Here is a 57671-nt window from a genome sequence, read left to right as displayed (position 1 = left end):
CCCCCGGACGGGAAGCGTTTCCAGGAGATATCTTCTATATTCATTCCCGCTTGCTGGAACGTGCAACCCATCTATGCAAGAAACTTGGCGGCGGTTCGCTGACCGCCTTGCCGATCATCGAGACCGAAGCGCAAAATATTGCCGCCTATATACCGACCAACCTGATTTCCATCACTGACGGGCAGATCTATCTCTCGCCTTCGCTGTTTGAATTGGGCGTATTGCCCGCTGTCGATGTGGGAAAATCCGTTTCACGCGTCGGCGGCAAGGCACAACGGGCGGCCTACCGCGCTGTCGCGGGCGACCTTAAGCTAGCTTACGCCCAGTTCGAGGAACTCGAGACCTTTGCACGGTTTGGCGCTCGATTGGATGAAAATACCCGCAAGTCCATTGATCATGGACGTCGAATCCGCGCCTGCCTCAAACAACCGGAATTTGCCCCTGTGTCCGTACCTGCACAAATCGCAATTTTGCTAGCGTTGACTGCGGAGCTTTTCGACACGGTGCCGATTAACCAGATGACAGATGCCGAGCATGCCGTACACGAGGCAGCTGTTAACCTCCCGGCGCAAGTGTGTGCACGATTGGATACGGCCACAAAATTAAGCGAGGCTGATCGTAAAACGATCATCGAAATCGCCAGCCAGGCACTCGAAACGTTTCAACCCATGCCCAATGCAGCAACGAAAGCAAAGTCATGAGCAACACGACAGCGAGCCTGCGCAGAAAAATTGACAGTGCCGGCGATCTGCAATCGGTGGTCCGCACCATGAAAGCGCTGGCCGCTTCCAGTATTGGCCAATACGAGCAATCGGTGCGTGCCCTGTCCGATTACTACCGCACCGTGGAACTTGGCTTACGCGTTTGTTTTCGCGAAATCGAGTCGGGGGCAGTGAGACCTGAGAGATCAGAAAGAACCGCACGAACTGCAGTTGGCGCCATCGTGTTTGGTTCCGATCAGGGTCTGGTCGGTCAGTTTAATGAAGTAGTGGCTGATTTTGCGATAAGGACTCTCGCGGCTAAGCCCGGCAACCTGCAAGTCTGGGCTGTCGGTGAGCGTGTTCATTCGCGTTTGGCGGATGCGGGCCTGCCGTTAAGTGGACTGTTTGCCGTGCCGAATTCCGTCAAGGCAATCACACCGCTGATTGGGCGAATTCTGATTGAAAGCGATGTGATTCACAGTGCATCGTCCCCACTCCAGACTGGCGCTACGGATGAAATTGGAGCAAATCCGACTCAAGTTGCCGAGCTTCATTTGTTTTACAACCGTCCCAAATCCGGCGCGGTTTATGAGCCTGTCAGTCAGCGATTACTGCCACTGGATGAAAACTGGCGACGCAGGCTGGCCGAACTTCCCTGGCCGACAGCAAACTTACCAGAGGTTATCGGCGGCGGTACTACAACTTTACGCGCATTGATTAGTGAATATCTTTTCGTCTCGCTGTTTCGTGCCTGCGCTGAATCCCTGGCGAGCGAAAATGCGAGCCGCTTGGCCGCGATGGAACGTGCGGACAAAAACATCGACGAACTGCTTGAGAATTTCCACGCCGCCTTCAATCGTTTGCGCCAGAGTGGCATAGACGAGGAACTGTTCGATGTAATCTCAGGCTACGAAGCGCTTTCAAAGTCAAAGAAGCCTCGGCGCGCGGAATGATTACAAAGTGGAAAAATCATACAAACTGCATTGGATAAAAATGCGGAATCGAGCCTGTGTAGTGAATACTCTTAATTCTCGGACGAATAATGAAGCGCATCTGTCAACGTATGTTCATTTTAGATATGAAGATTAAAATAAATGTTAGCGACTTCGAGGTTAAGGCGGGAGGACGATCAACCTCGACAACTGGCCGACGCTAATGGAGCCTTTTAATAAACCAATGTGAGGTTGTTACCCTGCTTTTTTTTCAAGATTGGCAGGTGCTGCCTGCGATCGTCTCGAAAAATTGCCGGTTGTGGAATGTCAGGTATACAGTATTTCGACATTCAATAAGGCCAGGATCTAAATTCGCATTTCATTGGCATCAACAAGGGATGAATTTTTTTCATTCTGCCAAACTTTAATTATTCAAGATGCAATTCCGAATACCTTTTTTAAGTTTAATGGTCCGTATCAACAGATAGTTTTTTATGTGTGGGTAAATTTGCGATAATGCCCGGTTTTATCTGGAGAGAACAACGCGTATGTGGTTTAAAAATATTGCACTCTATCGCCTCACGGAAGATTTCGGCTTATCGTCCGATGAATTTGAAGAAAAGTTACAGCAAATGCCGTTTCGGCCTTGCTCCGCTCAGCAAGAGATGAGTTTCGGCTGGACGCCCCCATTAGGACGGCACTCAGAACAACTGGTCCATGCCGCCAATGGCTTTCTGCTGTTTTGTGCAAAAATTGAAGAAAAAGTTCTGCCTGCTGCCGTCATCAATGAGCTGGTTGCCGAAAAAATAATGGAAGCTGAAGACGAACAAGGCCGCAAGTTATCTAAAAAAGAACGCACGGCCATCAAAGATGAAATTTGTTTTGAGTTGTTACCCAAAGCGTTTTCATTTTCTCGCAGAATCTATGCCTACATCGATCCTAAAAATCGCTGGTTGATCGTCGACAGTGCATCCACAAAAAAAGCCGAAGATGTATTAAGTCAACTGCGCAAATGCTTGGGTTCATTACCTGCGGTGCCTCCTCTTACGCAGCAAAAACCGATCGCGGTGATGACCGAATGGTTAACCTCCAATGACTTGCCGGGCGACATTGTGGTTGAAGATGAATGCGAATTACGCTCACCTAAAGAGGAAGGCGGTACTATTCGCTGTAAACGTCATGACTTGACGTTGCCCGAGATTAAAAACCATCTTGAAACAGGCAAACAAGTCATAAAATTAGCGGTGAGCTGGGAAGATCGTTTATCTTTTGTCGTGGATGAAAATCTGTCGATCAAGCGTTTACGGTATCTCGATTTGATCCAGGACCAACTGTCTGAAACCGATGCGCAGACTGATGCCGAGCATTTTGACGCCAGTTTTTCAATCATGTCTTTGGAACTTGCTCGCTTTATCCCCCGTCTCATGGAATTATTCGGCGGAGAACTTAAAAATGACCAGCAAGCGAATTAACAACTTTTTAATCGTTTTATCGTTGATTGTCCCTCAGGCGATTGTCGCGGCAGATTTTCGCTTACCTGAAAATCCGGGCGACAGCTTGATTGGCGACAAGATGAGCAGCGGACAAAGTCACCCGGACGAACATTTTTATACGACCGCTAAAGAAGAGGACACCCTACTGGATATCGCCCGTCAGTTTAATCTGGGTCAAACCGAGATCGTCCTGGCTAATCCGACTGTTGACCGGTGGCTACCCAAGGAGGGCACCCGGGTCAGGATACCTAATTCCAGGCTTTTACCTAACGCACCCCGCAAGGGCGTGGTGATTAACCTGCCGGAATACCGGATGTATTATTATGCCGGTGACGGCAGTCAAACGGTAACGACTCATCCTATCAGTATCGGTCGTCTGGATTGGAAAACACCGTTAGGTAAAACAAGGATTGCAACTAAAACACGCAATCCGACCTGGACGCCCCCCGCATCCATTAAACGGGAACACGCGGAACGCGGTGATAACCTGCCTGATGTCGTCCCGGCAGGCCCCGATAACCCTTTGGGTCTTTACGCCATGCGGCTGGGTGTTCCGGGCTATCTGATACACAGTACCAATAAACCGTTTGGCGTCGGGATGAGCGTGACACATGGCTGTATCCGGATGTATCCGGAAGATATTGAAAAACTGTTTCCCCGGGTTTCAGTCGATACTGATGTATATATCGTCAATCAGCCAATCAAGGTGGGTTGGTATAAAAACACGCTTTATGTTGAAATTCATCAGACGCTGACAGACGAACCTGCGCCTTACAAAACCAAGCTTGAGCAGGCGCTTGATTTGATTATTAAAGCCAATAATCAGGAAATGCCGGTTATTAACGGCGCGGCTTTGAAAGGCGCGTTGGAAAGAAGGGACGGCAGGCCGGTTGCAATCTACACCCGGCTCCAAGATCAAACGGCCTCGCAATAATGGGCAATTGATCACCCCGAAAAATGAAAGTACCCGGCTTAAGCATCGGTTGGTCTATGTTGCAGACCGTTCGCCCTGAGGATCGAAAGATGGAGGACCTAAAGAGCGAACGGTGTTTTGGGTTATACCCATCATAGATCGAAATTCGGCACCGGGGTGCCCGTCAAAGGACGCCGTAAAACCATCCTTATAGGCTCTATGCCGAACAACCCGTTGCCTCCTTAGGCACTGCCGAAATTTGAAGTGCGAAAGGTATAATCAACGGCTCTTTAAAGTTTATAGATAATTGAACAACGATAATCGCTGCACTTGCGAAAACGCTTGTTGGGCTGCTTGCAGCGACATTTGCTGCAAGTTAAAGCGGCTGATGGCCTCTGCGTAATCCAAATCTTGTGTAGCCGATAACGTTGACCGGGTATCGATGATAAATTTATCGTTTTGAGACTCCTGGTCATCCAGCGCACGCAGCCTTGCGCCTACGCTGGTTCTGGCTTGTAACAAACTGTCCAACGCCGAATCAAGATCAGTCAATACACTACCCAGATTGGCGTTATAGACTTCTTCGGTACTGAATCTTCTGATTTCCGGATTATTAAGGCGCAAATCATCTTCATTAAGGAAGACATCATCGGCGGCATTGCTTTGCCCTTGTTCAAAACCGGCATTGTCGAGGAAAAAAGCATTCGCATTTTGGATTTCTATCGTTGAATTGATACCGGTTGTCAACGAAACAAATTCAACTTTGTTCCCGTTGGTCCGAGCCTGGATATGATCTTCCATTCCATCATCTTCGATTTGACTGTTTATTTCAGTAACCAGCGCATCCAAATCAGTAAACTCAGCAGTCAGGCTGATTGAGGCTGTACCGGCATCACTGACCAGATCAAACGACGAACCTGCTGCCAAACCATAACGTAAAAACCGGTCACCGGTAATCGTCGCCTGTTGGGGCTTGAAATCACCTGCCAAGCTATCGGATAAAACCTGTAAAGTATTAAAAATGCTGCGTTTGCCGTCCTCATTTTTATAGCGGCTGACTGATGAAATATTTTCAAAAACATTGGAGCCCAAATCGCCGTCAGCGACTTGCCTTTCCGGGCCAATCGGCAAGGCCCGCTGATGAACGCCACCCTGATAGACGTATTTTCCGGTATCAGGATCCTGCGCATAAGCCGCTTCATTGGATAAATCACCGGAAAAAATAAATTCGCCATTGGCATTTTTGGTATTGGCCACCCCCGCCAGTTCCTGGATTAACTGATCGACTTCCTGCTTGACGGCAAGCCGGTCACTGGCATTCAACGTGCCGTTCAATGCCTGTACAGTAAGTTCCTTGACACGAATAATCACATTTTCGGAAGATTCCAGTGCCGACTCTTCAATATTCAAACGCCCTCGGGTAGCAAAAATATTGGCCTGATATTGACTGGTTTTTTCTATCGATTTTTCAAGATCCAACACCCTGGCCGCCGCCGAAGGATCGTCTGCCGGGGACAACTGTTTAAGCCCGCTGGACAATTGCATCTGGGTTTTTGACATTTTGGTCTGCTGCGCCTGCATCGCGTTAACGCCAAGCTGTTGCGCCCATGCGGTTGATATTCTCATAATCCCCTCCTTATCTTAAAGCGCCGATTAACGTGTCAAACATGTTATTCGCCGTTGAAACCACTTGTGCAGCTGCCTGATAAGACTGCTGAAAAATAACCAAATTAGCCGCTTCTTCGTCCAAATTGACACCCGCCACATTTTCTTTTGCTTCTTGCGCCCGGGTCAGCAGGGTTTTCTGAGCAGTTGCACTTAACTCACCTGACCGTGTCAACGAACCCACACCCGCCACCAACTGGCTGTAAGCGTTATGAAAAGAGGCGTTACCTCCCAAAAGTCCCAGCTTGTTTTCCAATTGCGCCATAAGCAAGGCATTGCGGTTATCGCCCGGCATGGAGCCTTTTATAATGATGGCATTGCCTGAACTATCCAATACAGGCTTGCCGGTAACTGGATCCACCTCAACATTGGTTGCCGCCGCAATTTTGCGTGGATCATCGAAGTTCACACCGATCTTCTTGGCTGCCTGATAAGTAGGCCGCGTCAAAAATTGGTCACCGGCAACAGCCCCCCCTACGCTAGTATCAATACTGATCTCAAAACCGGGCAAGGCGGTAATTTTAGGATCAGTCGCCGATACGAAGGTCAGATTTGAAACATTCGGAGTACCAGAAGCAACTGCTGTTAATGAGATGACCTGATTATCACGAAGCCGCGTCAAGGTATAATCGGAACCGCTGACAAACTCCAACCTAAAATCACTGAAGTCAAGATGCTTAGCCGCATCCGGCGTAACATTGAGATCCTGAAAACGCGCAGTGACCAAAGCATTGCCGGTATTGGCCAGATTGGCCGTCACAGGCACTTCATCACCTTTAAAACTGAATAAGGCTTCACCTTGGCTACCATCAAGATCAAATCCGGTTTCTTGCAGGGCATTCATTTCCATTGTCAATCCGGCAGCAATCTGGCCCAGTTTTTGTTGCGCAGGATCGAGGATTTCATCCCGAAACCGTAAGGTTCCGGCTAGTTTTCCTCCGGTGATTTGATCACTGATATCCGAGGTTCCCGAACCAGATTCGTAACCAATTCTCAAAAAAGTGGGATCGTAATCATCATTGATTGTGGTCAGCTTTGATGAGACGCCATCCAGCACCAACGGCATTCCTTTTCCGATAAAGATGCTGGTCATGCCGTTTTCTTGCGGTACGACTGCCACACTGACCAGTTCGGCGAGCTTGGTCAGTAACCGCTCTCGCTCATCCAATAAATCATTGGGTTGTTGCTTCCCAGAAGCGCGCCCTACATCGGCGGCAATGCGGTTATTCAAATCGGCCAGAGCGGTTCCCAACGTATTAATCTCGTTAAGATGAACGTTGATGTCGGTATTGACTTGTGAGTTCAGCTCTTCGAATCGTGCACTCATGGTATTAAAACGCTGACCCAGTAACTCAGCTTCAGACAGCATGACCTGGCGCGCCGGAATGGAGGACGGATCATCCGCCACTTCATTGACCGTGTTAAAAAAACTCTTGATCGCGGGAGCGATACCAACACTGTTATCGGCTAACAGGCCGTCAACTTGAACGGATAGCCGGTAAAACTGTTCCGCTTCTCCTGAAGCGGTAGAACTCGTTCTAAGCTGACTGCTGATAAACTGGTCATAACTGCGCGTGATATTACTGACCTTGACGCCTTGGCCCAGATAACCACTTCCCTCGAATACTGCCGGCTTTGTCGACAACTCTGTCCGTTGACGGCTGTATCCTTCTGTATTGACATTGGCAATGTTGTGACTAGTGGTTTCCAAAGAGCGCTGGAAAGCCAAGAGACCTGAAGTTGCAATACCTAGAATTCCGCCCGCCATAATTTTGTCCTGTTAAGCTTTCTCTAACGACTAAAGCAAATCAAGTGCCAAAAAATAAAAATAATTTGGGTAACTACTCGCTCGCTTGGAATAGAGGGTCTAGGTGCTTGATTGAAAAGGCTTCTGCAACAGGGATGAGCAGAGAGTCACAAGGATGGTTTTATGCGTCCTTTGATATCAAGCACCTACAACCAATACAATGGTAGGGGTAAGCAGATACTTATTCGGAAATCAATAACGCCAATGGTGACTTGCTATAGGAGACAGAAAGTGAACTCAGCTTTTCTTTGGTACTGCTTTAGTTCATTGCCAGATTTTGTCCGGAGCTGACCCCGGACAGACTGTCTCCATGGTAGATTCTCATGACTTTATCAGCATAATGAGGGTCAGTCGCATATCCGGCCTTTTGCAGCTCCAGCATATAGCGCTGAGGATTTTCCGCATGTTTGAGCGCTTGAGCATAACGCGGATTATTTTTAAGCAGTTGCACATAATCATCGAAACTATCCTGATAGGACTCATACGCTCGAAATCCGGACATTTTCTTTTGAGGTATGCCTTTTTCAAACTCCAAAGAGGAAACAGTTGTCCGTTTACCTTGCCACTGGCTGCCTGCCTTGATATTGAATAAGTTATGACTGCTGGAACCGTCCTTGCTTTTAATCACTGATCTCCCCCAACCGGTCTCCAGAGCGGCTTGCGCCAGCAGTACCTTTGGTTCTATACCCAGTTCCTCGGCCGCTTTTTGAGCATAAGCATGCAACTGACTGACAAATTGTTTTGACGAAGTTATCGGCTTATTTTTGCCGGAGTTAAGCGAGGAGTTTTCCCACATTTTTTCCACTTCCTTACCGGAAAAAAGATCACTATCTGTTAGCGGTTCGCTTTTTGTGGCACTTAACGCGTGTTTGACTCTATTAACAGGAATACTGCGAACCGGATTATTCAGATAATCTTCCAATGCTGATTTTTCATTTTCATTACTCTCCGTCCCTTGTCCTTGCTGTTTACTCAGTTGCCGGGTGATGACATCCGCTAATCCGACGCCGTTTTCCCCTGATAAATGAACGGCCAGTTGTTGGTCATACATATCCTGGAAAAACTTGCTTTGATCACTGTCAAAAATGCCATCGGCCAGTTTCGCCTCTCGCATACTCTTGATCACCATATTGACGAACAGCGATTCAAACTGTTTGGCGGTTTCCTTTATTGCTTCGGGCGTTTCTTTCCGAGCTTCGTTTTTTAATTGGGCCAGACCGTTAAAATCGGTATAGTCCGGACTTTGGGCTGCATTTAACACGATAACCTCCGATTAAATGACGATTAACTCCGCACGAAGAGCGCCTGCCGACTTGAGTGCTTCAAGAATGGCGACCAAATCGCTGGGTGCCGCTCCGACATCGTTAACGGCCTTGACGATTTCATCCAATGACACACCGGGATTAAATACAAACATCCGGTTATTTTCCTGTTCGATACTAATATCCGATTGAGGCGTAACAACCGTTTGACCATCAGAAAAGGGTTCCGGCTGACTGACTTGCGGATTCTCGCTGATGGTAACCGTCAGGCTGCCGTGAGAAACTGCCGCAGGTTGAACCGTGACTTTGCTATTGATTACTACCGTTCCACTACGGGAGTTAATAATAACCCGCGCGGGCGCATCATCAGGTGAAACCATCATATTCTCAATCATTGAAGCGAAGGTAACACGCTGTGAGGTATCCGATGGTGCGCTGACTTGCACTGAAGATCCATCCAACGCCTTGGCTGCGTTCGGTCCCAAGGTACGATTAATAGCCTCTGCCATACGATTGGCCGTCGTAAAATCAGCATTATGCAGATTAAAGACCAGATCATTTCCTTCAGCAAAAGGAGAGGCGACTTCACGCTCTACTGTGGCACCATTTGGAATACGGCCGACACTGGGATTATTAACGGTAATTTTTGAGCCATCCAGTCCGGAGGCACTTAAACCGCCAACTACCAGATTACCTTGGGCAACCGCATACACTTGTCCATCGGCCCCTTTTAACGGACTCATTAACAGCGAGCCACCTCGAAGGCTTTTGGCATCGCCAATTGATGAAACGGTCACATCTATTGTTTGACCGGATTTGGAAAAGGCCGGCAATTCGGCATGGATTGCCACTGCGGCAACATTCTTTGCCCTGGGATCGACGCCAGGCGGCAAGGTCATGCCTAATCGGGCCAGCATGCTGCGAAGCCCTTGCCCGGTGAACAAGGTTTTATCACCTGATTTATCCAATCCAACCACCAGACCATAACCTACCAACTGGTTAGTGCGAACCCCGGCTATCGAGGCTATATCCTTGATGCGTTCTGCTCTTGCCGGCGCCAAAACGCTCATTGCCAGCAAAACAGCGATAAATGGCTTTATTATTTTCACGCCCTACTCCTTAAAACGGGAACCATGGACTTAGAAAGATTCGCGCCAGCCAGCCCATTTTACCGGCATCGGCAACCGCACCATCGCCTGTATACATTAAAGTGGCATCAGCGACTTTGGTGGATGGAATCATATTAGCCGCGTCAATATCCACCGGCCTGACGATACCGGAAAGACGCACATATTCACTGCCCTGATTGAGCGCCACGCGTTTTTCACCCCGTACACGTAAATTACCGTTCGGCAAAACTTCCACTACGGTGACAGAAATATTACCGGTTAAACTGTTGCTCTGATTGGCCTCACCTTCTCCGGAAAATGCGTGTTCCGAAAGCAGCTCGGTTTGCACGTCTTGTCCCAAAATGGTTGCCGGAGAAACGCCCATCAACATAGGGGCTGATACTTTAACCGAAGTCGATTTATTGGCATCCATATCTGCTTGCTTTTTAGCCTGCATCCTTTCCGCAAGTGTGATCGTCAACACATCACCGACACGTTTGGCGGTATGATCTTCAAACAACCGCATATCGTAATTAGCCACATAGATAGAGCCGCTGGTTTGAGCAGGGGGTCTTAAATCAGCCGGTTGAACCGGAGCAAAAGCAGGATCTCTGTTCGGCAGAGGCGTGCAGCCAATCAACAAGACGGGCAAAATTGCAATCAAACGAAATGTTTGGGTTTTCATAATAAATCACTAAAGTTGCTGGGTGACAAACGAGAGCATCTGGTCAGTCGTTGAGATGGCCTTTGAGTTCATCTCATAGGCTCTCTGGGTTTCAATCATATTAACCAGTTCTTCAACCACATTGACATTGGATGTCTCCAATGAACCTTGATAAAGGGCGCCCAATTCGTTTTCGCCGGGTATGCCCAGAACCGGTGGCCCACTGGCTGTGGATTCACGAAACAAGTTTTCGCCAATAGGTTCCAAGCCTGCCGTATTAATAAAGTCAGCCGTTTGTATTTGACCGATTTGCACAGCCGCAGGATTTCCCGGCTGAACCACAGTGACGGTGCCGTCCCGGCCAATCGTTAAACTCATCGAATCATTAGGTACGGTAATAGCGGGTTCCAGCAGCATACCTTCGGATGTCACAACCTGTCCTGTGTCGTCCAGTTTAAAAGAGCCGTCACGGGTATAATTAATATCGCCGTTGGGGCTAAGGATTTGAAAAAAGCCTTTACCGCTTATAGCAACATCCAGAGAATTTTCTGTTTGCTGAATATTCCCTTGCGTATGAAGTTTCTCAGTTGCAACCGTTCTAACTCCGGTACCTAACTGTAAACCTGTCGGCAACCGGGTACCCTGGGTACTCTGCGCTCCGACTTGACGGATATTCTGATAAATCAAATCCTCGAACAATGGGCGTGATTTTTTGAACCCGGTAGTATTAACGTTAGCCAGATTGTTGGCGATGATTGCCATCCGTGTTTGCTGCGCATCCAGTCCGGACTTGGCCACCCATAATGCTCGTTCTGTCATGATGATCTCCTAAAGTGACATTAATTTGTCATTTACATAGCTATGAGCAGGGTTTATGCCATTTGCATCAACTTAGCGCTAATACCGGAATTTTCATCCGCTTGTTTCATGACTTTGGTCTGTAATTCGAAATTTTTTGCCAACTCGATCATTTCCACCATGGCGCCTACCGTGCTGACATTGCTGCCTTCCAATGCGCCCTGAATCAACCGGACCGAAGCATCTTCAGGACTAACCCCGCCGTCTTTCAGATACAGAAGGCCGTCATTCTGTTTTTCCAACTGATCAAGATCGGGCTTTACTAATTTGATCCGGTCCAATACCGCCAATGCCGTGGCATTGGCGCCTTGAGGAATAATGCTGATAGTACCGTCAGAGCCAATGGTCAGTTTTTCGGCCGGAGGAATAGCAACCGGCCCATTGTTTCCCATCACCGCTAGACCGGTCCCTGTTTGCAGCAGCCCTTCGGTTGTGAGTCTCAAATCGCCGGCACGGGTATAAGCTTCCTTGCCGTCTGCTCCTTCAATGGCTAACCAGCCTTCTCCGTTAATAGCGACATCCAGATCCCGACCCGTCATTGCCAGAGGGCCTGACGTTAAATCAGTCCCGGGACTCTCGGTCATCGCATAAACACGGGTAGGGTAACCAGGTCCGAATACCGGCATACTGCGGGACTGTTCGAGATCGGCTTTAAAACCGGTAGTTTGACTATTGGCCAGATTATTTGCATTGGTAGTTTGCGCCAGCAGCGTCTGCTTGGCACCGTTCATCGCGATATAGAGGCTGCGATCCATGACATTACTCCCGAAGCGTGATTACCTGATATTTAAAATAGTCTGCATGATCGAATTTTCCGTCGTAATCGTTTGCGCATTGGCTTGATAAGCCTGTTGGGCCACGATCAGATTGACTAACTGCGAGGATAAATCGACATTCGAATTTTCCAGAGCACCGGCCTGAATCAAACCAAAGTTGTTGGTGCCAGGCGCTCCGGATATCGATTCACCTGAGCTGGCGCTTTGTCCCCAAGTGGTATCGCCCAGCTTAGACAAACCTTGCGGATTGGCAAAACGCACCAAGGCCACCTGTCCAATCGGCTCTGAACCGCCATTACTGAAGCGAGCGAAAATAACGCCCTCATCATCGGTATCGATACCGGTTAACTGTCCGGCCGGTAATCCGTTTTGCTTTAACTCGTTAACACTGAATTTCTGATTGAATTGTGTTGAACCCGCATAAGTCAACTTATCAAGCACAATATCATTGGCCCCTGTCGCGGGCACTATTGAATAAGGGGCTAGCGGAAACAATCCATCCACAACACCATTAACATCAACCGGCGACTTTAAATTGCCCCCAGCGTTAAATTTTAATTCTCCATATGCATCGCCGGATGCCAGAGAAACAGAATTTCCGTCTATGTAATGATAGACCTGCCAAGTAGGATCACCCGCAACAACCCCTTTGTTAACGAAATAGCTGGTCATGATATGAGAGCTTCCAAACGAATCATAGACAGTCGCTGAGGTCTGACTGGTGTAGGTACTGGAGAGACCCTTATCGAATGCCGCTGCAATAACCGGTGCACTCGCATCCAGATTGACCCCGTATTCAACTTGATTGGTCTCTTGAGGTTTACCGGCAATGGTATTGATTTGGATCGGCTGCATAACCCCGGTACTGAAACCGTCCGCAACCGTTGTGCCATTCGGTTTGAATGCCAACATCGCCTGACCTTGATTGTTGACGACGTAACCGTCCTCATTCAATTTAAACTCGCCCGAACGGGTATAAGCTCTGTCGTTGATCTCAGTGGGTGACTTGGCTACTACAAAAAAGCCTTCGCCACTGATGCCCATATCCAAATTATTATCCGTAAACTGCAAATTGCCTTGTAAAAACTGCTGCGCAACATTAGCCACCCTGACGCCGGCGCCGGGAGTTGTTTTACTGACACCCGCCAAACTTGAGGCATAAACATCAACAAATTCGGATCGGGATTTTTTGAATCCAACCGTATTGGCATTAGCAATGTTATTGCCTGTCACTGATAAATTGTTTTGTGCGGCATTTAAGCCGCTGAGTGCTGCTGAAAAAGCCATGAGACCTCCTCTTGACTGTTAAATAATTTTGGTTAGTTTATTGAAGGCAACTGATCCGATACCCGCCAGATTGACTTGAAGCCCATTCTGACCGTTAGCCATCACGACACTCTCAACACGCGAATTTATATACGGTTGTAATGAAACATTTTCACCTGCCATGGTTGCTTCCACATCTATCTTGTAAACGCCCGGATTAGAGTATGCACCGTCGCTGGCTATGCCGTTCCAGTTGAAAGGCAGAGTCCCTGAAGCCTGAGGACCTAAATCCACTGTTTGCACGGCGGCTCCGGTCGCCGCATCAGTCACTCTGACCACAACATTGCTTGCTGAATTAGGCAGTACGGCTTCTCCACGGATTTCACCGCCTACCGGTAACACACCTAAATTCACTGGCGCCACAACATTCCGGCCGACGAGACCCGCTGCTTGCAATGCCTGATCAGACGATAATGAACCGGCAAATTCACTAAATGACTTCTGCAAATCCTGAATTCCTGACACGGTCGAAAACTGCGCCATCTGTCCCATAAAGTCGGCGTTTTCCATTGGCTTCAATGGATTTTGGCTTTGTAACTGTGTGGTCATGATCTTTAAGAAAGCCTCCTGGCCTAATTCCTGTTTTTTAGCCGTGGCTTTCTCGACGGTTGCCAGTCCCAATTCTTTGAATGTATCCAAACCTATTGCCATGATCTTGCTCCTGTTATTGTCCGATTCTTAGGGTTTGCAATGCCAGTTCCTTGGCCGTGTTTAAAACCTCAACATTGTTCTGATAGGAGCGGGATGCAGACATCATGTTGGCCATCTCCTCAATCGTGTTGACATTAGGTTTATAGATGTAACCTTCTTCATCCGCCAAAGGATGGTTGGGTGAATATTCTTTCAATGGCGGCACTTGGCTTTCCACCACACCCAAGACATTGACTTTGCTTGAAGCATTTTGCTTATCCAGGATATTTTTCAATTCCGCAGCAAAAACCGGCTGTCTGGACTTATAGGTTTGATCGATACTGCTACTTACCGTATTGGCATTGGAAATATTACTGGCCACCAAATTAAGCCTGAGTGATTGGGCATTCATACCGCTGCCGGAAATATCGAATACTTTGAAAGAACTCATGCGGACTCTCCTTTTATTGCAGTCATCAAACCAGAAAACTTGCCGTTGATAAATCGCAAGCTGGCCTGATATTGCACCGCGTTTTCTGAAAATTTGGCTTGCTCTATATGGGACTCAACCGTGTTGCCGTCTAATGACGCCTGATGCGGATTGCGGTACATAAGATTGGCGCCTAACAACAGATCTGACGGAGCCACATGCCCGCTACGAGTTCGCTCAATTGACAACTCATCCGGCATTGCACCTTTCAAAACCGATTGAAAATTGAGATCTCTGGCCTTGAAGCCGGGGGTATCTGCATTGGCAAGATTAGATGCCAGCACTTCGCCGCGTTTTTCACGCAAGGTCAAAGCCTGCGGATGAACGCCTAACGCCTTTTCAAAATTAATAGCCATGATTATCGCCTCATAGGTTCGCTTTTAGAAAAAATTAAGCAAATGATATGCCGCAATAAAATAACAATGTTAATTCATTAGGTTAACAAGCGTTACAGCGGGAGATGAAAGTAATTGACTCGATCAGAAAAAGGTCGGATGAGACTATTGAGTCCGGCAACATCGGCTTTGAGGCGGCAATTGATGGCCGTTTGTACTGAAATAAAGCGGCAAGTGGCAATTTTTGGAATTAACCCGCCGGTTTGATTCCAGGTGTCAATTTATTGCCGCAGCTAGGACGTGGATTTTTTGTAATACCGGCTACGCTGGTCCCTCACCGCAATAAATCCGTTTACACCTACCGGCATTTGTTCGGTACTGCTCAAATACAACACTCCATCAGGCTCTAGGAGCGCTGACATGCGGGTCAAAATATCGCGCTTAACTTCATCGGAAAAGTAAATCAGCACGTTCCTGCAAAAAATAATGTCAAAACGGCCCATTGAATTGAAAGGCTTCAGCAAATTCAAACACTGAAAATCAACCCTGGAGACTGTCTGGGACTTAAGCTTGTATCCATCCTCAACCGCATTGAAGTAACGTTGTTTTTTCTCTGAATCGATACCGCGCAACAGTGCCGATTCATTGTAAACCGCATTTTTTGCCTGGGTAAGCACCGTATCGGAAATATCAGTACCGATGATTCTCGCATTCAGACTTTTACCTGTTCTATTCACATAGTCATCAATGCACATGCTGATAGAGTAAGGCTCCTGACCTGTCGAACAAGCTGCCGACCAGATTCGGAGCGGCGTACGTTTTTGAGCCAGCAAAGGCAATAAGGTATCGGATAAATCTTTAAACTGATTTTCATCTCTAAACCAGTAGGTTTCATTGGTCGTCATGGCATCAATCACCGCAACCGCTACTTTCGAGCCTGGATTTTGCTTGAGTAATAAAATGAGATCTTGATACCCACTGAGGTTAAACGAGGCCAGAAGACTCGATAATCTGTTTTTAACCAGATAATGCTTAGTATCGCTGAGAATGATGCCGCAGTTTTGCGAGAGGAAGTGCTGGAAGAATTTAAATTCCTGGCTATTCATTTCCATTATATTTTTCTCAAAGAACTCTCAGCCATTGCTGAATAGTCGAGACCGGAAATGCCCGTTTTATTGATGAGCATGATAAATCTTCAGCCTGTTTTGGATGGTCTTTATCAACTCATCGGGTTCAAACTTGGCTAAAAACTCATTAGCACCGACTTTTTGAACCATTGAAGTATTGAAAACCCCGCTTAATGAGGTATGTAAAACAATGTAAACCCCTTTCATTCTGGTGTCTTTTTTGATTTGGGATGCCAGCGTATAGCCGTCCATTCTGGGCATCTCCACGTCAGAAATGATCAAGGCATAGTGCTTTTCCAGCTCAACATTATCATCAACCAACTGATTAAGATGTTCCCAGGCTTCCAAACCATCTTTAAGCACATGACATTCCAAACCCAATTGATCGCAGACTCTTTTCACCTGGTTTCTTGCCACGGTCGAGTCATCAACAATCAACACGCGATCACCCGCTCCGGAAACCGTGCTGTCTATTGCTTCTTCAGAAGCTTGATCGCGTAAGCCAATGACTTCTTTCATGACTTTTTCAACGTCAATCACTTCCACCAGTTCATTGTCGACTTCAGTCACAGCCGTCAGATACCCTTCCCTGCCCAGACCTGTAGGGGGTGCTTTAACAGAACTCCAGCCGATATTGATGATTCTGTCAACCGACCCCACTAAAAACCCTTGAACCGTTCTGTTATATTCCGTCACGATGACATAACAGCCGTTGTCCCTGGAAAGCGGCCGTAAACCGATAGCCATTGATAGATCTAAAACCGGTATTGTCTTGCCCCGCAAATGAGCAACACCACAAATGACTGAATTGGAATTGGGAATTTGGGTTAAAGACGGACATTGAATCACTTCCTGCACTTTGAATACATTAATTCCAAAACGCTGCCGGCCGCCCAATCTGAAAAGCAATAACTCGAAACGGTTATGACCTGCTAACTGCGTTCTTTGATCTACGCCTTCCAAAATTCCGGCCATGACACCACCTTATTGATTTATGATTCTGCTGTGACTTTGCTAAAAATGTTGTGTTATCGGCGTTTACGGAGCCACTCATAAACAACATTTACCGACACTCGCTCTGTACTTCCCACCCAAACCTGGTAAAAACTGGGTTCATCAATCAGGTCTTTTGTTGTTATTTCATAGCCGGATACGGCTCAAAATTAAGTGAGCAAAGCAATTATAGTTTGTTTCTAACGAATTGCTGTGATGGCGCTTGGCACCAAAAATGCTGTGGGACAAATAACGTCATTTAACCGGCACATTCTTATGTTCCTTAAAACCTTTCGCTTACTTCCATTTTTACTGGCCTTCGCATCAGCAAGCTATGCAGAGCCAAGCTATCAAGCGCATAGCAGTCTTTATCAAGTTGTCAGTGATTTTGTTCAAAACAACATAGATCCGACGTCAAATTACGAACTTACAATAGCACCTTTAGATACGCGCCTCCGGCTAGCCGAATGCAGCCAACCCATTGAAGCGTTTACCTCCCAACCTCAAGGATTGGGTCCCGATAGAAATACTGTTGGAGTGCGTTGCAGCGGAATTCAATCCTGGTCTGTTTATACATCGGTCACCGTTCGTATATTTGATCAGGTCATGGTACTAAGCCAACCCGTTCAACGAGGAGAATTATTGACGCCAAACCACGTAAGATTAGAGAAAAAGGATATTTCAAAAGTGAAACAGGGTTACTTTATCAGTCCGGAACAAGTGTTTAACAAGCAAGCCAACCGCTATTTAGCGGCAGGAACCGTCTTGCATAACGGACTGATCATGGAACCGGTACTGATCAAGCGAGGCGAAAAAATTGTCATTCGTTCAGGAAATCCCGCTTTTGATATACGCATGCAAGGCGTCGCCATGATGGACGGCGTAAAAGGGCAATCAATCAGTGTCAAAAATGCATCCTCAGGACGCATCATTGCGGCTGAAGTTGAGCAGACCGGCTTTGTCAGCATTCATCAACGCTGAGCTAATGAATAATAAATGACACAATTCCATAACTTAAAATCAATAGTTCAATAAGTACTCCTGACAAAAAGTTATTACGCTATAATTTTTTCTAAATCTTTTTTGAATGCTGCCGATACAGGTTATAGCAAAACATTATTGGAGGACTCTACCATGGCTATTGACCCACTCACAGGCAGACAACTTGTCACCGTTCAGACCAAAGCATCATCCAAGGGATCGGTCGAAAACAAATCAGACAAACCAAAAGTTGAGACAGGTAGCAGTGACAGCGTAAGCATCAGAGCGAATTCGGCTAGCCTTGCTGCCAGTGAAGCGCTCAACAACAAAACCCCACCGGTCGATGAAAATAAAGTAAACATGATCAAACAGTCGATAGCCGATGGCAGTTACCGTGTTGATGCCGAGAAACTGGCTCAAAAAATCATTCAATTTGAGGCTGCATTTGGCCAGGACAGCACATAAACATGATTAATAAAACATTTCCTATCGCTGAAAAATTGATCAGTAATGGCTTGTCCTTAAGTCGCACTCTTTTTCAAGCCCTTCAGGACGAGTCTCAGTTATTGATCAATCAGGATAAAGATAAAAAACTGGATGCGATCACACAGCACAAGCAGCATTTAATCGGTGAAATTTCGCAATTTACTCAACAAATAGGTCAGGTTCTTCAAACCGAACAGTTGAATGCGGATAAAAACGGCCTGGCGACTTATTTTGAAAGAGCCAAAGCAGCCAGCCTAGATACCCAAAAAGCCGAACAGAACTGGCAAGAACTCATCATACTCTCAGAAAAAGCGCGCGATTTAAATAACCAGAATGGTGCCGGCATCGAACTTTTGCTGCGTCACACCCGCCTTTCACTCAATATACTGAAAGGCAAACCACAATCAGTCCATACTTATGGCCGCGACGGCTCCACCCAAGCCGATGCAGGTACTAACACGCTCTATACAGCTTAAGCCCCTCAAACCCGAAACGGACAAAGGCAAAATCAACTGTAAAGTAAAATGCTGTGTCAAATTTCAATGAAAATCCAAAGTTCGTAACTCAACCGGATAAAATAGCCAGCATCCTATGCGCCATCCAAATTCAGAATTGCCTATGCACTTTATCTGTGCAGGGTCAAAAGAAAGGACTCTTAACCTCAATCATTGAAGTCAATAAAGAACAACACCTTCTCGTTCTGGATGAAATCAATTCTGCAGAACTCAGCACATTTCTTCAATCCGCGCATAAAATAAAGCTTTCAACTTATTTAAACGGCGTTCATTTAGCCTTTCTCCTGACGTTGACCGCAGTCAAAAAGCCCGGCAGTGATATGCTTCATTATTCCACGCCCTTTCCTGAACGGATCTATTACCCGCAACGCAGAACTTCACCCAGAGTCGTCACTGATACATTAACCATCACATGGCCCGCGGCGAAAAACAAATTTTTAGTTCATGGCGAGGTAATCGATATTTCCAGAGGCGGCATGTCATTCCGCCTGGCCGCAGAAGAGAATAGCGTTCAAGCAGGCGACACCTTAAGAAACTGCCACTTAAACTTGCCGATTGGCTATGAGATGGTCTTTACTTTAGTTATTCGTTCAGTCAAAACCGAGCGAAACACTGTTTATATAGGTGGCTATTTTGTAAACCTCTCGCCTCAAGGCAAAAACAAGCTGGACTTTTTCATCGCTGCTCTGGAGCGCGAAATCATAAGAAAACGAAAGAATCCCGATTTAAACCTGTGATACAATCGCCGCACATTGCCCCGGTAGCTCAGCTGGATAGAGCATCCCCCTCCTAAGGGGAAGGTCGGACGTTCAAATCGTCTCCGGGGCACCATATAAATCAATTACTTACCTAATTTATTCACATCCCTTTTGAGGGGAAACGTGACTAAAACGTGACTTTGAATCCAAAACCCTCACTGCATCCTTAAGATTCTGAGGATTAAGATGCGCATACTTCTCAGTCATTTTTACAGTGCTATGTCTGAGCACTTTACTAACCGTGTAAAGAGGTACATCCTCCATGACCAACCAACTCGCAAAAGTATGTCGTTGATCATGAATTCTGAAATTCTCTATCCCAGCCAGTTTACATGCAGTTGCCCAAGATTTTTTTAGACTCTGTAATGGATTTCCATCTTTTCGGCAAAATACCCATGGACTACTGGGACAATGAGTTTTTATAAATTCAGCTCTAGATAACAAAGCGGCTGATGCCTCAGCATTTATCGGAACGCTGCTACGTCTCCGATTTTTCTGATGCTCAGCTTCAAGAATAAAAAAACCATTTGCCAAATCAATTCGGGACCATTCAAGTCCAAGCAATTCTCCTGCCCTACATCCTGTATTCAAAGCTAAACGTATAAAATCTACTAACCAAGGTGCTTTAGTAATGGTCCTGGCCGCATCAATTAACCGTCCCGCCTCTTCTGTTGTAATCCAACGAACGACACCTTCAGGTTCTTGCAGCTTTTTACCCGTAACTGGATTTTTTAGCTCCGATCCATACTCAGAATTAGAAAAATTAATTGCAGCTGAAAACAAACCAATTTCTTTATTGACTGTCCCGGCTGCAACGCCTTCTTTAAGCCTAGCCCGAATATACGATTTTACTTCAAGGTCATCAATTTCAGACATTGCTTTACCAGAAAAAAAACGGTAAAGATTTTTAGCGGTCGACTTAACTCTTGCATCAACGGCCTTAGCTTTGATATACAACAGCAAGATTTCATCGAAACTAAATTCTTTCTGGTCATCTTGACTTGGTCTCCCCCAAACTCGCTCTTGATGAGCCTCAAGTTTGAATTTGGCTAAGAGTGCTTCCGCTTCTTTTCTGTCTTTAGTTTGAGCACTTCTGCGAGTTCGCTTGCCGCTTCCATCGACGAAGCTGATCCACCAAAATTGCGAGTCTCCCCGCTTGAACAAACCATCTTTGCTACGCTTTGGCATGTGCGATTACCTCCATTGCTTTTTGGCACACACCGCCTTGCGTGATTTGTATTATCTACATTTAGCAGTTTTTGTGCTACCCATAGTATTGTTTCATCGACAGGTATTCTGACTAACCGGCCGATTCTTATAAACGGAATTTGCTTGTTAGAAATCATTCGTTCTAAAGTTCGAGACGATAGAGAAAGTTGTTCTGAAGCTTCTTTAATTGACCAAAGGAGTTTTTTGTTCTCTGGCGAAGTCATGACATCACTCTCCTACATACCGTGCATTTTTCTGGGTAACTTTCTCTTGCTCCAATCAAAACAACAGCACCGCAATTCGGGCAGTTAGTCAGTTGGATTTTTTGATCTTTCAAATCTTTACTCACCATTACAGCATCTGCAAAATCTAGCCGACTTGACGGACATAGCATCTTATATACATCAAAGGCTTGAATAATATTTTGGATGTGGCCGTCGTGATTAATCATTTCACTGGCCTGATAGCAAACAGCAAAAAGGGTGACTTCTTTGTACTGTCTGTTAGTCCGCGTCAAGGCTTCGATGGATTGCTTGTCATTACCTGAACGGGCTGAATAGCCATGGTATTCACGAAATGCTTGCCGAAGCCACTTGACCGATAACCCCGTTGCTTTCTGAATCGTGGTAATGCGGGCTTTTCGCTTAATGAGTTCGATTGCCAGGCTTTGTTGCTTGTAATTATCTAACATCACGCCCCCTTTATCCGGCAGTGAGAGCCAGCAACAAATCCACCCGGTCATAGCGCCGCCGCCCGAACCCCTGAATAAATTGGGGTGTAAAGCGTGGCGCAAAACATAAACAGCCTGATCGGGCCAGGATCTGCATCTCGTCCATGGACAAATTTGCCACTGCCAATCGCAACTCTTCATCGGCAATCCCCATGATCAACGAGGCTTGTAGGGCATTTTCTCGGGCGGTGGCGCGCACCTTTACTAGCCAAGCCAGATTGAGGTCATAGAGTTCTTGATCAACCACTTCCTGTTGCCGGGTCATCAATCGATCAACATACTCATCCACATGGGTTAAGGCCTCCTGCATGATCGCCTCAAGAGCAGGACTCATATTGACCACCTGCAATTTGCTTTTCAGGACGTCAGCCCCGAATTCGGTGAGCAGCGTGAAAATAGCTTCCTGAAAAAAACCTGCGGCGATGGATTCGACCGCTTCAAAATCCAGCGTCAGGCATTCGTTTTGCAGAAAACATTCTCGCGCCCGCTGTGCCAATTGCTTGCCATGGCAGGCTTGGGGTGTTTTCAGTTTCGTGAGGTGCTTAATAACGACATACATAAGAAGCTCCTAGTCGGTGGCTAAGTTGTCGATATCCGTGCATTCATGGCTTGAGCGGGTGGCCAGCCCAGATAGGCCGCCTTGTGGCGGCGACTGTTTTTTTCAGCCCAAACCTCACAAATTGGGCAGCGTTGGTAAAATTTAGGCAGTGTATTCAGCACTAAATGGCGGGATTGACAGCGTCCGCATTGCAATAGCCGACTTTCACGGCTATTAAATTGCTGAATCAGATGCCAGGCACGGTTTATATCCAGCAGCCTACCGTGATCATGGCTAACGTCTAATCTAGTGTGATTTATAACCCGCCCAACTACCTCGCTATACAACGCATACGCAGTCATTAACCGGGTGGCCTGGACAGGGTTCTGACATTCGAGCGGAGTGATGTCAGCAAAAATACCCATGAAAATGGAGGCATGCAGTGCGTTCAAGGAGGATCGCGAAATCCAATAAGAATCGTACGGCAACAGGCCCGATTTAGATGAGCCGTGATGGGCTTCCTTGTAAAGGCGGATCGCCACTTTGCGGCCTATGCCACACAGATGCTGAATAATTGGCGGCCTTACGCCTAATAAAACGAGTTGGTTAGCCATAGACAGGGTGTGTAAATAATCAGGCAACTTTGTTTCTGTGGGTAACCGATACATTTAGACCTCCTCCGAAGTAGCATGGGTGGGCAGCAACAATGCGCTATGCACAGCCGGTGACATATGCTGAGGGGTCTGTAGCGGCAATAACCGAATGATGGCCCGACTGTTACCTGCCAATTCCCGAATCTTTTCCACAGTCAGAGTCTCCATCACAGCCAGCTGTTTCTGATTCAGGCCAAAACGCCAGGCGGCTTCCAAGGCATTACTGCGAACTGCTTCGCGGGCCAGCATCAGATATTCAAAATTCAGTTGGGCGAGATCCTGCTCCAAAGTCGACATGAGGCTAACTCCGCTGCAAATGCTAAGGTTGGCCATTATGCTAGGAAGACAAGCTGGAAAAGTCTCACACGGAAAGTGACCGCTTCAGGTCACTTAACTCGAGAGCGTTTGTCGGGTGTTGGCTAGCGGTTGGTAAAAAATCCGCACAAAATGGCATCTCGGAGCAATATTTGTGACAAGGATCACAAAAAAAGCGCCGCACCCTTGAGGATGTCGACGCTTTTTGTCCTGCCACTCGCATTAAAGAAGGCGATCAGCGTTTAGGCAATGCAAAACGATAACCCAGGATAAAATCCCTATACCGGCAAGCTTCATTCTTTGACTGAAAGCGCGCCTGTACCACCTGATTGATAAACACCTCCCAAGGCAAGCCCTTCAGATCGCCGGCAGACAAACTAACCTCACCCACACGAAACGCCGCATGCTGATATAGCACTTTACGCGGCGTATCGATCCGAATGAGGCAGTGATCCAAGACTGCAGGGCCACCTATTTCTCCTGGTTCGATCATTAATGGCACTTTAATCGGTCCCATCGAACGGCCAATGCGACCGATGACATCGTGTTCTTCATGCCAGGCTTGACCGGTTATCGTGTCGCCGTAAAACAACCGTACCCTGCGCTGGTTTTGCCGGAATTGTTCCAAAATTTCGATCACCCGTTCCGGTGTGTTGGCGTGGTAACAAGTGCCGGATGGCAAGCGTCGATAGCGAAAGCAATGGCCATTAGCAAAATTCTGTGTAAAGATTTCTGAATTCATGATGATTTCCTCGATGAAAAACGGAAATATCACGAATCCCCGCCGGGAAACTGACATTCCCGTTGGGTTCGATAAAAAATGAGTACTACATCAATGGCGATTTAACACCCCCATTGATTGTATTTACAGGCCATCGCCATTTTCTAATGTCGATGACAGGGTCATGTCCTCCAAAAAACGCAGGAACGACCCTCCGGCAGGATGAGGTTCCTGCGCGTTAAAAACGCTGTTCAAAGCCATAAATAGGCCTATGCAGCGGGGTTGAATTTACGCAAAAATCGGTATAATGTAGCTAAAACTCACTAAAAAGTAGAGAAATAGCCATGTTTGACGATATTTTGCGCATTTTTGATTTCCTCAGTCCTAAGCAGACCCAGGAGCCGAGTCCAACGAAAAAACCGATCGCGATCCTGCGGGATTGCAACGATCAAGCTATCCTCATATGCAAAAAATTATTGGCTGATTTGGATGCCGCCGAAGCAGAAGTCCTGAAGGATATTGACGATCCAGAAATGGCTTGGTCACTATTAAGCCGTATTCGCCAACTCAGGCGCGAAAGCCAACACGATCTTGCGGCTTTGTTACCCTCAGACCTGTTGCCAACTCAATTTGAAGAACCGACCAATAGAAGCCCCGTCCGTCTCGTCAAAACCCAAACGGGTGCTCAGTGGTCGGTTTTCAATGGCGGGCGAGCTCATTATCCTGAATCACCTGGCCATTGCCAGACTTGAGAGCAGTCCTCAATTGACGCACCGGATGGGATGATTTGGATAAATCACCCTCCATCTCCAAGGCGGTTTTTTTCGAGCGTTTTGTCCGTTTACCGGCTTTCGACGCATCTAAAACCACCGTCGGTCTGACTTTTTCCAATTCCAGTTGCAGCTTGGCCATTTGAATATCGGCCTTGATGAGTTCCATGGTTTTGGTTTTTACCTGCAACTCCAGGTCCAATCGATCAACTTGCCGATTGGAACCTGCGTTGCGGGTCTGGATTCCCTGGCGGACCGACTCGGACAGCGCCAACCAATCCACCTCATGACGGATTTGGGGCATGACGACCGGTAACCGGTTTCGCGCCGATCGCTGGGCACGAGAGTGGTAAAACGCTCGATACGCTTGTTTCAATGCACTCAGCAGTTGCCACGCCGTTGCCCAAAGGACTCGCAGGGCAAGTATAAACACCGCCAAAAGTATGATGCCAAAGATAAAGTTCATGGACGTTCTCCTTAGATAAAGACACAGAAACCACTTCGAATAAACAACAGCACCCAGCCGGGTGATGGTCGCCCGAAGCGGGATGAATTGCAGACACTTTGCTAATGGCAAACTGCATTTTTCATCAGGCTTAACGCACCCGACACGATCACGATTAACATGCTCGCCGCCTAAAGACGGAACGCCGACCGAAGTCGGATTCAGCATTCTTAAAAAGAACGCATGAAATGTCTGTTTGTCGAATGGGCTCTAGGAAGTGAGTGCATTCGACAAACTGCGGTTGCAATCAGTTACCCCTAGCCACAAGCCAAGGCATTGAGCCAAGGATTGGGCTACGGATAACCGACTGAAGATTACGCTGCCAACAACACCGCTTTCGACAGATTGAACAATTGTGCTCTCAGCTCTGATAGATCGTTAATGGTGATGGCAATCGGGAACAGATGGCTGACATCCAAGCCCAAACCTATACCTATCGTTTCAATACCACTATCCCGGCAGCGTTGTAAAAGTTCCAGCGTGCTCAAAGTGTCGTTGGGCTGACCATCGGTCATCACCATCAACACTTTGCGCGGTTCCCGGCAACGCAACAGCGATGCGGCGCCAAACCAAAGCGCCTCAGTCATCGGCGTGCTACCAGAAGCGGCCAGCGAAAAGGCACCGGTTCGGGCATTGACGCGTTGGCCATGCGCTAGCAAGCGGAACACCGAATCATCCTGATGCCCCGGAAACGCAGTGACGCCAGGATTTACCCCCGGAATCCCTTCAAAAGCCAAAGCCAGCGCCAAGGTGGCTTCCAACGCAATCGGCATCCGCAATCCTATGGGTTGACCTTGGCTATCGGTCACTTGATAACCCATGCTTTCGGATTTATCGAGTAACAGATGGATGGCCGTATTGGGTGCTGATTTAGCTTGTTTGCGCTGGAACAACTTGGTTTCGCCGAGTGGCAAACGGTGTAAACGCTTGCCATCCATACGCCGTCCACGACAGGCGTGTTGCCAGCGGTTCAGAGCTTGCGATTGCACCAAGCCTTGCAAAGCGGCGCGGATTTTCCCCGATTCGCTTTGCACCTTGCGCAGCAAAAAAGTCCCGGCTCGCTCATCCATCGGCGGCTCGTGGTCACTGGGCATCAGCAATTCCGATACATTTTCCGCCGCCAACGACAACGCCGATTTCAGCGATTCGAATAAATCCTGTTCGATGTCACTGTCTCCGGCGGACAACAGGGTTTCCAAGACGCCCATCGGGTCGAGAATCTCCGTAACATCTTCATCATCCATTTGCAGGTTGGATGAAGTACTATTGGAAACTGATTTCGTTTCATCGTCAGGATTTTCAGGATTCGCATCATCATTACCCGACGATTCTGAAGACAGATCGTCGACACTGTCGTTGGGTAACCGTTCATCGCGTTCCATTTCTTCCTGGGCATCCGAGCCATTCGAGTCTTCTGATTCTTCGTCCTGATCGGTCTCATCCGATTCAGGTGACGTGTCCTCATCTGCCGATGGCTGGGCCTTATTACGCTGCCGCTCTTGCTCGAATTCCTGTTCAATCATGGTCAGAATACGATCGGTCAACTGCAAACAATCGGACTCGGATTGCAATTCTTCCGGCACTTCCGACAACAATCCTTTCAACCGCGTTACGGCACCTTTCGGATACTTCGCCTTCAATGCCACTTCGGTTTGCTCGACCAACGGCACTAAGGCTGTTTGACCCAGTACCCGGGCACGCAAGCTTTTCAAGACAAAGCTGTACAAAATGTTGGCCGGATGATCATCAATGCTGTTGGCCACAAAGTCGCCTTTAACAATCATCTTTTCAATCACCGTGCGTATTGTCAGCCGCGTACCCGGAAAGTCTTTGGCCAGTTCGTGCTCGATGCGCACATCTTCAATCGCATTACATAACCGTCTCCGTAAGACTGAATTGCCATAGTGAAGCGTAAAATCCGAATAGCGAATATGCGCCGCTTCATGGGCTAAAAGTCCCCAGGCAACCTCCTGATAATCCGGATCGTCACCCTCATAGGCCGGTAGTTGAATCGACCGGCCATCGGTAAAAGCTTGATCGCCCCCAACGCTGACTTTGATGCCAAAGCGATTGCCAATGGCGGCCGCGACAATGGGAAATGCGTTGTGTAAAGTTCTATTTTTCATGGTGTGCTCCAAACACTGGGGCAAACCATGACCCCGAAGGGACATGAATTTGCCCCAGTGGGTTATTAGTTAAAGGGTGTCCGATTAGAACCAGTAATCGGGGTCGGAATCGTCAGTCTCCTCATCGTCTCCCGCAGTCACCGTTGCCGGTTCTGCTGAATGCTGAGAAAGGTTGGATTCATCTGAAAAGGTATCGGTTACCTAATCGGTCTGACTTTTATCCAGCAAGACCTCAAGCGCCCAGTCATCCGCTGTCGACTCCGCTTCAAATTCATCATCAAAGATACCTTCAAACAGATCGGTAAAATCGGGAGTGTTTGAAGCGGTTTCAGTGATGACCGGCGTTGGTGCTGTTGGTATGACGAGTACTGCTGATGGCTCGGGCTCCGCGTATTCGATGACTTCTTCATCATCAACAGGCGGTTGAGCCACCAACAAGCCTTCACCGTGCCGCCGAGTTTTATCCGGATCGGACAACAGCATGGCCGTAGCCAGGATCTCCTGCAAAATACTGCCTTCAATGGCGCCTTTGTTAGGGATTCTCGCCAGCAAATCGTCGATGGTGCTGACGATCGGTGCCACCCGATGATCCAGAAAGCCCAGGCCATCCAACTTGTCGCGGATACGCTTGATCGGACGTAACGCACTGCGCGTCACTTGCTCCTTGCCTAAGAGTGATTGCTCAACCAACAAATTGGCGTCCACCGCGATTTCATGGAACAGCTGTCCACTCAGTGAGCCAATCTTGCTTTCCAGTCGCTCGATCTCTTTCTCGGGCAGACTCTCCGGCAAAGCGATCGACACCACCAGGTAATCGAACGACAACCGCGTTAAGACAAACTCCACCGAATCCACCGCTTTTTCGATGATGCCGGCAAACTCCGGATGGCGAACCACCCAGTCTGTTACCGCCGCATCGTAACCGGCAATAAACTCGGTTTTAGCCGCGGCAAAATCCAGCGCAATACGCTCGAGTTCCGCGGTAATACTGGCGGCCGATTCGACCGGTACGGCAAAACCGCCCAAAAAGCGAGTACCAACCCGCAAACAAATGCGTTCGGCTTCCTTCTTCAGGCGGTTAAATACTGTCAGCTTATCGGGATCGAGCAAACGTTTAGACCCTAAGCTGGCTAAGTCCTCCGGTGGTAGTTTGCTACCGTCGGCCAGCACCAGGTCTTCTTTTTTCAGTTTCTTACGGGCGCCGTAGATAGTGGCGTCCACTTTTACCAAGACCACATGGTCCAGAATGATATTAGCTTGTGTCACGTGAACCTCCTTGGAAAGAGGCACACAGAACCCCGTAAGGGCTGGTATGCCCCTTTCGGGTTAAATGAAAATAACAAACCGGTTAAAACCAGCAGTCGTCCGTGTCGGACATGGCCGCTGCCAGATTTAAGCGGGGTTTGAGCAAACCTAAGGCTTCTGCGGTGTCACGAATGCTGTCCAGATCGGTGCCGAAAAATGCCAGCACGTCCTGTTCAACTTTCAGATCGACCGAGAGGTCTCGGGCGGTTTCGGTGACTATATCAATCTCCACGCCGTTAAAACCTTTTGCTTTCAGCGCCAGTAAAAACAACCAAGGCAAAACGCCGTGGGCTGATTTGATCTGACCACTGAGTTCAAAGACTTCAGCATTGAAGGTGGCATCAATCCACTGTTGCCAGCCATCCCAATCTTGTTCAGGCTTAGCTTCCTGATCTGAGACGGATTGAATAACCCCGATCAGTCGCCTGACCTCGATACTCAAGTCCACTCGGACCGCGCGCTTTGCTCGACAATCAACGGTCCAATACAATGCTTCGACTGGCGGTGCTGGCACAAACACGGGATTTGCATCAGGTTCAGGCAATTGTGATGGCGTTGCCGCAGTCTTACCCGGAAACACCACATTGCCGTCACCATCAATTTCCACCTCGGCAATAAACACATAGCCTTTGGCCAGTTTTTGCTTTTCGATGACGAATTGCCTAATCCCGCGTCGGTTACTGACACCCGGTAATTTGGATGCCGTTTTGCCCCAACGGGTGGTGATCGAACCATCCGAATTACTCTTGACCGCCCAGTCTTTGGAACTGCCGTCAGGTTTACGATGACGATAGAGATTCCAGGTAGCCATGACTAGACCTGCCAGTCATCGCCAAACACATCTTTGGCGATGCGATGAATCGCTTCACGTTCGGCGGGTTCAGCGCGAAAGGTCAAGGCCCGGTCCAGCGAGTAAGCCAAGGCATTCGGCGCACTTTTGAAGGTGGCGACCAACGATGCCCAGCGCACTAAACCGCGCGTGGACAAGGTCACCGACAACATGCCGCCGCCATCCGCGCCGCCGATAAAGACTTTCCGAATCTGATTGGCGACCTTGATCATGCTTTCGCGCACCGTTTCCGGCATACTCGGCACTGCATCGGCCAACAATTTCATTTCATCTTCGGGTTCGGGGTAACCGACTTCCATCAGTCTAAACCTGTCTAAAAACGCCAAGTTTTGCCGCAACACCCCTTGATACAATCCCGATTGATCGCCGCTGCCAGCACTATTGCCGGTGGCAACCAAACGAAACTTGGGATGCGGGGTAATCACAGCGCCAGTCTGCGGAATCGTCAGAGGTTTTCCTTCGACGATTTCATTCAAACCAATCAGCTCTGCCGGATCGATGGCATCGATCTCGTTGATCAACAACACATGCCCCAGGCGTACTGCCAAGGTCAACGGGCCATCGATCCACTTCATCGCGCCGCCGTCGACCAGCATGTACTGGCCGAGCAGATCATTGAGTTCCAGTCGACCGTGGCCGGTGACCGAATGCACGCCCCAATGCAAACGCGCCGCGACTTGCTCCAATAACGACGTTTTGCCGGAGCCGGTGGGACCGGTCAGGTATAAGCCGTCGCCATTGTGAGCGCCTAAAAACGCCAACACATCGCGCAAGTGGTCCTTACGAAACACATAGGGTTTTTGCGCAGGCACATAGGCATTTTGTTCTGGGCTAAAGCCTTCCACTTTCATGGAGGCCGGTGCAGGTATGCCGAAGGTATCGGCAATTGAATAAAATTGAACCATGGTGAACTCCTCGAGGCTAAGCCTCAGATAACAAGGGGCGCACCGCCCCGGTGGGGGAAATGAGCCCCAACGGGTGATTAAAACCCTGGCAAACCAGGGTAGATAAAGAAATTAACGCAACTGCATCACGCAGTACATCGCCCATTCGGCGCGGGCCAATAGCTCCCGATCCATCAAACGCACGATGCGCTGAATATCGCTTCTCAAACCGGGGTCTGAAAGTTGACGGTGCAGATCCAGCAGCAAACGCTTTTTGGCCTGAATGTCGTCGCTAGGGGCAACGTTCAACCAGCCGTGCAAGGTTTTCCAAAAGTCGTGATTCATAATGACCTCCTTCAATGGTTAAAAGGGGTCACCGAGTCCCGTGAGGGTGATGAACCCCAACGGGACAAACAAAAACACCAGGCTTGACGCACCTGGCACACGAGACAAACGCTCATGCCGCTTAACAACGGAACGCCGGTCGAAACCGGATTCGGGATTCCACGAAGGGAATGCCTGAACGATGCGGGTTTTGGGTTGGACTTTTTTTAAAAGCTCAGCCTAAAACCGACATACCTAAACTGAATGATTCCATCAGGTGTCCGGCGTCAACTAGCTTGGCCGGCCATCAATCAATGAACATCCCGTAACCACCAGGGTTACAGGATGTCTTGAAACGAACTATCAAAACCAAAAGTCCACACCCGCCAGGTCTTGCAAGGCTTGGGCATCGAACGGCACTTCGGCATGTTTGCCGTCGTCGTCCCGGCAAGTCACGCGGACCCGTGTGGCCGACGGTTTTCGGTAAACTTCCAGCGCCGCAGCCTGAACAGCCGGTTGCAAGGCGTGAAGTGCCACCTTGTAATCGATGGCGCCCTGGCTTTGAAAGCGGCTGATCCGCAACCCGGAATGCTCTGCGGCCACGTAATCGCCCATCAGCAACACCAACGTGTTTTCAATGGCCGCCTGACTCGCCTCCAAGGTGGCTAGCTCCGCTTTCAAATCCGCGATTTTCACGGCACGGTTGCGATAACTCGCCGCCAGCTGTTGCCATTGCTGCTCCGCATCACCTTTGGGCAAGTACAAATCACGTTCGGGATCCTTGTTCGGCTCCTTTTTGGATTGGACCGCCGACCAGAAGTCCATCGCGGACTCGACCAGCTTGGTGAGAAAAGTCTCATCGCGCTGAATTTCGAACTCGATGTCCTGACCTTGGTGGTAGAAGAATAGAAAACCGCGTTGCGCTTCGGACACCAACAGCTGCTGTTGCACCTGGCACCAATACAGTTGATAGGCCTCGGACGCTTCCCGATTCAACAGCACATCCAGAAACGTGGTCTCATGCGGACATTTGATTTCCACGGGTTCATTCGCGTCGGACAAGCCATCGAACGAAGCCCGCATCAACGGATACTGTTCCGACTCGCCGCACAGCGGCAACAACATTTGATCGTGTTTGTCCTCGAAGCGTTGCAAAGCCGCGGGCTCTTGCTGGATGCCGGCGCGGATCAACGGGTTGTTATCCAGGCTGGCTTCCAGCACCAGGCCGATTTTCTCGGCCCAGAGCCGCCACGGGGTTTTGTAGGGCGAGCGGTTCATGACGATGGCGGCTTCACTGGCACTGACGCCTTGTGAACGCCAGTGCCGCCAGGCAGCAGACCGTTGCGAAACATCAATGACCTTCATCGCGAAAATCCGGTCAACTGCACCTGACAACCGAAGCGCACCGTTTCGATACCGAGCTTCTGCAAATGGGTCTGGCAACGCCGGGCCCAATGGCCATCGCCGAATAGCAACAGCAGTTCGTCTTGCATCGGCAGACAGATTCCGCCAAAACTCTCGGCCAGTGACGTCAGTTCCGGTTGGCTCAAGGGTTGTGGATTGGATTCGTTGCTCTGGGGTCGCCACAGGCGTTCTAAAAAACCGCGCCCATGCCGGCGAAGCACCGTGGGTGAGTCGTAACGCTGCCAATCGGTATGACAGGGCAGCCGGTTCAATGATTGATCGATTGCATTCATGATCTCTCCTTACAAAAAACTCAGAGCATCATGAATCCCCACACGGGCGAGTCATGACGCCCTGAAGGGGTGGTAGTTGAATGTGACGGAAGCTGGAATCCAGCACACATCAGTATGAAAATGGCTTAGCCGATGGCGTGATTAAGCAACGGGACAGCCCTATACAGTGAAATGACTAACGGTTGGCACCCAAAGCCTGACGCGCCTGTGTCATGGCCATATCTTTCGGTGTCAATGGCGGCATGGCGGTCGCTTCCGTTTGGCCCAATGCAGGTGTCGTTCTGGGTTCAACTTCCGATACCTTGTCCAACTCGGCCAGGGCAAAGGTCAGATCGATACCGCTGAACTTTTGATGGGCATAGTCGTAGGCGGCTTTCCAGGCGCCAGCCGCTCTGGTACGTCTAACCAGTTCAGCGACCGCTTTTTGCACCTTGGGATGGATTTGCGACAGATCGATGACACGATTTGCATCAACGCCAGCATCGCCACCCAAAACGTAATCGTCACTGCCAACCTCGGCTGCATTCACAAGCGTGGCACTGCCATCGATTACGCTACCGTCGGCAATATCGTCAAGGGTTTTGCCAGCCATTTCCTCGGCGGCATAACCGCATTCCTCCGGAAAGGCGGCTCTGAGCGACGCGGCTTTACCGCATTTGGATAATTGCCCCTTGGGGCGTTTGATCCACATGGCGGTCGGCACGTGCGAGTGTTTACCGCCAGCGGTGCTGTAGGCTTCTAGCCAATAGACTTCCTCGGTAAAGGCGCAACGTTTGCCACCGACGATCCGATACACAGTAACCGCCACCCATTCGGGAAAGGTCACGGTGACACTGGATTCCTGCCATTGCTCGTTATCGTCCTTGTAGCGCCCGGTAAAGGTTTTGGTGATATCCGGACCCCAAACGGGTCTGTCCATGCCGGCCCAAACACCGGTTCGGGACGCAGTCGTCTGGATTTCCATGATGGACGGCCAGACGGTTTCGACATTGCGGCCTAAAGCGGCACTCCACATCGGCACGATATGCACCGGCTTTTTGAAGATGTCGAGCTTGCGGGCCTTGCAATAATCCAGCGCCATTAGAATGGCTTCCGGGGTTTTAGCCGTCGGAAAGGTGACTTCCGTCAATACCTTCCAGGACTGCTCCGAAATGCCATAGCCTTGCTGGGCTGCCATAGGCATGGGTAAGTCGCGCGACTTAGGGGGATAGTTTCGGTTTTGATTGCTCATGGTGGGTCTCCTTATCAAAATGGGAACGCCATGACCCCAACGGGGATGGTCGTCCCCTTTGGGTTGAAAAGCCGAAACAGTTCAGACTGTTCGGCAGTAAGTTAAAATTTACCCGTGCTTGTGGCAGCGCATGTAACGCATGGATTTAGTTGAGCGGCATGTCGGCATACTCGTCATCCCAATCGGCGTCTTCTGACCCCGAGTTCAATGAGGAACCGTTTGCAGATGCAGACGGACTTGGGCGATCGAGCAGTTGCAACTCATGCACAACCACTTCTGTGCGGTAACGCTTTTCGCCGTTCTTATCCCATTGCTGGGTGCGAAGAGTGCCTTCCACATAGATTTTGCTGCCTTTCTTCAAAAGATCGCCGGCGGTATCGGCCAGTTTTTTAAAAAACACGACCCGATGCCATTCAGTACGTTCCTGTTTGGCGTTTTTTGCATCTTTCCAAACTTCACTGGTTGCCAAGCGAATTGCTACAACTTTACCGCCGTTATTCGGCATGTAGCGAATATCCGGATCGGCGCCGAGACGGCCCAGCAAGATGACTTTATTTACACCACGATTGGCCATGATGATGTCCTCCTAATCGGCCGCGCCCGACAAATGAAAATAAAACCCACCTGCGCGGCGATGGGTCACCTCCGGCAGGCGCACTCCCGGCTAGGAATACGCACTCCCAGACAGGATGAAAATTTAAAACACCAACATCACATCAGGCTTGACGCACCTGACACGCCGATGGACAACCACCGTCGCCGCTTAAAAACGGAACGCCGACCGAAGTCGGATCAAGGTGATCGTGAAAGATCAGCCGAGAAATTTAGACAAGCAGGCAAGCCGGAGGCTAACCGATTCAGTTGGCAGGTATTGAAGCAGAAAATTTTGGGGCTGATTTTGCAATAAAGGTCGAATTCGTCCTTTATTGCAGAAAGGTCGAAAAAAATTTGGCTTACGATCAGGGCTCATTTATCCAACGTGGGAAACAGTCATGTCCGAAACAGCTCCACAGCCAAAATCAGCCCCGCGTCGCGCCATCAGTCGGCCGATTTTTCAACGCACATTTGCTGTGAATAGCGAACAAGCCATTCGCGTCATTCGCAACAGCTATCATCGGCTGATGGTGTCCTTGTATGCGATCGACGTGATCCTGCGGATTATTGGCCGTGAGGAAACCGTCGATGAAATCGAAAGCCTCGTCAGTCAGATGATTGTCGAATGCGCGGAGCAGCTGCAGCAGGAAAAGAGCCGGCTGGAAAAACTCAAGGCCGACAACGGCATCACCGAAACGCCTACCTATACCCACCCTCGGGAATTTGTCGCAAAAATTGCCTCGCCGCAGATTGCGCAATTCGTCGAGTTGATTCGTTTGCTGGACCAATTAATGATCGTCATGGACACCTTGTGGTTGTGCCAGGTTATCTCCAACAAACATTGCATTGAAGCACGCCTTCAGTGGCAGCAGCGCTTGCAGCGACTGGCCAATAAAATTGTGACGATGGAAAAACATGCGCATCAGGCAGCGTATGAACAAGGGCATGGGGAGGCGGTAAGGTTGGCCAGGCAAGAGTCGGGACTGTTGGCTGAGCCAGAGCGGCTTTCCGAAGAGGAGGATTCAGTAATTGATCAGACCGACTCGGATAAGGCGGGTGCGCAATGACCGTTAATCCGGGTGAAATATGCTTGAGTGTTTCGTTATCCGAACAGGAGGCTTGGGATTTGGCGCAATTTCTAAAGCGAACTGGATTTGCTGATTTTCGCAGTCAGGCTGTCGATGATGAAGAGGCTTATCGCATGCAGGCCGTGGGGGAAATGATCAGAGCGAACCTGGAAGTACATGGGATAAAACCGAGGTAACGCTGATTAACATGCACACTTTTTACAAACTCCGCTCAAACAACTGAATTCATATTTATTGACACCTATACATGACAATAATTTAAGTCAAATGCTAAATTTGGCGGATCCAAGTCTCCTAAGAAGCGCTTATTACCGTATTAGCGGACATGAGTTGAGTCGCTAGATGAACACATCATCCGTTGGTTCATCCTGCTTCATTCACCAATCAGTTTCTTAATACTGTCTTTACTGATCGTTGACAGCAAAAGTTTCTTGATTTCCTTGGCTTTCAAATCCAAGGCCTGGGTTTTGCCAAGTTCCAGTAGCTTGGCGATGACCAACTTGTCAGATTTCAATAAAAAATCCTTCAATACCATTTTTTTCACACGAACGGCATCGACGCCACCTTTAGCCTTTTCAGTATGTACCAATCCCATGACCATAAAATAGGAAAACGCTTTGTTAACGGTCGTTTTGCTAATGTTCGGGTCAGCCTTATGGCACAGTATGAATAATGCCGTTCTAAATTGTGCCGGATCAGTACAGATGTCCTTCAAGGTAACGGCGTGTTTAAAAATTATCTTCAGCGTGTCGGCATTGTCTGGAAGCGCATTGTATTTTTTTAGCAGGGCTTTATAGCCCTCCGCGCTGGCAACGACTTCAGTTTTTTCGGTCGGTTGAACTGACTTTGCCAGATTGGCGAAATTAACCGTACCGCTTTTGCTGACTTCAATAGCGTCGTTGGCTTTTAGATAATCGGTAAACGTTTTAAAGCCGTAATGCTTTTCGTCGAAGTCGGCCGCATGTTGCTTGAGCAACGTCTTGATTTGCGATGCATTGACTGGTGTGGGTGATGCCTTCAAGTGGGCAATGACCCATTCATCAGCCTTTGCTAGCGTAAGCGTTGGTTGGGAATTCGTTAATGGCTGCAGTGCCAGGGGCGCTTGTGGCAGAACTACATTAATGACCAATGTGTTTATGACCTCGTCCGTGTAAATAAACCGAGTGCACGAGGTCTTCACGCATTCGCTCAATGTCGAATGCTGACCAACGCCAATGACATCTTTGTCCATCTCTCTGAGTCGGCGAAAGACTGGCGTAAAGTCTGAGTCGCCGGTGACCAGCACAAAGCAGGAAATGTTCGGTAATTGCCAGGCGCATTCAATGACATCCACCGTCATCTGAATATCCGCCGTATTCTTTCCTGACACGGGATGGTAGCAGTGGATGAGCTCAAACCCGGACTGATTGATAGCGGCTTGGTGCATCGCCAAATTGGGCTTGCTCCAAACACCGTAAGCGCGACGGATAATGATCTGACCAATCTGATTTAGCTCTTCCATCAGTAATCTGACGCCGTCGCGCTTGATCCAGTTTGTGACATTTTCGGCGTCAACGAATACTGCAATTCGATTGGCTTTTGGCTGAGTCATGGGGTATGAGCAAAGTACAAATAAAATAAATTAATTTTCGGGCTGAGCCATTTTTTTTATTAATCCAACCCAAAGTCGACGAGATATGATCTAACGATAAAATTTCTATGGCGACAGAATTAACCCAAGGCAATTTCTGCTAAAAGGTTCCGTATGGGAGAAGATGAATTGTGTAAGCCAATTGTTAGCCATATTGAATTCCTTGTGTAAGGCTTTTTTTGATTCCTATCGTTGCTTCAAATCATCAATAAACTCAGAGGGCACATCCCCACTGGTCACTAACAAATGATCTCTGGCACGTGTACAGGCGACATAAAGTAAATGACGTTCAGTTTCGTAAACTTCTTCCAAATCAGCGTTATCAGCAACCGATTCAATTCGAGATTGGGAGGGAATGATTTCGTCATCGCAAGCCATGACCACAACGGCTCTAAATTCCAATCCCTTAGCCATATGCATGGTGCAAAGCGAAACAAAGCCTGTTGTCGTTTCGACCTGCTCGTCCAAAACGAAATAGGCCAAAGATGCCACGGTTACGGCGGAAATCGCTCTCTCCAATTCCGCTTCCGATCGCACAAAAACCCCCATTTCATGAGGCTTGATGCCATCAGTCGACAATTGAGATAACCAGTCGGCGACGGCGCGTATTTCCTGGTTGGGAGAATCCAACATTAAAATGGACGGCGCTGGCCCATTAAATACCGAGATCGTGCCGTTTCTGTCCTCGACATTACCATCCACATCAGAAATATCCGGCCCAAGCAGCTGATCGGCTTGCGCGCGAATTTGATGGGAGGTGCGATAGTTGATGTGCAAACACCGCGAGCGACCACGAATATCCACGCCTAATGATTTCCATGAAAACGCCGTTTGAAAAATTCGTTGCCCAAGATCGCCGGCAAAAAACAAAGCATTGGGACGATCAGCCCCGATCGCAGCCAGGAAGCGCAATTGCGCTATACCAATATCTTGTGCTTCATCTACCACAGCAAAGTCAAAAGGATAGCGAGACTGCTGCGCAAAATGTTCGGCTAAGCGCGTAAAAATGGCGGCATAAGTTAATACGCTACGCTCAACCAAATCCGATTTAACCTGTGCAAATATCGACCACAGCAGCTGCCGCTGAGCCTCGGGCAAACGGGTTTTTCGACCCAGCCGTTTCACATCCCGATAAGCTTCCCAAGACGCTAATTGCCAGGCATCAACCACTTGCTCCCACTCGGAAACCAAAAACTGCTGGCTAAATTTATGTCCTTGAACCTGCTTAGACGCGGTGTTCAACAACTCACGAATCAGCTCTGAAGTCGCCATTTGGCATTTACCAAAATTGGATTCATACAAACGTTGGCCAATGGCATCCAAAGCATGCACCTCCAAACGTTCGGCTAAGCGAGGCTCATGACAAATCAGACGCTTCAATTTATTGCGTAAGGCGTTGGCCAATGTTGGCGAAAACGTAGTGAGTAAAACGCGCGATTCAGGATGATTCCGTGCTAAAAAAACAGCGCGGTGCAGCGCGACAATGGTTTTACCCGTGCCAGCTGAACCGGAAATGCGGGCCGGACCGTTATAACTGCGTTCAACCCACTGGCGTTGTGCAGGATGCAGAAACACCGTCCATTTGTCCCAGGGATAATCCAGCGCCTGAGCTAATTCATCGACATTAGCCATGATCCGGAATCGTCGTAAAGCATCCGGATGCTGAAATGGATCGGTAACGACTTCGGTTGGCTCAACAATCGATGGTATTTTTCCGACCGCAAGATCCTAAACCGCTTCAGCGGCTTCGGCAGGTAGGTGGTCCGCCAATTCCAAAATCGAATCTTCATCAGCAGCACGGACATCGGCCAGCCATTCTTCCGGAACGCCATAACTCAACAGTTGCTCATCCGTGTATTTGGCGAACGGTGGCGGCTTGACTGGTTTGACTATCGTGGACTCAATGTATTTCGATACGATGATCTCTTCGACACGTTCCCGAATTTCCACGATTTGCGCAGCACCCGTTCGCGGGTGTGTTTCCAGCTTGCGGCGTTCTGCCCAGTGATAGGTATTATCGTGATGGTCGACGTAACACAGCAACAAACTGCTTTGCGTTTTGTGGACGATGATACGAATGTCAGTACTAACGCGTACTGACCAGAAGTTCTTATCCTTGGCCCTATCCAATTTGTGAAAACTCAATCCGGGATTTTCCGAATTCAGTTGCAGATCGAACGCGGTGGTTTTAATGGCTTTTTGTTCTTCACCGGTGAGTTTGGCGAGGCTGTCGGTGAAAGTGTCTGCAATACGGAAATTCACAAAATTTCGCCTGTTTTCACCGATAAAATTGTCTTTAGATAATCTTCAGTTGCTTTGAAAGTGGGTTCAACGTGGTTATATTTTTTCATCAATGGAATGATCTTGGTGCGTACTCCCATGCCTCGCGAATCGACATAAGCATAATCACGAAGAATTTCCATAATCAGAGGGTTTCGTGGTGAACGCTGACCGGCGATCATTTTGTAGATAGTCATTGAGTTTTGCATCTTTCCTGGGCTAATGACTTCAAGTCGGTCAGCATAATTCGTTACTTCAATATCGACCGTTCTTGTCCAGTCCCTGTGGACGACTGCGTTTATAACCGCTTCGCGAACTGCCTCCCAAGGATAAAACCAGACTTTTTCCCGTCGCATGTTCTCGTCAATAACCGAAGACTCTTGGGTAATGAAAGGCTCAATAGCTGCTGCAAATTTTTCAATTAATCCTTCATCGACCAATTGTTTTCTCCCTGCACTGTCATTCTTCCATCGACCAACGAGCGGAGCATCCAGCACGACATCAAGTTGCGCCTGATATTCCTTATCAACGCCTGAAAATGCCATGATGCGAAGACCAGCTTGCCGTAGATACCGTCGAGGATTAATGCCGAAGCAGAGCAAGCCGGCTATAGAACACACAGTATTTCCCAAACCGTCAGAAGCCATAAGACCGAGACCTTGCAAGCGTTCTTCCCATTCCGCATTTGTTACTGGAATTTCGGGGTCTCTAATGATGGTCGATAGATAGTAGTTAAGCCTGTCTAAGTCCAACACGCCTAAGGACGTTCCTGCAACAGGCAGAACCTCAACATGAAGAAGTCCGCCGCTTTCAAAAAGCCGTAATTGTTGTTCACGCGATGCCAATTCCGAACGATCACCCATGCGGATATAAACTTCCTCTCGGTTGTTGTGCTTTAACATGTAAGGTTTGGAAATGCCGGGTGCAATCGTGATAACAGCGACGCGGTTTTGACCGTCAATTTTTATCTCCTCATAAAAAGGAATTATTTGCGGATAAACCTTGTCACGAAACACATTTAAAACCCATTCTTGTGTATTTTGTTGTCTGAGTCCGGATAGGCTGCCGTCATCCTCGACACCGAGAATGACCCGACCACCTTGAAAATTTGCCAGGGCAACTATTTCTTTCGCCAATTGTTCAGGGCGGATATCGTCCCGTTTGAACTCCACGCCGGAGTTTTCTCCGTTAGCGATAATCTCAAGCAATTCAGCTTTCAGCATAACTTACCTCAATAACCGTATTTGGCTTTACGTTGGTTAAAAGCTATTTTTCCGCCTTCAAGAATCTCTGCAGCTTTATCTCGAACTTGCGTTACGTCTATGGCACCTTGCGAATCCAAAGGCATTTGCGCTTGATTATCTTGAACCTCGAAAACGCCGATCCATTCGGCATCGCCAAATACGGGAATATTCGCATTATGGGTAGCGAAAATAAATTGTCGGGCTATTTTTGCCGACCTTAGTTCAGTGACGATGCGGTCGGCTATAAAAGCATTATCCAGATTGTCTTCCGGTTGATCCATCAATAGCGGATCAAGATTCTGGAGCAGCAACAAATGCAAAATCGCCGTGCATTGTTGTCCTGTTGACAGTTTATCCAGCGGCCTGAAGTTTTCTTGGCCTTCATGGGCGGTGTTCAATTCGATGCTGATTAAATCGGGTAACTCCAGCTCTTCCAATTGCAGGATTTGCTCAGGGCTAAGACGGGCTAACGCATGGGCAATAGTGGGTGTCACATTCCAGCCGTCAGTTATAGAGGCCGTATGTATGGCATCCGAGCCAAGTCGAATATATTCAGCCAATTTAACGGGCGAAAAACTTTCCGCTTCACGAATCCAGGCTAAACGCCCTTCCGCTACGTTTTCCAATCGGCAATTCACCAGGAATTGAACCACTGGCTGCCGCTCGGCTTCGGGTTTAACCGTTAATTTCAGCTTTCCTGCAAGCCGTTTATTCAAGCTTTTCAGTGTCCTTGCAAATTGCGCGGAACGCTCAGCCCGAAGCGATGATAGATCATCAAGAATGGCTCGCCGTTGCCGAATAAGTTCGGTAACAAGGTTTTGTCGATTCTGGATAAGCGTTTGCTTGGGTCTAATTCGCTCAATTTCCCGCAACAAATTCTGAAAACCAATGCCAATTTCTGTGCCGGTTTTGCCTTCAAACGCAGGCAGCTCCTTAAAGGTAAGTTGCAAAGCCGATTCTTCCTGTTGCAGCAAACCATTCAATTCCTCCGCAATCAAGCCAATCGTGGTTTGGGCGGCGGCATATTTCACTTGCCATTGCTCTAGCAGAGTTTCAGCATCGGTACGCAGAGTATCTAACACCGCCCGCAGCTTGCGGAAACTTTCCGCATGGGGCAAATAGCCGATAGCGGTATCGCTCAAAAAAACGGTATCTGGCAGGCTATCACGCACACCTTGAAAGGCTTTATCGAGCAATTGGCTTTCTTCTCCAACGGCTCTTTTCTGTAACCGTTTTTCCGTCTCCAGCAAGGGTACGACCTTTAATTTTTCTTCCAGTCCCAGCGTTTTGAACTGTCCTAATTGTTCTTCCAATTTTGGCAAACGTGCGACTTCGTCTTCAATTTCTGCCACTTGTTCTTGCGCTGCCAGCAGTTTTTTCCGGTTTTCCGCCAGCTTAGTGATAATTTCCTGAATACGGATTTCGCCGTCCTGTTGTTCGCTTGCCAAAAAACGTGTAAGTAATCGACGTTGACTGGCTTTGTCTTGGGCAATTTCGTAAATCTCATTCTGTCCGTAGATTTCAATCTCCGGCAGCAAATCGGCGGGCGTAAAAGCAGACATAGTGCCGTGTTCATCCTTCACGCTAGCGCTCTCGCCATAACGCCTAGCAATGGTAAAGCGTTTGCCGTTCATGCTTGATGAGCGGATTACCAGTTCTACCCGTGCCTTGGCTTTGCCCAGATTCTCTTTGATGATGTCATCATGTTGCTTTTGTGCCTGTTTGCCGATGGGTCTTAATTGCAGACAAAAACGAATGCACTCCAATAACGTGGATTTTCCTGTGCCTCGTCCTCCGATCACGGCATTCAAATGCTCGGAGAATTCGATTTGTACACCGTCCAGATAGCCGCCCGTCACTTTCAGGCTTTCGATACGGGAATAATAGTTTTCGGAAACGTCGCTGTTTAGCCGTACCCGTGATTCCGGGTCTTGAAATGCCAGCTTGAAGGACTCAAAGCAGGGGCGGGTCATTTTTATCAAACAGGAGGCTTTCGGATTTGCAAGGGTTTCCGGCTTTTCCACATCCTTGGCGTTAATGATAGCGATCGGATTTTCTCTCTTGTATTCAGGTGTTTTATTTAACAAAATTTGCCGATATGTCTCGCCTTCATTGTTTTTTAGCTCAGCCAATTCCCCTGGGATTTGAGCGGCTTTAAGCAAGGGATTTTTCCAGACATGGTTAAGTTTTCGATTAAGAACGCCATTATCATCCGAGCAATGTGCGGCATATATAAATCCATTTAACTCCTCTGTTTTTGAAATGATTTGTTCCGCACTAAGTCTTGACGGATGAGTAGGGTTATTGGCATCGATTTCAAGTTTCGCCATATATCCAATCAGCATATCCCGAGTGATATTTTCTGCAAAAAGACAAACGAAATGTGACTTTTCACTAGATGCAATCTCAAACCCAGGAAACACCAAAATACCGCGTTCATTCATGATGGTGCGGACCGCATCCACACCATCGACATTGCCATGATCTGCCAGCCCGATCACATTAATGTCATTTTCCACTGCAAGCCGCGCCAATTCTTGATTGTATTGTGTCTCCGTCATGCCGTGACTATCACCACGATACGCGATGTAACCAGCGGGATTAACTTGCAAGGCACATTTCCAGAATCTGGCCTTGTTAAAGTGTTCATACATCATGTTTTCTCCGCGACCCATTCATTTTCCTCAGCATACCCTAAACACTTTCATAACCTCATCCCCAAGATGATTAATCACTTTCACCGCAATCCGCCTGGATCTTGGTTTGTCGAATGGTCTTGACGTGTCACTGTTCAGCGTAGCCCAGGCTTCTTCGTTGATTTCGGCTTTGAGGGTAGTTTTCAGGGCTTTGTAAGGATCGTTGGCGCCGAGGAAATAGGCGTGGCGGACGAAGAAGCTTTCTTCGTTGTAGTCGGTGTCGATGAACCAGCAGGCGATGCCTTCGGCGCCGTCGCTGCGGACTTCGCCGGTGTTGGGGTGGAACACATCTACACCGTTGACTTTGACTTGAATCTTGTCGTCTTTGGCGTCCAGGATGTCGATGTCCGGTTCGCCGAAGATCACGAACAAATTGCCTTTGCCGGTGTTTTTCAGGTCGTCGGCCATGTGCAGGTCGGCGTTCATCCGGGCTTTTAACACCGGGATGCGCCCGAGTTTGTCGAATTCCGAAGAATGGGCATCGTAATTAAAGGCGCAAGCGATCAGTACGTCGAAACCGGCATCACCGGCTTCGCGAGCGGCGGCGACTAAATCGGGGCGTGATACCGTGCCGAATTCAGGGCCGATGAAAATGGCGGCGCGTTTTTCTATTTCCCCCTCACCCCAGCCCTCTCCCTCCAGGGGAGAGGGAGTCATGTAGCGGCCGTCGGCGCAGATCAGTTCGCCGGGCCAAGGCGAAAGCGACGTGAAGTCGATTTTGTCGGTTTTATGCGCTTGCTGAACCCCGGCGGTTTTCAGATTTTCCAGAATCATTTGCACGAAGTCGCGTTCTTCGCGGTATTCGGCATTGGATTGGGCCACGCCATCGATCAAATCGTCGTTTTCATCGACCGTCAGAACCCGATGCGGTGACAAGCTTTCGACGGTGAACGGACCGGCGACGCGGACTTTTTTCTTGTCTTCGTAGGGTTTGTCGTACAAGTATTCGGAATCGGCTTTGGCGGCGATCGAGGCGTCGATTTCCTGCTGGCGGGCGATGCGGTATTTCCACCACTCTGCATGTATTTGTTTTGCGGTGTCCGGCCAATTAGCATCGGCTTCGCGAGGAATTTCCCATTCCTCAAAAGGTTTGAATGACGCAGGTTGGGCTGAGCGGGAGCGAAGCCCAACATTCGACGCATCGATCGCGATTGATGGGCTTCGTGCCTCAGCCCATCCTACAAGAATTGTGTTGAGCTGTTCGCGTAGCGGTTCCAGTTTTTCCTGAAACTTATCCCAAATGACATCGATTTCGGCGTTGTTGGCGATGGCTTTCAGCGTGATATGCGGCACACGCTCGTAGACAAAACCGTGGCGGATATTGCCGCTGGTGCGCTGACTGGATGGCATGCTGCGGGTGATTTCGGCTTCCTTCCGTTGACCTTCCGGACTGTCGGCTAGTAGATAATACGGATAGCGTGCACCCATGATGCGGGCGCGGGCAAGGGCTAATGCGACGCGGGACGTGTCAATGGTGATCCAGCGGCGGCCCCATTGTTCAGCGACATAGGCAGTGGTGCCGGAGCCGCAAGTCGGATCAAGGACTAGGTCGCCGGGATCAGAAGCCATACCGATACATCGCGACAATATCTTTGTATTAGTCTCGACTACATATCTCTTGTCCTGCGCATCAAATCCCCAGCGGGTATCAAGCCAGAGATTGTTGATTGGCATGACAGGAAAATCATTTAACATTCTCATATAAGAGATCGAAGCCTTTCTAGGAATCAGCCGCCCCGCAAGGCCAAGTCTTGTTAAACCGGAAATACTTGTCTTCCAAAATTGAGCCGGACCAGGTTTAAAAACAACGCCCCGGTATACAAAGGGGGCACTTCCAGGGGGGCGCTGCGATGTAGTTGCGCTTGGTCGGTAAAGGTGAGCGTTCGCCGGTAATGGTTTGCCACCTTTCTCATCGCGAGTCAGAGGCCTCATTGTGCCATCGAACTCCAACACGTACTTATACTCTCCTGCTCCGCTCTCGGGACCAGTCTTGTCTTGAAATGCTTGTCGGTACTTAACTAATTCCAAGTTCTTTGCGAACCAGATGATGTAATCGGAGATTCCAGGCAGCAGTTCTGACGTTGCTCCCGCCGTCTTAGCAATGGTGATTTGACTGATAAAATTCGACTTACCAAATATCTCTTCCAACAATGAACGTGCTAAATGGACGTTTTCATCGCCAATCTGCACAAAAATCGACCCGGAATCGGTCAACAAATCCCGCGCCACGGTCAGGCGGTCGCGCAAATAAGTCAGATAGGAATGAATGCCGTCGCGCCAGGTATCGCGAAAGGCTTTGACTTGTTCCGGCTCGCGGGTGATGTGGTCGGTGTTGCCGTCTTTGACATCACGGCTGGTGGTGGACCACTGGAAGTTGGAATTAAATTTGATGCCGTACGGTGGATCGAAATAAATACACTGCACCTTGCCGCGCAAGCCTTCGCGCTCGGCCAAGCTGGCCATGACTTGCAGGCTGTCGCCCAGAATCATGCGATTGGTCCAGTGGGCGTCGTGGCGGTAAAACTCGGTTTTGGCGTTGGTGTCCGGCAGGCCATTGAAGTCGTTGAACAGATCGATTTGTTCGCCCTCTCCCCCGGCCCCTCTCCCGGAGGGCGAGGGGTGTTTAAGCAAATCGTCAATCAACACCTTGGGATGGACTTTTTCCTGGATATACAGCGGCGGTGCATGCACAATCAAATCCGACCAGTCCTGTTCGTCTTTACCGCGCCAAACCAGTTGTGGATCGAGGTCGCGGTTCCGGCGCTCATAGGCCAAACGAATCGGGTTTTGCTCGTCCTTGGCCATCACCGATTGGTATTCGGCGGTGGGAATGTTTTTGCGGGTGGCGTCGTCGTGGGTCAGGGTTTCGACGCTAAGTTTGCTGGTATCTTTGGCCATGTCCTAACTAATCCGCTTCGCTATCTCTATATCTTTCCGCAACCAGTCATTGATCAAGTTCCGAATACGCTCGGCGTCAAAATCGCATTTCTGATTGACGTACTGCAATACATCTTGATCCAAGTAAATCGGCATCTGAATTTCTTCGATTGGCACGTAAAATTTACCTTGTTCGGCATTGGTAAAGTCGTATTCATCTTTCATCGTTTTGCCCTCTGTAAGTAGGTCGATTTTTCTCTCTGTGTGGCTTTTCTGGCAGAAATAATTCGGGTCACATCCTCGCCACGAAAAGTGTGTACAACCAATAGCACTTGTTCTTTTAGGTTCATGCCTAGCAAAAGCCAACGCTCTTCGTCTTCGGCATAATCATCGGGTATGCTCAAAGCCCAGTGATCAGCGAACACATAAACGGCATCCCGAAAATCGACACCGTGCTTTTGGATGTTAGCTCTGTTTTTGTTTTCATCCCATTCGAATTTCATTGATAGTTACCCACTTCAGTTTCTGCAAAAATTGGGCAAGCAAAATTGATTTCCCGTTGGCTGCCTGAGCCGAGGTCGACCATTTTCCCGACGTCGGCAAAATGGTCGCAGACGTTGTGCTCTGATACCTCACAGGCTATTTTGGCTTTGGAAATAACGTTCAAGAAATTATCCCAGTTGCTATAACCTAGAAGAAATTGCAAATCTCGGGCTAGCCAAAATTCAATACCTTTGTCGGCTTGTTGCGCGTGGGCTTCAAAATTCTCGGTGAGGTTGTGAATTAAATCGGTTTTCATGATCTTTGCTTGAAATTTAAGTTGAGAGCTAATCCTGAACACTTAAAAAAGCGTTGTTTTTTATGCATATCTACCGGGACATGTATAGCAAAGTGGCAAAATCTATACATATCAATTTTGGCCCTGACTAACTACGTCCAATAGCTTGGCAAATTCGGCTTCGACTTTGGCTTCGAAGTCGGTTTCGATTTGATAGACCTCGGTAAACTCGGCGAAAGCCCAGCGACCATAGGTTTTTAAGTTGTTCACACCGGGTACCCAGTAGGTTTCCATGGTGGCTTTTTTGTCTTTGGCATCCTCGCGGCGATAGCCTTTGATTTCGACGATCAGATTCAACAGGTCGTCTTCACCCTGGCCATCATCAATGCGAACGATGAAATCCGGCAGATATTTGCGGGTTTCCGAACCATAGCGATACGGCACTTCCAAGCCCAGGCTGTGGTTTTTGACATAGGCTTTGACCTTGGGATGTTTTTCGGCAACGCGGCAAAATTCCGCTTCCCAATCGCTGTCGAGTACCACCCAATTGATGTGACAACGGTTTGCAGCAGTTTCCCAGCGATCGGTTTTGGACGTGTTAAAACTGACCTGATTCGTTGAACCAGTGGGGTTGTAAGGATCAAGCACAGCTTTGATAGGACGATTACCGACCAATGATCGGGTGATGGCGGCGGTAATGCGTTCGCAGGCCATGTCCGCCAATTCTTGATACATCAACTGGGCAGGATAAGTGCCGCCTTTGCATTCCAGGCAGGTATCCAGCCACTGTTTGGTGATGCGTTTGAGTTGGCCAAACAGATGTAGTTTGGCTTCGTCGCCGGGGTCGCGCCACTTGGTGTACAGCAGGCGTTGAGTCAAATGGAACAACAATGTGGACATGCGCATGTCGCCAGTATGCACCAAATTCAAGTCCACCGATTCGCCGATGATGCCGGCGTTTTGGGTGACAGACGGGCCAACCAAATCAGGTGTCAATTCCAGGACGGAGTCGGTATTGAATTCTGCGGTGAGACGTTCTTCCGGGAGTTCGACCCGATAGCCTTGTACTCTGGGGAATTGAATTTCCAAGGTATCACGTTCTGGACGAACCGCTTTGACATGCACTGTTTGTCTGGGTGGCTGAGGCGGAGCGACGACCGGTTTGGCAGTGAAGTCGAACGGTATGCCCAGCACATCGGCATATTCGACGTTGAACAGGTTGTCTTCATTGAGTTCGTAAGATTGGCGGCGAAGGGCGCGGCCAATCACTTGCTCACAGAGTAATTGAGTGCCGAAGGCACGTACGCCAAGCACGTGGGTAACGGTGTTGGTATCCCAGCCTTCGGTCAACATAGAAACCGATACGACGCAGCGAATCGATTCGCCGAGGCGGCCTTCTTTGCCGACGGTGTTCATGACTTCGCGAAGCAGTTCTTGGTCAGTCAAATTATCAGCTTGTTTAAGGTCGCCGGTGCGCTCAATGATTTCGCGGCGGAAACGTTCGATTTCGTCGCCTGCCATTTTTCGGAAGTTATCGTCCAGGGCTTCGCCGGATTCTAACTGCTCGCTATCGATTAACAGGGTGTTGGGACGGGCGAGTTGGGAACCATGATCATCAAAATTCCGAAAAAGAGGTAATCGACCATTTACAAAACCGGATGAACCATCCTGGTTTTCCGGGCGGAAACCGGAAATATAGTCGTAGATCAGTTTCGAGGTACTGGTGTTGTTACACACCACAATAAAACAAGGTGGCACTTTGATGCCGTTTTCTTGCCAAAGAGCGTAGGTTTTTTCGTAATGGCCATAGAGCGCTTCCAGTGCGGTTTGCAATTCGACCGGAATACTTAACGGGTCTAAAGCTTTGCCTTGTCCGCGGCCTTTTTTGGGCATTTTCTTGCCGATGTGCTCCCACAAATTGCGGAATTTGGGCATCGCTTCGCCAGGAATATTATCGGCAACGGGCACTCGTGGTAGCTTGACGATGCCGCATTCAATTGCGTCCATCAATGAAAAGTCGCTCATTGCCCAGGGGAACAGCGTGCCTTCAACATAACCCGAGCCACTGAGAAAGAATGGGGTTGCGGACAGATCCATCACTCGCTGTATACCCAATTTGCGATGGGCCGTTTCCAGGCCGGTAATCCAAAGCCTGGCAGCTTCTCGGTTTTTTTCAGCTTCCTTTTTTTCGTCGCCTTTGAGGGATTCTTCGTCTTGAGAGGGTTTTTCACGATAGCAGTGATGGGCCTCGTCATTGAGCACCATGATATTTTTCATGCCCATCAATTCCGGCATGACCCGCTGCAACATTTGGCCTTCAGTTTCCAGCGTGCTGAGCGTTTCGCCGCCGCGACCTTGTAATAACAAACGGCCACCTTTTGACAACACTAACCGTTCACGTAATTTAAAAGCGTGGTAATTGGTGATGACGATTTTTGCGCGTTCGATATCGGCCAGCATGTCGCTGGGCACAATTTCTCGGCTTTGATAGTAGCTGTCTGGATCGTTGGGTTGCAGTACTCGTAACCGGTCACGAATGGTTAAGCCCGGAGTGACGATGAGAAAACCTCGCGAGAAGTTTTTACTAGCGGGGCGACGGACCGCATTAACGGTTTGCCAGGCAATGATCATAGCCATAACGGTCGTCTTGCCAGCACCGGTGGCTAATTTCAGCGCCAAACGCATGAGTCCGGGATTGGCGTTTTGGTTGGCTGTTTCTAAATGCTGTAGGAACTTGCTACCTTTTTTTCCTAGCTTGGGGGCGACTTCGGTCAACCAGATAGCCGTTTCTACGGCCTCTATCTGACAGAAAAACGGCTTCACACCATTAAAAGAATGATGGCGCCAGTGCTGAAGCAAACGTGCAGTTTCAGGGGTAACTAACCAACTCGTCGCGTCTGGCAGTTTCCTCCAGTCATCTACCTTTTTGCGCAATTCGTTGATGATTGGGGTTGGGTCATAACGCTGATCGCTTGAAGAAATGGCATCAAATTCCTCAAAATCGAATAGTTGAGCCTGTTCACCGGCGCCTTTCCGTTTCTTGGGTTTTGGGATGGGGGTAATAAATTCAGCCCGTCGGCGTTGTTCTACAATCAGCTGCGTGGGTTGGCCTTTATCATCGAGTTCCCAATGCCTTGCCGGATATTCGTAAGGCGAATTGAGGATGGGCTTGCTGAAAAATTCGTTTTCCATGTTGTTATTTTCCAATCACTGGTTTGGAAGACTCGTATTTGGCCTTGAAATGATTCGATTATCAATTTTCAGTCGAAGCTTCATTGTAGGCGCTAAAAGTTTAACGCGCAGACTAATGACAAAACTATAAAGTGTGCGCTATGGTATGTCAAAAAAAATGACATACACTCGATAGCATGATTTCATTCAAGCAACCGGACATTCAATTAAAGTGGGATACCCGACAACGCTTAGCTTTGTTGGAGGCTACTGTCATGTGGGAAGGGCGGGTGACAACAGGCAGTCTGATTCAATTGTTTGGCATTTCTCGTGGCCAGGCCTCTAAGGACTTTTCGCTTTATCACCAGCTAGCGGAAGGCAATTTGCTCTACGACCGGAATCAAAAGGCTTATTTCCCAAGTGAACATTTTATACCGTTCTTTATGCGCGGTACTGCCGAGGAATATTTGCGTTTGATTGAAGCTGGCAGTTGCTTAGGGCAGTCCGTGGTATTACCGATCATTCCAACCGGAGTTGGTGTCGAATTGCTCTGTGCACCGGCACGCAAACTGGATTTCCAAGTTCTACGCATGATTCATCAAGCAATAAGGGAAAAACGCCAAATCAAAGTTCACTATCAATCGTTATCAAATGTACCAATAGGGTTAATTCTTGAACCGCATACTTTGGTGTTCAACGGCTTTCGCTGGCATATCAGAGCCTTTAGCCACGAACACAATGATTATCGGGATTTTGTTTTGGCCCGATTCATATCCCTGCCGGAGTTTGCCGATAGTGCGATACATTTTGTCGAAAACGATGCGGATTGGAATCGTGTTGAAACAATTGTCATCGCGCCACATCCTGAGCTAAGTCCGGAACAACAAGCAGTGATCGCGGATGATTTTGGCATGACGTCCGGTAAGCTGCAGATTATTGTGCGCCGCGCGTTGCGACTTTATATGCTGCGTATGCTCCATCTCGATCAACCATCTTTAGTGCCTAAGATTCAGCAAATCGTTTGGCTGAATCGTGAACAGGCTGAAATCGAATCACCGGATATTGCCCAATGATTAATCCGCGTAGCCTGGTTCGGGCGCTTGATAAGCATTGGGAAATGATCGAATACCTCGTTACTTTAGGACGAGAGCACATTGCTTTTGCTCGAGACGACTTGCTAGCTGTGCTAAACAAGGTGTATCCGCAAGATACCGATGAACAGCGACTGGAACGTTTGCAGCAATTGGTTAATAACGAATAGTTGATTGCAATGTCCCATAGCGATAGTTTGCAACTTATCGAAACTGTCAGTCAGTTTGTGAATAGTTTATTGCATGAACATGAACTGGGCTTGTCCGACATTTTGAAGGCACGAATAGTCGACATTCAAACGGGATTGGAGCAACTACAGCAAGCCATGGAAAGTCGGGATATGGCTGCATTGCAAAACGGCGCCATTCGTATCGATAAGCAGCTGCGGCAAATTCTGCAGCAGCTTGAGCAGGACAGCCATGCGATTCAAGCCGTTGCAGAACGTGCTAAATCCAGTGACGAGCGCATGCCTTTAGCCTATCGATACCGGGAAGTGTTGGAGGCTTACGACCAATATGTTCAACCCATGGAAGAGTTAATGGATACCGGAGCGGGTGGCAATTTCTATCCGCTTTTGGAACGCGCAGATACCGTCTTGGAATCCCTTGTTCGAGGGTTAACCATTCAAGGGGGATTGTATAGCCATCAACAAATGTTACGTCAGGTCAGATTTCGAGTTAACGATCTGCGCAACCAGGGATTAAAGTCATTAAAGCAATGCACCAATACTTTAATGTTTAGTTCAAACCCATCAGGAATAACATGAACAAATCCGACCCATCGACGCCATCGCCAGCCACGCCAACCTGACCAAAGCCGATGCCGGCCGAGCATTGGATGGCATAACCCAATCGATTCAATCCGCTCTTAAAAGTGGCGATACCGTAGCGATGATTGGCTTCGGTACTTTTGAAGTGAAAGAACGTGCCGAACGTGCTGGCCGTAACCCACAAACCGGCGAAGCGATTACCATTGCCGCCGCCAAATTAGAATCATTCAAAGCCGGTAAAGGCTTGAAAGACGCGGTTCAGTAAGTCTCAGGCCGCATCATTACGGACCCATGCCCCAGCCTTCCAGTTCCGACTGCCGTTTGACCGTGGGTACATCCAAATCGGTCATGCGGCCTTGGGTGCGCGTCAAGGTATCTTGGCGAGTCGTTGCCGCTGTCCCGTATTTTTGCGGATTGAGTCGGCTACCGCTTCCGGTTAGCTGATCCAGGTTGAGCATGGCGGCGGCATTGTCGGCGGTCGGTAAATGCCCGGTCTGCGCCAATATGGCCAACCATTCGTCCAGATTGACCTGCGTCCAGTCTATTCGGTCCAGATCGGCGACTTTGACCCCGCTACAAATGGGTTTTTCCGGCGTACCGAAATCCATCCCCAATTGCGGCTTGATTTGTTCGTTGAGGATACGGGCCAGCGGCGAGTTATAACAGCAGTAACTTTCCTTACGGACCATACAGACGCCTAATACTTTACTCTCGCAAAAGGTACCCAGATCCTTGCAAACTTTCAGTTGTTTCTTGGCGGCCAGTTCGTATTCCGGTTCCTCGCAGGAATAGATCATTTGGATAATCATGATGATGATCATCACTGCCGTATAAGCGGCCATCAAGGTACTCAGTAATTGCCCGGCCATTGCTGCACCACCCCCTAATTGCACACCACCCGATTGTGCAGCGGGTGTCAGATTGCCCGCGGCATCGAATGCCGCTTGGCCACCGGCACTGAACAGCGCATTACCTGCAGTCTGGCCAAAGGTCTGACCTATCCATTCCGCTACCGACTTCATCAATTCGCCTTTGAGTGAATCGAGTAGCCCTTTTGAGGCAATGTCGCTGGTACTCAGCATGTCGGTGCCGACCAAGTCATTCACTATCGAGGCAAAATCCGCCTGAAAACTGTTCCAGGCATCGCCGGCCAAGGTGAACGGTGTCCGCATGGTTTCCCAGGCTCCTCTGACCACGGAGGTGCTGTCCATGGCCATCACCGCATTGTCCATCTGACTGGTGGCCAGCAGCAAATCAATATAGCGGCCTAGCCCCATCGCACCTGACGGCGTTTCGCAGCAATCGACCAGACTGAGCGCACCGCCGACCATCTTGCAACTGGCGGGTTTACCCTTAAATACCTGGCAAGTGCTGGGGTCCTTTTGTCGTAAATCGGCATTGGCATAGTCACACTGCAAATCCATCGCCATTTGCTGGGCGCTATTCAATAACGCCACTGCCTTACTAAAATCCTGACTTTGGGTGCGATTGACGGCAATGCAGTCTTCCCCCATGCAACGAATCGGCCCAACGCATTGCTGCTGGGTATTGCTTTGTATGCCGGGAATGCCCACCGTTTGTCCGCAGTCGTAAGTATCGACGCTGTCCCAGCAGGTACCGGAGTCGAGTACACTGGTACATTGGCTTTTGATGAACGAACAGCCTTGGGTTTCCAATGACTCACACGTTTTACTGGGCATCCCATTCGCCGGCGGCTGCAAACAATGCGTACCCGCAGTATCCGTCCAGCACTGGCCGTAGTGGTTCAATTCACAGTGGCCCGTGGCCTGGAGACGCATACAGGTATTGCGAATTCCCGACGAACCGACCACGGGCGCTGGGGTTAAATTCGACCCGCAGACCATCACCTGCGAAGTCGGATCGACGTAACAACCTGACGCATTGGCGGGATCGTTGCTACACGTCAATTGACTACCGGCTTGGCAAATGCCGTCGCTAATCGCGTTGGCCAGATTCTGACAATTCGGACCGTCCCAGCGCCATTGGTCCTGGGTGATCAGTTTCGACACGTCATAGCGCAGCCGAATCCGCGCATAACCTTCGCCCATGCCACCGACGATAGTATTTTGTTGGAAAACTTTGTGTCCGCTGCTGTTAAAGGCATAGGTAACATCCCGATTCGGATACTCCACCCAACTTTTCGACAACTCGCAAGCACCCCAGCCGCTGGCACCCGTGTATATTAGATTACCGTCGAAAAACAAGCGGGTTTGATCGTCGTAAACGACATGCTCCAGACGCGCACTGGTAATCGCTTCCGGATGAAGCACATTGTACGTCACCTGCCAGATGAATAACCCGCAACCAGCCGACCAATAGTTATTGCCAACTCGGCCGATGTACACATCCAGACAACCGGGGCCGCAACTCGACAAGCCGCCGGTACCCGACACAAAGGTTAACAACGGCTCGACCCTGACCTCATGCGTCGCCGTACAGCTTTGCGGTACCGTCGGTTGCCGCAGACACAGCTGATAATCCGGTACCCGCACCGATTGCTGAGTTTCGATTTGGGTCGTCGTGGTCGTGCAATCCGAAAACGACTGCGCCCAGGGCGTGAAATTGCTGAATACCTGGTCGCCGTTTTGCCAGATCGGATCGACGTGTAAGTCCGGGTGCGACTGGTGGGCATTGTCGATCAGGGTCCGATAGGCTTCGCCAGTGAAGCTGGTTTCGCTGTTCAAGGCGGTCTGTGCATTTAACCCGGCTGCGATCGTTCCGGGGTTGTTGCCATAAAGATCGGCAAAGTCTTGGGCCGTGGTCGTGGCGCTATGGGTATCCGGAAACAGCGTGCCTATGGAGATGGCACTTTCCTGAGCGGTTCCTGGATTCAAGCTCAATGTGCCGTTGCCGGTATCGAGTGGAAACGCAAAACCGCCCAGCACTTGCTGGCCTAGTTGTTGGCCATCGCGCCCCGCCGCCTGAATGGCATCCGCCCAGGAAACGCCATACGGTGTCCAGGCCATCGTGATGCACAACACGGCAGACAGGCTTTTACTTATTGGTGGCTGATGGTTAAGTGATTGTTTCATAAAGACTAAAACCCGGAGCAACAGTCGACCCACCGCCACAGCAGATAGAGATGATCTTCACCCGGCCCCGGATAGGTGCGGCCCGCACCCCATTTAAACGTGGTCTCGCCAATGGCGTGATTGGACTCGGTTTCGGCAACCGGGTAAAACATCGATAGCCGGTATTGTGACTTGGGGATGAAGGGATAGATAAAGCCGCCGCATAAAGCCTCGTTACCGGCCGTTTTCCAGGCCAGTCCGCGCCGATGCAAGGAGGCCGTCGCTCGCGTGGCCAACAAACTGGTGATGCGCGGATCGGTCCCGTAACTGGTGGGCGAAATGCCGGATAGCGGATACATATGTCCCCATGCGCCGGCACACCAGAACAAGGCATCGAGTGGATTGCCGGTGGCTGCCGCTACGGCATCGGCGACACAGGCCGATATCGCCACCGGATTGGCAAACAACGCCGTTTCAGGACTGGTAAAAAACGCCAACAAATCGTTGTTCCAGGTCGGATCGAGTTCCGAGACATACAGCAAATCAAAATCCCGGTAGCCATCGCTGTTACAACGCCCATCCCAAAACAGATCCAGCAGGATAGTCAACGGAAAGGCGAAGTAGTGATAATTGAAAAATGACATCTCGCTGGCATCGAAGTCGGCCTTGCCGGTAGTGGCAATCAATCGCACATTCGAGGCACTGAACTTATGGCCACCCAAGGCCGGTGAACACCAAGGATTGCGCACGATTTCAATCAGACGGGCCGGATTCCACAAGCCCAGGGTCATGCCCAATTCCGGAATGCCCCTGGGATCGGTGCAGAAGCAAATCTTCTCGTCTGCCGCGATACTGGGCACATTGCCACCGCCCAACGACGCACCCGCCGCTCGAATCGGAAATAGGCAGCTCCAGCAAATATCGGTAATCAGTTTCCCCGACCACAGTTCGGCATCCGAGCACAACGGATCGACGTTATTGGTGGTGGTTTCGGCAACAAGCGGGGTTGCCAGCGTCATCAGCAACCCAAAAACCCAAGGGCAAACACTTTGCTTCATGACCGTTCTCCTGTTGAGACGGGCAGTTTTCGTTCACGAACCAGCAGATGGTTGCCTGATTGTTCGACGACAGCCGGCACCTGCTGTAACTGAAAACGACTGCGCACATCCGGCGTCAGTAAATACACCGGTGCTTTCAGCGTGGTTTCCAGATGCTTTAAACTGTCCCACCCGGACTGGCGCGGCAGCGACGTGGCCAAATACATTACGCGGGCCTGTTTGTCCTGGCAGGACTGATGCTGAATCAGCTCAACTTGAGCCGGTACCGTAGCATCGAACACCATCAGGCATAAACCAAACGGCATCTTGTCCAAGGGATTGATGGTTTGTCCGGCACGGATAATCCATTGACCGTTCGGCGCCGCCAGATCGCGCGGGACGGTGATGGTCATATCCACGGTTCTATTACGATCAGCCTGAGCCGTGGGTAACGCTTCAAATTTTTGCTGTGCCCAGAACCGAGCGATGGCCTGTTGCTGTTTTTGCTTCCAGTCGATGGAGGCCATCCGGCGTTTGAGTTCTTCGAGGAAGTCAATCTCGGCAATTTTGGTGACATCGCCCAAGGTTCCCAAGTCGCCCTGTTTGTCGGCTTTGAGCTGCTCGTCCAACCAAGCCAGGCTGCTGACACCGCGCACCTGTAGACGGGGCTTCCCGTCAACTTCGACGACAATCGCGGGTATCGACGACACGGACCAGCGTTGAAAACGCGTGGGATCGATGAAGATATTCGGCAGTGGATCAATGTCTTTCAGCAAGCGGTTGAGGTCCGCCATCAACGCGGGGAGTTTTTGTGCTGGTTTTGGGCCGCGAAACACCAACAAGACATCATCCCGGCCTGCGGCCTCTTCGAAAATACTTTTAAGCACCTTATCGCCGAGTGAAAACGAGACAAACAGCAGTGTGAGTGGTTTGCTCGAAGGGGTTATCGGCTGGTCGCTGGCCAATTTTGTCGATCCAATTGATAGTGCCTCTGTTTGGATCGCCTGCGAGGTTTCTAAAACTTGTTGCGCCTGGCGTTTCACATCCAACTGTTCAGATTGACCGTTCAACCAGCCAGGACGAGGCTGGCCTTCCAAGGCTTGCAAGATGGCCTGAGAACGTTGCAGCCAGGCTTCTTCCGCCTGAACCGCTTGCACAACGAACCAGCAAAGCAAACAGACCGCCGAATTCCGCCAAGGAAATTGAGGGGGCTCAAAACAACGCATAGGCCCGCCCAATCACTTGATGGTCGTAGACATAGCCCCAATACCGCGAATCGAAGCTTTTGTCAGTTTGCCCCGTCACCCAATAGGCGGCCAAAGGGATGGTTTCATGGCGTTTGAATTGCGCCACCGGCTTGTTAAGTTTCTTCGCCAGCGGTAAACCATCAATGACCGGTTTGCCGTTGACCGTGGTGTGCTGCGGATCGACGTGGACGGAGTCACCGGTGACCCCGGCGGCGATTTTGACGATCACGTGGCCGTCTTTGAAATACGGCTCCATGCGTTCCGCCCGAAACGCCATCAAATCGCCGCGCCAGATATCCTTGTTATAGGTATCGATCAGATAAACCCACTTGTCCGGCAAACAGCGATCGACCTGATCGTCACCGCCGATCAGAAAGCGCTGACCGATGTAATACTCTACCCCCAACACCAGAATCAAAAGGGGCAAGGCCTTGAGCAGAAAGGGTGCCAACGGCGG

The 57671-nt window shown here is 49.2% G+C and carries 58 protein-coding genes, 1 tRNA gene and 2 pseudogenes (2 of these 61 only partly in view); 17 read left to right on the top strand and 44 right to left on the bottom strand.

The features are described from left to right. From GO003_RS09255 to GO003_RS09240, 4 genes are all read left to right on the top strand, one after another. Positions 1 to 701 carry the 3' portion of an alternate F1F0 ATPase, F1 subunit alpha gene (locus GO003_RS09255; RefSeq protein ID WP_159659422.1) on the top strand. It extends 859 nt beyond the left edge of the window, so 701 of the gene's 1560 nt are visible here — the last part of the coding sequence; its start codon lies beyond the left edge, outside the window; the stop codon is at positions 699 to 701. After that, positions 698 to 1654 (top strand): F0F1 ATP synthase subunit gamma, encoded by a 957-nt coding sequence (locus tag GO003_RS09250; protein ID WP_159659421.1) that lies wholly within the window; start codon positions 698 to 700, stop codon positions 1652 to 1654. The genes GO003_RS09255 and GO003_RS09250 overlap by 4 nt, the downstream gene beginning before the upstream one ends. Positions 1655 to 2181: 527 nt before the next feature. Beyond that, positions 2182 to 3105 (top strand): recombination-associated protein RdgC, encoded by a 924-nt coding sequence (rdgC, locus tag GO003_RS09245; protein WP_159659420.1) that lies wholly within the window; start codon positions 2182 to 2184, stop codon positions 3103 to 3105. Next, positions 3086 to 4060 (top strand): L,D-transpeptidase family protein, encoded by a 975-nt coding sequence (locus GO003_RS09240; protein ID WP_159659419.1) that lies wholly within the window; start codon positions 3086 to 3088, stop codon positions 4058 to 4060. Before rdgC ends, GO003_RS09240 begins: the two co-directional genes overlap by 20 nt. A gap of 276 nt (positions 4061 to 4336) precedes the next feature. On the opposite strand, the gene flgL is transcribed toward GO003_RS09240, so the two are convergent. The 13 genes from flgL to GO003_RS09175 form a co-directional block, all read right to left on the bottom strand. Beyond that, a complete protein-coding gene (flgL, locus tag GO003_RS09235; RefSeq protein WP_159659418.1) occupies positions 4337 to 5665 on the bottom strand; it encodes a flagellar hook-associated protein FlgL in 1329 nt (442 codons plus the stop codon). A 10-nt stretch (positions 5666 to 5675) separates the two neighbouring features. After that, a complete protein-coding gene (gene flgK, locus GO003_RS09230; RefSeq protein ID WP_159659417.1) occupies positions 5676 to 7472 on the bottom strand; it encodes a flagellar hook-associated protein FlgK in 1797 nt (598 codons plus the stop codon). Positions 7473 to 7770: 298 nt separating this feature from the next. After that, complete coding sequence (gene flgJ / locus GO003_RS09225; RefSeq protein WP_159659416.1) at positions 7771 to 8772, bottom strand: flagellar assembly peptidoglycan hydrolase FlgJ; 1002 nt, start codon at positions 8770 to 8772, stop codon at positions 7771 to 7773. 12 nt (positions 8773 to 8784) lie between these two features. Next, complete coding sequence (locus tag GO003_RS09220; RefSeq protein WP_231089183.1) at positions 8785 to 9843, bottom strand: flagellar basal body P-ring protein FlgI; 1059 nt, start codon at positions 9841 to 9843, stop codon at positions 8785 to 8787. Positions 9844 to 9892: 49 nt separating this feature from the next. After that, a complete protein-coding gene (gene flgH / locus GO003_RS09215; RefSeq protein ID WP_159659414.1) occupies positions 9893 to 10567 on the bottom strand; it encodes a flagellar basal body L-ring protein FlgH in 675 nt (224 codons plus the stop codon). A gap of 9 nt (positions 10568 to 10576) precedes the next feature. Further along, positions 10577 to 11365 carry a flagellar basal-body rod protein FlgG gene (gene flgG / locus GO003_RS09210; protein WP_159659413.1) on the bottom strand — a complete coding sequence of 263 codons (789 nt, stop codon included), beginning with the start codon at positions 11363 to 11365 and terminating at the stop codon, positions 10577 to 10579. Positions 11366 to 11418: 53 nt separating this feature from the next. Then, the gene (locus GO003_RS09205; protein WP_159659412.1) at positions 11419 to 12159 is read right to left on the bottom strand and encodes a flagellar basal body rod protein FlgF; all 741 of its coding nucleotides are present in this window, start codon (positions 12157 to 12159) and stop codon (positions 11419 to 11421) included. A 21-nt stretch (positions 12160 to 12180) separates the two neighbouring features. Further along, positions 12181 to 13467, bottom strand: a complete 1287-nt coding sequence (gene flgE / locus GO003_RS09200) for a flagellar hook protein FlgE (protein WP_159659411.1) — start codon at positions 13465 to 13467, stop codon at positions 12181 to 12183. An 18-nt stretch (positions 13468 to 13485) separates the two neighbouring features. Next, complete coding sequence (locus GO003_RS09195; RefSeq protein ID WP_159659410.1) at positions 13486 to 14157, bottom strand: flagellar hook assembly protein FlgD; 672 nt, start codon at positions 14155 to 14157, stop codon at positions 13486 to 13488. Positions 14158 to 14170: 13 nt separating this feature from the next. Beyond that, positions 14171 to 14587 (bottom strand): flagellar basal body rod protein FlgC, encoded by a 417-nt coding sequence (gene flgC, locus GO003_RS09190; RefSeq protein WP_159659409.1) that lies wholly within the window; start codon positions 14585 to 14587, stop codon positions 14171 to 14173. Beyond that, on the bottom strand, positions 14584 to 14982 hold the full coding sequence (gene flgB / locus GO003_RS09185) for a flagellar basal body rod protein FlgB (RefSeq protein ID WP_159659408.1): 399 nt from the start codon (positions 14980 to 14982) through the stop codon (positions 14584 to 14586). Before flgB ends, flgC begins: the two co-directional genes overlap by 4 nt. Positions 14983 to 15254: 272 nt before the next feature. Further along, entirely contained in the window at positions 15255 to 16073 is an 819-nt protein-coding gene (locus GO003_RS09180) for a CheR family methyltransferase (RefSeq protein WP_159659407.1), read from the bottom strand. A 60-nt stretch (positions 16074 to 16133) separates the two neighbouring features. After that, on the bottom strand, positions 16134 to 17063 hold the full coding sequence (locus GO003_RS09175; RefSeq protein ID WP_159659406.1) for a chemotaxis protein CheV: 930 nt from the start codon (positions 17061 to 17063) through the stop codon (positions 16134 to 16136). Between the two features lie 294 nt (positions 17064 to 17357). Here GO003_RS09175 and flgA point away from each other — a divergent pair, with 294 nt between their 5' ends. The 5 genes from flgA (at position 17358) to GO003_RS09150 (ending at position 19894) form a co-directional block, all read left to right on the top strand. Then, a complete protein-coding gene (flgA, locus tag GO003_RS09170; RefSeq protein WP_159659405.1) occupies positions 17358 to 18062 on the top strand; it encodes a flagellar basal body P-ring formation chaperone FlgA in 705 nt (234 codons plus the stop codon). Positions 18063 to 18215: 153 nt separating this feature from the next. Further along, the gene (gene flgM, locus GO003_RS09165) at positions 18216 to 18527 is read left to right on the top strand and encodes a flagellar biosynthesis anti-sigma factor FlgM (protein ID WP_159659404.1); all 312 of its coding nucleotides are present in this window, start codon (positions 18216 to 18218) and stop codon (positions 18525 to 18527) included. A 2-nt stretch (positions 18528 to 18529) separates the two neighbouring features. After that, on the top strand, positions 18530 to 19024 hold the full coding sequence (locus GO003_RS09160) for a flagella synthesis protein FlgN (RefSeq protein WP_231088909.1): 495 nt from the start codon (positions 18530 to 18532) through the stop codon (positions 19022 to 19024). A 53-nt stretch (positions 19025 to 19077) separates the two neighbouring features. Further along, positions 19078 to 19800 (top strand): flagellar brake protein, encoded by a 723-nt coding sequence (locus tag GO003_RS26390; protein WP_159659403.1) that lies wholly within the window; start codon positions 19078 to 19080, stop codon positions 19798 to 19800. A gap of 17 nt (positions 19801 to 19817) precedes the next feature. Further along, positions 19818 to 19894: transfer RNA gene (locus GO003_RS09150), tRNA-Arg, on the top strand. 23 nt (positions 19895 to 19917) lie between these two features. Here the strand turns inward: GO003_RS09150 and GO003_RS09145 are convergent. The 7 genes and pseudogenes from GO003_RS09145 to GO003_RS09120 all read right to left on the bottom strand — a co-directional run bounded on the left by GO003_RS09145 (position 19918) and on the right by GO003_RS09120 (position 24008). Continuing rightward, a complete protein-coding gene (locus tag GO003_RS09145) occupies positions 19918 to 21009 on the bottom strand; it encodes a tyrosine-type recombinase/integrase (RefSeq protein ID WP_159659402.1) in 1092 nt (363 codons plus the stop codon). Between the two features lie 104 nt (positions 21010 to 21113). Continuing rightward, positions 21114 to 21254: pseudogene (locus tag GO003_RS26550) on the bottom strand (excisionase family DNA-binding protein); the annotation flags it as partial. Next, positions 21251 to 21721 carry a FlhC family transcriptional regulator gene (locus tag GO003_RS09140; RefSeq protein ID WP_159659400.1) on the bottom strand — a complete coding sequence of 157 codons (471 nt, stop codon included), beginning with the start codon at positions 21719 to 21721 and terminating at the stop codon, positions 21251 to 21253. The gene GO003_RS09140 and the pseudogene GO003_RS26550, both read right to left, overlap by 4 nt. A gap of 10 nt (positions 21722 to 21731) precedes the next feature. Then, positions 21732 to 22319 carry an STAS-like domain-containing protein gene (locus tag GO003_RS09135; protein WP_159659399.1) on the bottom strand — a complete coding sequence of 196 codons (588 nt, stop codon included), beginning with the start codon at positions 22317 to 22319 and terminating at the stop codon, positions 21732 to 21734. 20 nt (positions 22320 to 22339) lie between these two features. After that, positions 22340 to 22966: a FlhC family transcriptional regulator gene (locus tag GO003_RS09130; RefSeq protein ID WP_159659398.1), complete on the bottom strand. Its 627-nt coding sequence runs from the start codon at positions 22964 to 22966 to the stop codon at positions 22340 to 22342. Further along, entirely contained in the window at positions 22967 to 23248 is a 282-nt protein-coding gene (locus tag GO003_RS09125) for a flagellar transcriptional regulator FlhD (protein ID WP_159659397.1), read from the bottom strand. It abuts the gene before it with no gap. 253 nt (positions 23249 to 23501) lie between these two features. Then, a complete protein-coding gene (locus GO003_RS09120; protein ID WP_159659396.1) occupies positions 23502 to 24008 on the bottom strand; it encodes a hypothetical protein in 507 nt (168 codons plus the stop codon). A 323-nt stretch (positions 24009 to 24331) separates the two neighbouring features. On the opposite strand from GO003_RS09120, the gene GO003_RS09115 reads away from it, so the two are divergent. Next, positions 24332 to 24739: a hypothetical protein gene (locus tag GO003_RS09115; RefSeq protein ID WP_159659395.1), complete on the top strand. Its 408-nt coding sequence runs from the start codon at positions 24332 to 24334 to the stop codon at positions 24737 to 24739. On the opposite strand, the gene GO003_RS09110 is transcribed toward GO003_RS09115, so the two are convergent. The 10 genes from GO003_RS09110 to ssb form a co-directional block, all read right to left on the bottom strand. Further along, positions 24687 to 25223: a hypothetical protein gene (locus tag GO003_RS09110; protein ID WP_159659394.1), complete on the bottom strand. Its 537-nt coding sequence runs from the start codon at positions 25221 to 25223 to the stop codon at positions 24687 to 24689. The two genes, GO003_RS09115 and GO003_RS09110, sit on opposite strands and share 53 nt — an antisense overlap. A gap of 353 nt (positions 25224 to 25576) precedes the next feature. Beyond that, positions 25577 to 27388 carry a VWA domain-containing protein gene (locus tag GO003_RS09105; protein WP_159659393.1) on the bottom strand — a complete coding sequence of 604 codons (1812 nt, stop codon included), beginning with the start codon at positions 27386 to 27388 and terminating at the stop codon, positions 25577 to 25579. Positions 27389 to 27589: 201 nt separating this feature from the next. Continuing rightward, positions 27590 to 28654: a DUF3150 domain-containing protein gene (locus GO003_RS09100; protein ID WP_231088908.1), complete on the bottom strand. Its 1065-nt coding sequence runs from the start codon at positions 28652 to 28654 to the stop codon at positions 27590 to 27592. Positions 28655 to 28736: 82 nt separating this feature from the next. Continuing rightward, positions 28737 to 29504, bottom strand: a complete 768-nt coding sequence (locus tag GO003_RS09095) for a hypothetical protein (RefSeq protein ID WP_159659392.1) — start codon at positions 29502 to 29504, stop codon at positions 28737 to 28739. Positions 29505 to 29506: 2 nt separating this feature from the next. Beyond that, entirely contained in the window at positions 29507 to 30448 is a 942-nt protein-coding gene (locus GO003_RS09090; protein WP_159659391.1) for an AAA family ATPase, read from the bottom strand. Positions 30449 to 30559: 111 nt separating this feature from the next. Then, complete coding sequence (locus tag GO003_RS09085; RefSeq protein WP_159659390.1) at positions 30560 to 30772, bottom strand: hypothetical protein; 213 nt, start codon at positions 30770 to 30772, stop codon at positions 30560 to 30562. A gap of 342 nt (positions 30773 to 31114) precedes the next feature. After that, a complete protein-coding gene (locus GO003_RS09080; protein ID WP_159659389.1) occupies positions 31115 to 32116 on the bottom strand; it encodes a YqaJ viral recombinase family nuclease in 1002 nt (333 codons plus the stop codon). Next, on the bottom strand, positions 32113 to 32448 hold the full coding sequence (locus GO003_RS09075) for a hypothetical protein (RefSeq protein ID WP_159659388.1): 336 nt from the start codon (positions 32446 to 32448) through the stop codon (positions 32113 to 32115). The genes GO003_RS09080 and GO003_RS09075 overlap by 4 nt, the downstream gene beginning before the upstream one ends. A gap of 175 nt (positions 32449 to 32623) precedes the next feature. Beyond that, positions 32624 to 33679: a phage recombination protein Bet gene (gene bet / locus GO003_RS09070; protein ID WP_159659387.1), complete on the bottom strand. Its 1056-nt coding sequence runs from the start codon at positions 33677 to 33679 to the stop codon at positions 32624 to 32626. A gap of 145 nt (positions 33680 to 33824) precedes the next feature. Continuing rightward, positions 33825 to 34253, bottom strand: a complete 429-nt coding sequence (gene ssb, locus GO003_RS09065; RefSeq protein WP_159659386.1) for a single-stranded DNA-binding protein — start codon at positions 34251 to 34253, stop codon at positions 33825 to 33827. 33 nt (positions 34254 to 34286) lie between these two features. Here ssb and GO003_RS09060 point away from each other — a divergent pair, with 33 nt between their 5' ends. From GO003_RS09060 to GO003_RS09050, 3 genes are all read left to right on the top strand, one after another. Further along, positions 34287 to 34586: a hypothetical protein gene (locus GO003_RS09060; RefSeq protein ID WP_159659385.1), complete on the top strand. Its 300-nt coding sequence runs from the start codon at positions 34287 to 34289 to the stop codon at positions 34584 to 34586. A gap of 85 nt (positions 34587 to 34671) precedes the next feature. Next, positions 34672 to 35340, top strand: a complete 669-nt coding sequence (locus GO003_RS09055; RefSeq protein WP_159659384.1) for a hypothetical protein — start codon at positions 34672 to 34674, stop codon at positions 35338 to 35340. Then, a complete protein-coding gene (locus GO003_RS09050) occupies positions 35337 to 35537 on the top strand; it encodes a DUF7706 family protein (protein WP_206444829.1) in 201 nt (66 codons plus the stop codon). Before GO003_RS09055 ends, GO003_RS09050 begins: the two co-directional genes overlap by 4 nt. Positions 35538 to 35734: 197 nt before the next feature. On the opposite strand, the gene GO003_RS09045 is transcribed toward GO003_RS09050, so the two are convergent. From GO003_RS09045 to GO003_RS09000, 10 genes are all read right to left on the bottom strand, one after another. Further along, the gene (locus GO003_RS09045; protein WP_159659383.1) at positions 35735 to 36952 is read right to left on the bottom strand and encodes an NYN domain-containing protein; all 1218 of its coding nucleotides are present in this window, start codon (positions 36950 to 36952) and stop codon (positions 35735 to 35737) included. 225 nt (positions 36953 to 37177) lie between these two features. Continuing rightward, positions 37178 to 38623, bottom strand: a complete 1446-nt coding sequence (locus GO003_RS09040) for a UvrD-helicase domain-containing protein (RefSeq protein ID WP_206444828.1) — start codon at positions 38621 to 38623, stop codon at positions 37178 to 37180. 96 nt (positions 38624 to 38719) lie between these two features. Further along, the gene (locus GO003_RS09035) at positions 38720 to 39253 is read right to left on the bottom strand and encodes a hypothetical protein (protein WP_206444827.1); all 534 of its coding nucleotides are present in this window, start codon (positions 39251 to 39253) and stop codon (positions 38720 to 38722) included. Continuing rightward, the gene (locus tag GO003_RS09030; protein WP_159659382.1) at positions 39250 to 40494 is read right to left on the bottom strand and encodes an RNA-binding domain-containing protein; all 1245 of its coding nucleotides are present in this window, start codon (positions 40492 to 40494) and stop codon (positions 39250 to 39252) included. Before GO003_RS09030 ends, GO003_RS09035 begins: the two co-directional genes overlap by 4 nt. Before the next feature lie 8 nt (positions 40495 to 40502). Then, complete coding sequence (locus GO003_RS09025; RefSeq protein WP_231088906.1) at positions 40503 to 43172, bottom strand: TrlF family AAA-like ATPase; 2670 nt, start codon at positions 43170 to 43172, stop codon at positions 40503 to 40505. A gap of 27 nt (positions 43173 to 43199) precedes the next feature. After that, a complete protein-coding gene (locus GO003_RS09020; protein WP_159659381.1) occupies positions 43200 to 46109 on the bottom strand; it encodes a site-specific DNA-methyltransferase in 2910 nt (969 codons plus the stop codon). Between the two features lie 3 nt (positions 46110 to 46112). Beyond that, positions 46113 to 46313, bottom strand: coding sequence for a hypothetical protein (locus tag GO003_RS09015; RefSeq protein ID WP_159659380.1), 201 nt, complete (start codon positions 46311 to 46313; stop codon positions 46113 to 46115). After that, a complete protein-coding gene (locus GO003_RS09010) occupies positions 46310 to 46591 on the bottom strand; it encodes a BrnT family toxin (protein ID WP_159659379.1) in 282 nt (93 codons plus the stop codon). Before GO003_RS09010 ends, GO003_RS09015 begins: the two co-directional genes overlap by 4 nt. Further along, positions 46588 to 46887, bottom strand: a complete 300-nt coding sequence (locus GO003_RS09005) for a hypothetical protein (protein ID WP_206444826.1) — start codon at positions 46885 to 46887, stop codon at positions 46588 to 46590. Before GO003_RS09005 ends, GO003_RS09010 begins: the two co-directional genes overlap by 4 nt. Positions 46888 to 46998: 111 nt before the next feature. After that, positions 46999 to 50058 (bottom strand): BPTD_3080 family restriction endonuclease, encoded by a 3060-nt coding sequence (locus GO003_RS09000; protein WP_159659378.1) that lies wholly within the window; start codon positions 50056 to 50058, stop codon positions 46999 to 47001. 176 nt (positions 50059 to 50234) lie between these two features. Between GO003_RS09000 and GO003_RS08995 the strand changes: the two genes are divergently transcribed. The 4 genes and pseudogenes from GO003_RS08995 (at position 50235) to GO003_RS08980 (ending at position 52163) form a co-directional block, all read left to right on the top strand. Further along, a complete protein-coding gene (locus GO003_RS08995) occupies positions 50235 to 51110 on the top strand; it encodes a WYL domain-containing protein (protein ID WP_159659377.1) in 876 nt (291 codons plus the stop codon). Next, positions 51107 to 51298 carry a hypothetical protein gene (locus GO003_RS08990; protein WP_159659376.1) on the top strand — a complete coding sequence of 64 codons (192 nt, stop codon included), beginning with the start codon at positions 51107 to 51109 and terminating at the stop codon, positions 51296 to 51298. The genes GO003_RS08995 and GO003_RS08990 overlap by 4 nt, the downstream gene beginning before the upstream one ends. Before the next feature lie 9 nt (positions 51299 to 51307). Beyond that, positions 51308 to 51895: a hypothetical protein gene (locus GO003_RS08985; protein ID WP_159659375.1), complete on the top strand. Its 588-nt coding sequence runs from the start codon at positions 51308 to 51310 to the stop codon at positions 51893 to 51895. Then, a pseudogene (locus tag GO003_RS08980) lies at positions 51892 to 52163 on the top strand (HU family DNA-binding protein). The gene GO003_RS08985 and the pseudogene GO003_RS08980 overlap by 4 nt, the downstream one beginning before the upstream one ends. Before the next feature lie 16 nt (positions 52164 to 52179). Here the strand turns inward: GO003_RS08980 and traN are convergent. The 4 genes in view from traN to lepB are tightly spaced (at most 37 nt apart) and all read right to left on the bottom strand, a layout consistent with a single transcriptional unit that may run on beyond the window. Then, positions 52180 to 54951 (bottom strand): conjugal transfer mating pair stabilization protein TraN, encoded by a 2772-nt coding sequence (traN, locus tag GO003_RS08975; protein ID WP_159659374.1) that lies wholly within the window; start codon positions 54949 to 54951, stop codon positions 52180 to 52182. 5 nt (positions 54952 to 54956) lie between these two features. Further along, positions 54957 to 55988: a TraU family protein gene (locus GO003_RS08970; RefSeq protein ID WP_159659373.1), complete on the bottom strand. Its 1032-nt coding sequence runs from the start codon at positions 55986 to 55988 to the stop codon at positions 54957 to 54959. After that, positions 55985 to 57142 (bottom strand): TrbC family F-type conjugative pilus assembly protein, encoded by a 1158-nt coding sequence (locus tag GO003_RS08965; protein ID WP_231088905.1) that lies wholly within the window; start codon positions 57140 to 57142, stop codon positions 55985 to 55987. Before GO003_RS08965 ends, GO003_RS08970 begins: the two co-directional genes overlap by 4 nt. 37 nt (positions 57143 to 57179) lie before the next feature. Beyond that, positions 57180 to 57671, bottom strand: partial view of a signal peptidase I gene (lepB, locus tag GO003_RS08960; protein ID WP_231088904.1) — the 3' portion only. It continues 48 nt past the right edge of the window; only the last 492 of its 540 coding nucleotides appear in the window; its start codon lies beyond the right edge, outside the window; it ends in the stop codon at positions 57180 to 57182.

This window comes from Methylicorpusculum oleiharenae, from assembly GCF_009828925.2.
GTDB lineage: Bacteria > Pseudomonadota > Gammaproteobacteria > Methylococcales > Methylomonadaceae > Methylicorpusculum > Methylicorpusculum oleiharenae.
This window is presented reverse-complemented; position numbering and strand designations above follow the sequence as displayed.

Excerpts from the sequence above, each read along its gene's own strand:
- GO003_RS09250 (WP_159659421.1), top strand. The coding sequence starts at position 698 with ATGAGCAACACGACAGCGAGCCTGCGCAGAAAAATTGACAGTGCCGGC.
- rdgC (WP_159659420.1), top strand. The coding sequence starts at position 2,182 with ATGTGGTTTAAAAATATTGCACTCTATCGCCTCACGGAAGATTTCGGC.
- GO003_RS09240 (WP_159659419.1), top strand. The coding sequence starts at position 3,086 with ATGACCAGCAAGCGAATTAACAACTTTTTAATCGTTTTATCGTTGATT.
- flgL (WP_159659418.1), bottom strand. The coding sequence starts at position 5,665 with ATGAGAATATCAACCGCATGGGCGCAACAGCTTGGCGTTAACGCGATG.
- flgK (WP_159659417.1), bottom strand. The coding sequence starts at position 7,472 with ATGGCGGGCGGAATTCTAGGTATTGCAACTTCAGGTCTCTTGGCTTTC.
- GO003_RS09220 (WP_231089183.1), bottom strand. The coding sequence starts at position 9,843 with ATGAGCGTTTTGGCGCCGGCAAGAGCAGAACGCATCAAGGATATAGCC.
- flgH (WP_159659414.1), bottom strand. The coding sequence starts at position 10,567 with ATGAAAACCCAAACATTTCGTTTGATTGCAATTTTGCCCGTCTTGTTG.
- flgG (WP_159659413.1), bottom strand. The coding sequence starts at position 11,365 with ATGACAGAACGAGCATTATGGGTGGCCAAGTCCGGACTGGATGCGCAG.
- GO003_RS09205 (WP_159659412.1), bottom strand. The coding sequence starts at position 12,159 with ATGGATCGCAGCCTCTATATCGCGATGAACGGTGCCAAGCAGACGCTG.
- flgE (WP_159659411.1), bottom strand. The coding sequence starts at position 13,467 with ATGGCTTTTTCAGCAGCACTCAGCGGCTTAAATGCCGCACAAAACAAT.
- GO003_RS09195 (WP_159659410.1), bottom strand. The coding sequence starts at position 14,157 with ATGGCAATAGGTTTGGATACATTCAAAGAATTGGGACTGGCAACCGTC.
- flgC (WP_159659409.1), bottom strand. The coding sequence starts at position 14,587 with ATGAGTTCTTTCAAAGTATTCGATATTTCCGGCAGCGGTATGAATGCC.
- flgB (WP_159659408.1), bottom strand. The coding sequence starts at position 14,982 with ATGGCTATTAATTTTGAAAAGGCGTTAGGCGTTCATCCGCAGGCTTTG.
- GO003_RS09180 (WP_159659407.1), bottom strand. The coding sequence starts at position 16,073 with ATGGAAATGAATAGCCAGGAATTTAAATTCTTCCAGCACTTCCTCTCG.
- GO003_RS09175 (WP_159659406.1), bottom strand. The coding sequence starts at position 17,063 with ATGGCCGGAATTTTGGAAGGCGTAGATCAAAGAACGCAGTTAGCAGGT.
- flgA (WP_159659405.1), top strand. The coding sequence starts at position 17,358 with ATGTTCCTTAAAACCTTTCGCTTACTTCCATTTTTACTGGCCTTCGCA.
- flgM (WP_159659404.1), top strand. The coding sequence starts at position 18,216 with ATGGCTATTGACCCACTCACAGGCAGACAACTTGTCACCGTTCAGACC.
- GO003_RS09160 (WP_231088909.1), top strand. The coding sequence starts at position 18,530 with ATGATTAATAAAACATTTCCTATCGCTGAAAAATTGATCAGTAATGGC.
- GO003_RS09145 (WP_159659402.1), bottom strand. The coding sequence starts at position 21,009 with ATGCCAAAGCGTAGCAAAGATGGTTTGTTCAAGCGGGGAGACTCGCAA.
- GO003_RS09140 (WP_159659400.1), bottom strand. The coding sequence starts at position 21,721 with ATGTTAGATAATTACAAGCAACAAAGCCTGGCAATCGAACTCATTAAG.
- GO003_RS09135 (WP_159659399.1), bottom strand. The coding sequence starts at position 22,319 with ATGTATGTCGTTATTAAGCACCTCACGAAACTGAAAACACCCCAAGCC.
- GO003_RS09130 (WP_159659398.1), bottom strand. The coding sequence starts at position 22,966 with ATGTATCGGTTACCCACAGAAACAAAGTTGCCTGATTATTTACACACC.
- GO003_RS09125 (WP_159659397.1), bottom strand. The coding sequence starts at position 23,248 with ATGTCGACTTTGGAGCAGGATCTCGCCCAACTGAATTTTGAATATCTG.
- GO003_RS09120 (WP_159659396.1), bottom strand. The coding sequence starts at position 24,008 with ATGAATTCAGAAATCTTTACACAGAATTTTGCTAATGGCCATTGCTTT.
- GO003_RS09115 (WP_159659395.1), top strand. The coding sequence starts at position 24,332 with ATGTTTGACGATATTTTGCGCATTTTTGATTTCCTCAGTCCTAAGCAG.
- GO003_RS09110 (WP_159659394.1), bottom strand. The coding sequence starts at position 25,223 with ATGAACTTTATCTTTGGCATCATACTTTTGGCGGTGTTTATACTTGCC.
- GO003_RS09105 (WP_159659393.1), bottom strand. The coding sequence starts at position 27,388 with ATGAAAAATAGAACTTTACACAACGCATTTCCCATTGTCGCGGCCGCC.
- GO003_RS09095 (WP_159659392.1), bottom strand. The coding sequence starts at position 29,504 with ATGGCTACCTGGAATCTCTATCGTCATCGTAAACCTGACGGCAGTTCC.
- GO003_RS09090 (WP_159659391.1), bottom strand. The coding sequence starts at position 30,448 with ATGGTTCAATTTTATTCAATTGCCGATACCTTCGGCATACCTGCACCG.
- GO003_RS09085 (WP_159659390.1), bottom strand. The coding sequence starts at position 30,772 with ATGAATCACGACTTTTGGAAAACCTTGCACGGCTGGTTGAACGTTGCC.
- GO003_RS09080 (WP_159659389.1), bottom strand. The coding sequence starts at position 32,116 with ATGAAGGTCATTGATGTTTCGCAACGGTCTGCTGCCTGGCGGCACTGG.
- GO003_RS09075 (WP_159659388.1), bottom strand. The coding sequence starts at position 32,448 with ATGAATGCAATCGATCAATCATTGAACCGGCTGCCCTGTCATACCGAT.
- bet (WP_159659387.1), bottom strand. The coding sequence starts at position 33,679 with ATGAGCAATCAAAACCGAAACTATCCCCCTAAGTCGCGCGACTTACCC.
- ssb (WP_159659386.1), bottom strand. The coding sequence starts at position 34,253 with ATGGCCAATCGTGGTGTAAATAAAGTCATCTTGCTGGGCCGTCTCGGC.
- GO003_RS09060 (WP_159659385.1), top strand. The coding sequence starts at position 34,287 with ATGAAAATAAAACCCACCTGCGCGGCGATGGGTCACCTCCGGCAGGCG.
- GO003_RS09055 (WP_159659384.1), top strand. The coding sequence starts at position 34,672 with ATGTCCGAAACAGCTCCACAGCCAAAATCAGCCCCGCGTCGCGCCATC.
- GO003_RS09050 (WP_206444829.1), top strand. The coding sequence starts at position 35,337 with ATGACCGTTAATCCGGGTGAAATATGCTTGAGTGTTTCGTTATCCGAA.
- GO003_RS09045 (WP_159659383.1), bottom strand. The coding sequence starts at position 36,952 with ATGACTCAGCCAAAAGCCAATCGAATTGCAGTATTCGTTGACGCCGAA.
- GO003_RS09040 (WP_206444828.1), bottom strand. The coding sequence starts at position 38,623 with ATGGCTAATGTCGATGAATTAGCTCAGGCGCTGGATTATCCCTGGGAC.
- GO003_RS09030 (WP_159659382.1), bottom strand. The coding sequence starts at position 40,494 with ATGCTGAAAGCTGAATTGCTTGAGATTATCGCTAACGGAGAAAACTCC.
- GO003_RS09025 (WP_231088906.1), bottom strand. The coding sequence starts at position 43,172 with ATGATGTATGAACACTTTAACAAGGCCAGATTCTGGAAATGTGCCTTG.
- GO003_RS09020 (WP_159659381.1), bottom strand. The coding sequence starts at position 46,109 with ATGGCCAAAGATACCAGCAAACTTAGCGTCGAAACCCTGACCCACGAC.
- GO003_RS09015 (WP_159659380.1), bottom strand. The coding sequence starts at position 46,313 with ATGAAAGATGAATACGACTTTACCAATGCCGAACAAGGTAAATTTTAC.
- GO003_RS09010 (WP_159659379.1), bottom strand. The coding sequence starts at position 46,591 with ATGAAATTCGAATGGGATGAAAACAAAAACAGAGCTAACATCCAAAAG.
- GO003_RS09005 (WP_206444826.1), bottom strand. The coding sequence starts at position 46,887 with ATGAAAACCGATTTAATTCACAACCTCACCGAGAATTTTGAAGCCCAC.
- GO003_RS09000 (WP_159659378.1), bottom strand. The coding sequence starts at position 50,058 with ATGGAAAACGAATTTTTCAGCAAGCCCATCCTCAATTCGCCTTACGAA.
- GO003_RS08995 (WP_159659377.1), top strand. The coding sequence starts at position 50,235 with ATGATTTCATTCAAGCAACCGGACATTCAATTAAAGTGGGATACCCGA.
- GO003_RS08990 (WP_159659376.1), top strand. The coding sequence starts at position 51,107 with ATGATTAATCCGCGTAGCCTGGTTCGGGCGCTTGATAAGCATTGGGAA.
- GO003_RS08985 (WP_159659375.1), top strand. The coding sequence starts at position 51,308 with ATGTCCCATAGCGATAGTTTGCAACTTATCGAAACTGTCAGTCAGTTT.
- traN (WP_159659374.1), bottom strand. The coding sequence starts at position 54,951 with ATGAAACAATCACTTAACCATCAGCCACCAATAAGTAAAAGCCTGTCT.
- GO003_RS08970 (WP_159659373.1), bottom strand. The coding sequence starts at position 55,988 with ATGAAGCAAAGTGTTTGCCCTTGGGTTTTTGGGTTGCTGATGACGCTG.